This window comes from Leucobacter sp. VD1, assembly GCF_037150695.1.
GTDB lineage: Bacteria > Actinomycetota > Actinomycetes > Actinomycetales > Microbacteriaceae > Leucobacter.
The window spans coordinates 339674-394299 of the sequence record NZ_JBBCPO010000002.1 but is presented as its reverse complement, the minus strand read 5'-3'; the positions used below and the strand labels follow the sequence as shown (position 1 = coordinate 394299).

At 68.1% G+C, this 54626-nt stretch carries 61 protein-coding genes (2 of these 61 running past the window's edge); 36 read left to right on the top strand and 25 right to left on the bottom strand.

Annotated features, from left to right (window positions below):
• Positions 1-836, bottom strand: partial view of a DNA-processing protein DprA gene (locus WFL22_RS07240; protein WP_017883928.1) — the 5' portion only. Its footprint begins 172 nt before the window's first position; the window shows 836 of its 1008 coding nt (coding positions 1-836); its start codon is at positions 834-836; the stop codon falls past the left edge of the window.
• A 120-nt stretch (positions 837-956) separates the two neighbouring features.
• Positions 957-3599 (bottom strand): hypothetical protein, encoded by a 2643-nt coding sequence (locus WFL22_RS07235; protein ID WP_081611639.1) that lies wholly within the window; start codon positions 3597-3599, stop codon positions 957-959.
• Between the two features lie 175 nt (positions 3600-3774).
• Between WFL22_RS07235 and WFL22_RS07230 the strand changes: the two genes are divergently transcribed.
• The 19 genes from WFL22_RS07230 (at position 3775) to WFL22_RS07140 (ending at position 20438) form a co-directional block, all read left to right on the top strand.
• The gene (locus WFL22_RS07230) at positions 3775-4020 is read left to right on the top strand and encodes a hypothetical protein (protein WP_336992086.1); all 246 of its coding nucleotides are present in this window, start codon (positions 3775-3777) and stop codon (positions 4018-4020) included.
• 360 nt (positions 4021-4380) lie between these two features.
• Positions 4381-4536 carry a hypothetical protein gene (locus WFL22_RS07225; RefSeq protein WP_017883926.1) on the top strand — a complete coding sequence of 52 codons (156 nt, stop codon included), beginning with the start codon at positions 4381-4383 and terminating at the stop codon, positions 4534-4536.
• Between the two features lie 1056 nt (positions 4537-5592).
• Positions 5593-6021, top strand: coding sequence for a hypothetical protein (locus tag WFL22_RS07220; protein ID WP_336992085.1), 429 nt, complete (start codon positions 5593-5595; stop codon positions 6019-6021).
• A gap of 439 nt (positions 6022-6460) precedes the next feature.
• The gene (locus WFL22_RS07215; RefSeq protein ID WP_336992084.1) at positions 6461-7234 is read left to right on the top strand and encodes a M23 family metallopeptidase; all 774 of its coding nucleotides are present in this window, start codon (positions 6461-6463) and stop codon (positions 7232-7234) included.
• A gap of 62 nt (positions 7235-7296) precedes the next feature.
• Positions 7297-8205, top strand: coding sequence for a cytochrome c oxidase assembly protein (locus WFL22_RS07210; protein WP_233615402.1), 909 nt, complete (start codon positions 7297-7299; stop codon positions 8203-8205).
• Positions 8205-8582: a hypothetical protein gene (locus WFL22_RS07205; protein ID WP_024356173.1), complete on the top strand. Its 378-nt coding sequence runs from the start codon at positions 8205-8207 to the stop codon at positions 8580-8582. The genes WFL22_RS07210 and WFL22_RS07205 overlap by 1 nt, the downstream gene beginning before the upstream one ends.
• Positions 8583-8650: 68 nt before the next feature.
• Positions 8651-9088 carry a hypothetical protein gene (locus WFL22_RS07200; protein WP_238560329.1) on the top strand — a complete coding sequence of 146 codons (438 nt, stop codon included), beginning with the start codon at positions 8651-8653 and terminating at the stop codon, positions 9086-9088.
• 187 nt (positions 9089-9275) lie between these two features.
• Positions 9276-9791 (top strand): TlpA family protein disulfide reductase, encoded by a 516-nt coding sequence (locus WFL22_RS07195; protein ID WP_017883919.1) that lies wholly within the window; start codon positions 9276-9278, stop codon positions 9789-9791.
• Entirely contained in the window at positions 9788-10552 is a 765-nt protein-coding gene (locus WFL22_RS07190) for a cytochrome c biogenesis CcdA family protein (protein ID WP_017883918.1), read from the top strand. Before WFL22_RS07195 ends, WFL22_RS07190 begins: the two co-directional genes overlap by 4 nt.
• The gene (resB, locus tag WFL22_RS07185; protein WP_017883917.1) at positions 10533-12254 is read left to right on the top strand and encodes a cytochrome c biogenesis protein ResB; all 1722 of its coding nucleotides are present in this window, start codon (positions 10533-10535) and stop codon (positions 12252-12254) included. The genes WFL22_RS07190 and resB overlap by 20 nt, the downstream gene beginning before the upstream one ends.
• Positions 12251-12991 (top strand): DsbA family protein, encoded by a 741-nt coding sequence (locus tag WFL22_RS07180; RefSeq protein ID WP_017883916.1) that lies wholly within the window; start codon positions 12251-12253, stop codon positions 12989-12991. The genes resB and WFL22_RS07180 overlap by 4 nt, the downstream gene beginning before the upstream one ends.
• Before the next feature lie 2 nt (positions 12992-12993).
• Positions 12994-14001: a c-type cytochrome biogenesis protein CcsB gene (gene ccsB / locus WFL22_RS07175; protein ID WP_017883915.1), complete on the top strand. Its 1008-nt coding sequence runs from the start codon at positions 12994-12996 to the stop codon at positions 13999-14001.
• Between the two features lie 48 nt (positions 14002-14049).
• Positions 14050-15711 carry an apolipoprotein N-acyltransferase gene (gene lnt, locus WFL22_RS07170; RefSeq protein WP_017883914.1) on the top strand — a complete coding sequence of 554 codons (1662 nt, stop codon included), beginning with the start codon at positions 14050-14052 and terminating at the stop codon, positions 15709-15711.
• Positions 15708-16349 carry a signal peptidase II gene (locus WFL22_RS07165; protein ID WP_017883913.1) on the top strand — a complete coding sequence of 214 codons (642 nt, stop codon included), beginning with the start codon at positions 15708-15710 and terminating at the stop codon, positions 16347-16349. The genes lnt and WFL22_RS07165 overlap by 4 nt, the downstream gene beginning before the upstream one ends.
• Complete coding sequence (locus tag WFL22_RS07160; RefSeq protein WP_336992079.1) at positions 16346-16678, top strand: DUF6804 family protein; 333 nt, start codon at positions 16346-16348, stop codon at positions 16676-16678. Before WFL22_RS07165 ends, WFL22_RS07160 begins: the two co-directional genes overlap by 4 nt.
• 49 nt (positions 16679-16727) lie before the next feature.
• Positions 16728-17930: a M23 family metallopeptidase gene (locus WFL22_RS07155; RefSeq protein WP_024356171.1), complete on the top strand. Its 1203-nt coding sequence runs from the start codon at positions 16728-16730 to the stop codon at positions 17928-17930.
• Between the two features lie 150 nt (positions 17931-18080).
• Positions 18081-19121 (top strand): zinc-binding alcohol dehydrogenase family protein, encoded by a 1041-nt coding sequence (locus WFL22_RS07150; RefSeq protein WP_024356170.1) that lies wholly within the window; start codon positions 18081-18083, stop codon positions 19119-19121.
• 108 nt (positions 19122-19229) lie between these two features.
• Positions 19230-20159, top strand: coding sequence for an SURF1 family cytochrome oxidase biogenesis protein (locus tag WFL22_RS07145; RefSeq protein ID WP_336992077.1), 930 nt, complete (start codon positions 19230-19232; stop codon positions 20157-20159).
• 63 nt (positions 20160-20222) lie between these two features.
• Complete coding sequence (locus WFL22_RS07140; RefSeq protein ID WP_017883907.1) at positions 20223-20438, top strand: hypothetical protein; 216 nt, start codon at positions 20223-20225, stop codon at positions 20436-20438.
• A gap of 118 nt (positions 20439-20556) precedes the next feature.
• Here WFL22_RS07140 and WFL22_RS07135 read toward each other — a convergent pair whose 3' ends face one another.
• From WFL22_RS07135 to WFL22_RS07120, 4 genes are all read right to left on the bottom strand, one after another.
• Positions 20557-21249 (bottom strand): hypothetical protein, encoded by a 693-nt coding sequence (locus WFL22_RS07135; protein ID WP_152485643.1) that lies wholly within the window; start codon positions 21247-21249, stop codon positions 20557-20559.
• A 78-nt stretch (positions 21250-21327) separates the two neighbouring features.
• Positions 21328-21684, bottom strand: a complete 357-nt coding sequence (locus WFL22_RS07130) for a hypothetical protein (protein ID WP_017883905.1) — start codon at positions 21682-21684, stop codon at positions 21328-21330.
• Positions 21685-21706: 22 nt separating this feature from the next.
• Positions 21707-22864 (bottom strand): heparan-alpha-glucosaminide N-acetyltransferase domain-containing protein, encoded by a 1158-nt coding sequence (locus WFL22_RS07125; RefSeq protein WP_024356168.1) that lies wholly within the window; start codon positions 22862-22864, stop codon positions 21707-21709.
• 28 nt (positions 22865-22892) lie between these two features.
• Positions 22893-23834 carry a cation diffusion facilitator family transporter gene (locus WFL22_RS07120; RefSeq protein WP_024356167.1) on the bottom strand — a complete coding sequence of 314 codons (942 nt, stop codon included), beginning with the start codon at positions 23832-23834 and terminating at the stop codon, positions 22893-22895.
• 143 nt (positions 23835-23977) lie between these two features.
• Here WFL22_RS07120 and WFL22_RS07115 point away from each other — a divergent pair, with 143 nt between their 5' ends.
• Complete coding sequence (locus WFL22_RS07115; RefSeq protein WP_017883902.1) at positions 23978-24358, top strand: ArsR/SmtB family transcription factor; 381 nt, start codon at positions 23978-23980, stop codon at positions 24356-24358.
• 13 nt (positions 24359-24371) lie between these two features.
• Here WFL22_RS07115 and WFL22_RS07110 read toward each other — a convergent pair whose 3' ends face one another.
• The gene (locus tag WFL22_RS07110) at positions 24372-24605 is read right to left on the bottom strand and encodes a hypothetical protein (RefSeq protein ID WP_017883901.1); all 234 of its coding nucleotides are present in this window, start codon (positions 24603-24605) and stop codon (positions 24372-24374) included.
• Positions 24606-24692: 87 nt separating this feature from the next.
• Between WFL22_RS07110 and WFL22_RS07105 the strand changes: the two genes are divergently transcribed.
• The 6 genes from WFL22_RS07105 to WFL22_RS07080 all read left to right on the top strand — a co-directional run bounded on the left by WFL22_RS07105 (position 24693) and on the right by WFL22_RS07080 (position 31337).
• Positions 24693-25070 (top strand): BlaI/MecI/CopY family transcriptional regulator, encoded by a 378-nt coding sequence (locus WFL22_RS07105; RefSeq protein WP_017883900.1) that lies wholly within the window; start codon positions 24693-24695, stop codon positions 25068-25070.
• 6 nt (positions 25071-25076) lie between these two features.
• A complete protein-coding gene (locus WFL22_RS07100; protein ID WP_336992075.1) occupies positions 25077-25892 on the top strand; it encodes a M56 family metallopeptidase in 816 nt (271 codons plus the stop codon).
• Positions 25893-25979: 87 nt separating this feature from the next.
• Positions 25980-26213 (top strand): heavy-metal-associated domain-containing protein, encoded by a 234-nt coding sequence (locus WFL22_RS07095; RefSeq protein WP_336992073.1) that lies wholly within the window; start codon positions 25980-25982, stop codon positions 26211-26213.
• On the top strand, positions 26210-28270 hold the full coding sequence (locus WFL22_RS07090; RefSeq protein WP_336992072.1) for a cytochrome c oxidase assembly protein: 2061 nt from the start codon (positions 26210-26212) through the stop codon (positions 28268-28270). The genes WFL22_RS07095 and WFL22_RS07090 overlap by 4 nt, the downstream gene beginning before the upstream one ends.
• Positions 28267-30507, top strand: a complete 2241-nt coding sequence (locus WFL22_RS07085) for a heavy metal translocating P-type ATPase (protein WP_336992071.1) — start codon at positions 28267-28269, stop codon at positions 30505-30507. The genes WFL22_RS07090 and WFL22_RS07085 overlap by 4 nt, the downstream gene beginning before the upstream one ends.
• Before the next feature lie 14 nt (positions 30508-30521).
• A complete protein-coding gene (locus WFL22_RS07080) occupies positions 30522-31337 on the top strand; it encodes a CPBP family intramembrane glutamic endopeptidase (RefSeq protein WP_336992070.1) in 816 nt (271 codons plus the stop codon).
• Positions 31338-31343: 6 nt separating this feature from the next.
• Here WFL22_RS07080 and WFL22_RS07075 read toward each other — a convergent pair whose 3' ends face one another.
• Positions 31344-31952, bottom strand: a complete 609-nt coding sequence (locus tag WFL22_RS07075) for a DUF5134 domain-containing protein (protein WP_336992068.1) — start codon at positions 31950-31952, stop codon at positions 31344-31346.
• A 147-nt stretch (positions 31953-32099) separates the two neighbouring features.
• Here WFL22_RS07075 and WFL22_RS07070 point away from each other — a divergent pair, with 147 nt between their 5' ends.
• The 5 genes from WFL22_RS07070 (at position 32100) to WFL22_RS07050 (ending at position 35190) form a co-directional block, all read left to right on the top strand.
• Complete coding sequence (locus WFL22_RS07070) at positions 32100-32489, top strand: hypothetical protein (RefSeq protein WP_017883893.1); 390 nt, start codon at positions 32100-32102, stop codon at positions 32487-32489.
• Positions 32490-32510: 21 nt separating this feature from the next.
• The gene (locus WFL22_RS07065; RefSeq protein ID WP_024356162.1) at positions 32511-33569 is read left to right on the top strand and encodes a CPBP family intramembrane glutamic endopeptidase; all 1059 of its coding nucleotides are present in this window, start codon (positions 32511-32513) and stop codon (positions 33567-33569) included.
• Positions 33570-33651: 82 nt separating this feature from the next.
• Entirely contained in the window at positions 33652-34032 is a 381-nt protein-coding gene (locus WFL22_RS07060) for a cupredoxin domain-containing protein (protein WP_017883892.1), read from the top strand.
• A gap of 101 nt (positions 34033-34133) precedes the next feature.
• Entirely contained in the window at positions 34134-34748 is a 615-nt protein-coding gene (locus tag WFL22_RS07055; RefSeq protein ID WP_017883891.1) for a vitamin K epoxide reductase family protein, read from the top strand.
• A gap of 82 nt (positions 34749-34830) precedes the next feature.
• The gene (locus WFL22_RS07050) at positions 34831-35190 is read left to right on the top strand and encodes a TFIIB-type zinc ribbon-containing protein (protein WP_024356160.1); all 360 of its coding nucleotides are present in this window, start codon (positions 34831-34833) and stop codon (positions 35188-35190) included.
• A gap of 39 nt (positions 35191-35229) precedes the next feature.
• On the opposite strand, the gene WFL22_RS07045 is transcribed toward WFL22_RS07050, so the two are convergent.
• On the bottom strand, positions 35230-36246 hold the full coding sequence (locus WFL22_RS07045; protein WP_336992066.1) for a DinB/UmuC family translesion DNA polymerase: 1017 nt from the start codon (positions 36244-36246) through the stop codon (positions 35230-35232).
• Between the two features lie 174 nt (positions 36247-36420).
• Here WFL22_RS07045 and trxB point away from each other — a divergent pair, with 174 nt between their 5' ends.
• Genes trxB through WFL22_RS07020 form a run of 5 tightly spaced genes read left to right on the top strand, consistent with a single transcriptional unit; the run spans position 36421 to position 40225 of the window.
• Complete coding sequence (gene trxB / locus WFL22_RS07040; RefSeq protein ID WP_336992065.1) at positions 36421-37395, top strand: thioredoxin-disulfide reductase; 975 nt, start codon at positions 36421-36423, stop codon at positions 37393-37395.
• The gene (gene trxA, locus WFL22_RS07035; protein WP_010157039.1) at positions 37392-37718 is read left to right on the top strand and encodes a thioredoxin; all 327 of its coding nucleotides are present in this window, start codon (positions 37392-37394) and stop codon (positions 37716-37718) included. The genes trxB and trxA overlap by 4 nt, the downstream gene beginning before the upstream one ends.
• Entirely contained in the window at positions 37715-38803 is a 1089-nt protein-coding gene (gene arsB / locus WFL22_RS07030) for an ACR3 family arsenite efflux transporter (protein WP_336992064.1), read from the top strand. Before trxA ends, arsB begins: the two co-directional genes overlap by 4 nt.
• Entirely contained in the window at positions 38800-39804 is a 1005-nt protein-coding gene (locus WFL22_RS07025; RefSeq protein WP_017883888.1) for a metalloregulator ArsR/SmtB family transcription factor, read from the top strand. The genes arsB and WFL22_RS07025 overlap by 4 nt, the downstream gene beginning before the upstream one ends.
• A gap of 16 nt (positions 39805-39820) precedes the next feature.
• Positions 39821-40225: an arsenate reductase ArsC gene (locus tag WFL22_RS07020; protein WP_010157043.1), complete on the top strand. Its 405-nt coding sequence runs from the start codon at positions 39821-39823 to the stop codon at positions 40223-40225.
• A 146-nt stretch (positions 40226-40371) separates the two neighbouring features.
• Here WFL22_RS07020 and WFL22_RS07015 read toward each other — a convergent pair whose 3' ends face one another.
• The 16 genes from WFL22_RS07015 to WFL22_RS06940 all read right to left on the bottom strand — a co-directional run.
• Entirely contained in the window at positions 40372-40680 is a 309-nt protein-coding gene (locus WFL22_RS07015; protein ID WP_010157044.1) for a hypothetical protein, read from the bottom strand.
• Positions 40677-41231, bottom strand: a complete 555-nt coding sequence (gene lspA, locus WFL22_RS07010; protein WP_010157045.1) for a signal peptidase II — start codon at positions 41229-41231, stop codon at positions 40677-40679. Before lspA ends, WFL22_RS07015 begins: the two co-directional genes overlap by 4 nt.
• Positions 41228-43138 (bottom strand): heavy metal translocating P-type ATPase, encoded by a 1911-nt coding sequence (locus WFL22_RS07005; protein ID WP_336992057.1) that lies wholly within the window; start codon positions 43136-43138, stop codon positions 41228-41230. The genes lspA and WFL22_RS07005 overlap by 4 nt, the downstream gene beginning before the upstream one ends.
• Entirely contained in the window at positions 43135-43494 is a 360-nt protein-coding gene (gene cmtR, locus WFL22_RS07000) for a Cd(II)/Pb(II)-sensing metalloregulatory transcriptional regulator CmtR (protein ID WP_017883886.1), read from the bottom strand. The genes WFL22_RS07005 and cmtR overlap by 4 nt, the downstream gene beginning before the upstream one ends.
• Positions 43495-43729: 235 nt before the next feature.
• Positions 43730-45214, bottom strand: coding sequence for an ATP-binding protein (locus tag WFL22_RS06995; RefSeq protein ID WP_031289979.1), 1485 nt, complete (start codon positions 45212-45214; stop codon positions 43730-43732).
• Positions 45211-46062, bottom strand: coding sequence for a hypothetical protein (locus WFL22_RS06990; RefSeq protein WP_017883884.1), 852 nt, complete (start codon positions 46060-46062; stop codon positions 45211-45213). Before WFL22_RS06990 ends, WFL22_RS06995 begins: the two co-directional genes overlap by 4 nt.
• Before the next feature lie 61 nt (positions 46063-46123).
• On the bottom strand, positions 46124-47587 hold the full coding sequence (locus tag WFL22_RS06985; RefSeq protein WP_336992054.1) for an SCO6880 family protein: 1464 nt from the start codon (positions 47585-47587) through the stop codon (positions 46124-46126).
• Between the two features lie 3 nt (positions 47588-47590).
• Positions 47591-48913 (bottom strand): hypothetical protein, encoded by a 1323-nt coding sequence (locus tag WFL22_RS06980; protein WP_017883882.1) that lies wholly within the window; start codon positions 48911-48913, stop codon positions 47591-47593.
• 17 nt (positions 48914-48930) lie between these two features.
• Positions 48931-49203, bottom strand: a complete 273-nt coding sequence (locus WFL22_RS06975; protein ID WP_017883881.1) for a DUF6112 family protein — start codon at positions 49201-49203, stop codon at positions 48931-48933.
• Positions 49204-49286: 83 nt separating this feature from the next.
• Positions 49287-49553, bottom strand: a complete 267-nt coding sequence (locus WFL22_RS06970) for a DUF6112 family protein (RefSeq protein WP_024356150.1) — start codon at positions 49551-49553, stop codon at positions 49287-49289.
• The gene (locus tag WFL22_RS06965) at positions 49550-50719 is read right to left on the bottom strand and encodes a M23 family metallopeptidase (protein ID WP_336992051.1); all 1170 of its coding nucleotides are present in this window, start codon (positions 50717-50719) and stop codon (positions 49550-49552) included. Before WFL22_RS06965 ends, WFL22_RS06970 begins: the two co-directional genes overlap by 4 nt.
• Positions 50720-50735: 16 nt before the next feature.
• Positions 50736-51398: a hypothetical protein gene (locus tag WFL22_RS06960; RefSeq protein WP_024356148.1), complete on the bottom strand. Its 663-nt coding sequence runs from the start codon at positions 51396-51398 to the stop codon at positions 50736-50738.
• An 87-nt stretch (positions 51399-51485) separates the two neighbouring features.
• Positions 51486-52589 carry a ParB N-terminal domain-containing protein gene (locus WFL22_RS06955; protein WP_017883877.1) on the bottom strand — a complete coding sequence of 368 codons (1104 nt, stop codon included), beginning with the start codon at positions 52587-52589 and terminating at the stop codon, positions 51486-51488.
• On the bottom strand, positions 52576-53454 hold the full coding sequence (locus WFL22_RS06950; protein WP_024356147.1) for a hypothetical protein: 879 nt from the start codon (positions 53452-53454) through the stop codon (positions 52576-52578). Before WFL22_RS06950 ends, WFL22_RS06955 begins: the two co-directional genes overlap by 14 nt.
• A gap of 93 nt (positions 53455-53547) precedes the next feature.
• Positions 53548-54024 carry a hypothetical protein gene (locus WFL22_RS06945; RefSeq protein ID WP_024356146.1) on the bottom strand — a complete coding sequence of 159 codons (477 nt, stop codon included), beginning with the start codon at positions 54022-54024 and terminating at the stop codon, positions 53548-53550.
• A protein-coding gene (locus WFL22_RS06940) for a DUF2637 domain-containing protein (RefSeq protein ID WP_442918970.1) crosses the window boundary here: on the bottom strand, positions 53997-54626 show its 3' portion. It continues 231 nt past the right edge of the window; only the last 630 of its 861 coding nucleotides appear in the window; its start codon lies off the right edge, out of view; the stop codon is at positions 53997-53999. Before WFL22_RS06940 ends, WFL22_RS06945 begins: the two co-directional genes overlap by 28 nt.

Genomic DNA, 54626 nt, shown 5'->3' with positions numbered 1-54626 from the left:
CCGGCTGAGTTCGCGGAGGTGATCGGCCCAGGGATCGCGCCGAGCTGGCGGCCGAGTTCGTAGGCGGCGACCGCGACCCGGAGGCTTCCCGACCGTGCCCCGGCTTCCGGGATCACCGTCGCGGCGGAGAGGGCAGCGAGCAGACGCGAACGTGCCTCGAACCGGCCCTTCGTCGGCGCATATCCTGGCGCGGCCTCGGAAAGGAGGAGGCCACCCTGATCGGTGATGCGGCGGAACAGGTCATCGTGCGCCTGCGGATACGGCCGATCCAGGCCACCCGCGAGCACCGCGATCGTAGATGCCGAACGCGCAGTGAGGGCGGCGCGGTGGGCTTCGGCGTCGATGCCGTAGGCGCCGCCCGAGACGAGGATGCGCGGCGACGCTGCGAGCTGCCACGCGAACTCACGAGTGACCTGCACCCCATAGCCGGTGGCGGCGCGGGCGCCGGTGATCGTCACCCGGGACGAGAGCGAGGCGGTGAGCAGTTCCGGGTTGCCCTTCGCCCACAGCGCCAGCGGTGCGGCGTGGCCGAGGTCTGCGAGGGCTGTGGGCCAGCCGGGGCGGTGCGGGGTGAGGATGCGCAGGCCGTGGCGCTCGGTCAGGCCGATCAGCTCATCGGTGAGCGCGTCCTTCTGCAACGAGGCGGCCTGCTGCCGCCACCTCACCCCGGCCACAGGGTCGACCTGTGACGGGATCGCTGCGCCTGGGTCGCGGATCAACGCGAGCGTCTCCGTGACGCCGATGGCCTGCACGAGCTGCCCGGTGACCGGATCACCGGGCTCGGTGAGCACGGCGAGCGTGATCCGCGCGATCGTGTCTGCCGTGTACTCGCTCATTACCGCCTCCTGCACCGCCGTCACTGTCAGAGGACAGGTGCGCCAGGCGGACACGCGAAAAGGGCGGGGCGCAGACCCTGGGGAATGGTCTGCGCCCCGCCCAGCATGGGGGTGCTGGGGTTACTGGTTCATGAGGTCTTCGATACCGGTGTCCTCCTCTCCGCTGTCTCCGCCTCGCTCCCGGTGGAGCGCGAGCCTGCGCCCGAACCACAGCGTCACTCCGGCCGCGAGGAGCGCGACCAGGCCGCCGGCGGCGATCAGCCACGGGAACCCGCCCCCAGTCGTAGCCAGCTCGGACGGCGTCTCCGGAAGCTCCGGCTGCTCCGGCGTCGGCGGCACCTCTTGCGGCGTCTCGGTCACGACCGTCGTCTCACCCGGTGCACCGCATTTCCCTTCCGCGATGACCTTGCCCGTGGCGTCGTAGAGGGTTTCGACCCAGTAGACGTGCCCGGCACGGTCGACGCTCGTCTTCCCGGAGCGGTAGATGCCAGCCTGGGTGACGGCGATCTTCTCGGAGGTGAAGAACGGCACCTCGCAGACCGGCTCGGCGTCGGGGTCGTGGGGGCCGTAGGCGCGGAACACGAGGTACGCGCCGTCGGGGATCTTCGTCCCCTGCACGAGTGCGGTATCGTCGAACTCCTCACCGACCCCCGCGACGGGGGTGGCCTGCGTGATGACCGACACCGGCTGCTCGTCATCGGGAACGTAGAACCGCTCCCAGATATCCGTCGGCGAGCTCGTGAAGGGCTGCACGCGGTCGTCGCCCGCGAACCGCGTGACGATGACGTAGTAGCCGGCCTCGGTCGGCTGGATGCGGTCCTCATTGGTGTAGCCGATGTCGTAGACCCCGTTCTTCGCGGGCGTCGTGATCCGCGTGAGCACCGGGGCATCCGACAGATCGAGATCGTCGGTGAGCTCCGCATCGGTCTGGAAGGGGCCGTAGACGGTGTGCTCGATCTCCTGCTCGTCGGGCCCCCAGTAGCCGTCACCTGTGAACTCGGGGTGATTCTCCGGGAACCCAGAGACGGTGATCCGGTCGAACGCGCGCCCGTTCTTGTGGACGTTGTATTCGCGGACTTCCGAGGTGATCGTGAGCGGCCACCTGACGGAGTGCGATTCGATGTTGATGCCGTACTCGTCCTGCCAATCGGCGGCGATGTACGGGCGCACCCACTCCGGCTGCGACGCCTTCTTCACCTGCCACACCCAGGCCACGAACCCCGCATCCGGCAACTCCACCTCGGGCGACTCGTACTCACCGGGCCCGGGCGCGGTTACCGTGACGGTGCCGATCGGCACCGCACCCGCCGGCGCCTCCGCACCCTGCACCGGCGGGAGGGTTCCGGGTGCCTGGTAGGCGGTGCCCTCGAAGACGACCGGGATCGGCTCGCCGTTGTGCTTCAGCCAGGCGCCATTGGTCGAGGAGACCGTGATCGTATCCGTCACCCGGTCGCCGGGCTTCACGAGCTTGCCGTTCGCCTTCGATACCGCCTCCGGCTGGAACGGCGTGACCGAGGTCTCGGCCACCCGCCCGAACCGATCCGTGAAGGAATCGGTGAGGTACTTCGCGTTCGCACCCTGCTTGGTCTTGTCGATCCTCCACACCCACGTGTAGAACCCCGACTCCGGGGCCGTGAGCGTGCCCGGCGACACGTAGTTCCCGGGGTGCGTGAGCGTCAGCGACTCGGTCCCGAGCACGGGCGCGCCCTCTGGCGGTGCGTTCGCTTCGACCGGCTGCGCGTCGAACGGCCCGTAGAGGGTGCCTTCGGCGAGCACCGGCACCGGGATACCGTTCACCTTGATCCAGGAGTGCTTCGTCACCGTGACGTTCAGCTTGTCGGAGAATACGTCGCCTGCCTGCACGAACTTCGCATCCACGACCGTCTCGATCACCGGCCGGAAGTCCAACGGAATCACCGCTGACTGCGCAGAGGCGAACAGCGGCTCGAACGAGGCCGCGCCGAGGATGCGTTGCTCGCCCGGAGTGTAGAACAGGTCCACGCCAGCCCCGTACCCAAGCGACGGAGCCTTGAGGCTCGCGGTGATCTGATAGTCCGGTGCGCCCTCGGGTGGGATACCGACGATCTCATGTGTCCCGACACCGAGTGTCGCGGAGGTGCTGCCGTTCGTGAAGTTGGCGTTGGTGAGCGTAACGGTGCCGGTTGCGCTCGTGGGGTTCGCCTGGACTTTGAGCTGCCCCTGGTACTGGTCGGTCATCGTGATCGACATCGACACCGACGGGTTCGCGACGGCGTTCGCCGCCGACTCGCTCCGCATCGTGGTGAGGTGCGACAGGATCGTGGCCTGCATGTTCCCGGGTGCCCGGGTGACGAACTGCCCGTCTCCGCCGCGTGCGGAGTAGTTGCCGCGGTCGGCGATATCCCAGACGTATAGCTGGACGGCGGAGGTGATGTTTGGATCGTTGCTCTCACCCCACCGCCCGAGTACGTAGTTCAGGCGGGCGAGCTCGGTCGCGCTGAGGCTGTCGAGCGTGGTCTTCAGCTCCGGGTGTTGCGTGTTGCCCCACGGGGCGAGCGCGTCGAGATCCATGCAGTACGCCTGACGGCCATGCGACGAGAAGGAACCGAGCCAGAGATCCTGATTGCCATACCCGACGCCCAGGGTCGCGGCCTGCGCCGGGGCTGCCGGGAAGAACAGGCTGCCAAGTAACATCAGCAGGATTGTGAGGGTCGTCGCAACGCTTGAGACAACGCGGCCGGGCAGCGGTGATTTGTCGGGTGGTACGAGAATGTGAGCAGACAAGTGGGATCTCCTTATTGATTGTGTCCGCCGTCGTCAGAACGGCAACAGCTACTAGTCAGGTGCGCACACTGCACCGGTAGGACTTGGACGAGCACTACATAGGTCTCTCCGGTTGCTCAGTGCAGCGCGACGGGGCTGCCGGGAATGCCGCGCCATAGTAGAAGTACCCCGCTTCATGGAATCTCGTGTCAAAGCAGGTCGCTGCCCGGCTCCGGCAGCGGGTGCCGTCGACGATCGCAACGAGGTCGAAGCCCTCGGTTCCGTACTCGGTGGTGATCCGAAGGCTGCCGTTCGGGTCGATCCGCGCGGCTGCGCCATACTGTACGGTGCCAGGACGAAGCAGATTGGTGAGTACTCGGTGCTGGTCGGTGCGGAGGGCGCTGCGCAGCGATGCGACCGAGGATTGGGGTTCGGTGAGTAACCAAATGCCCGAGGGCTTGCGCTACCCGGCGCCTTGACGCGATCTATCCACTCGATTCTGAACTGACCGCATTACCCAGACCAGAGCGTCGAGTGCTTGGAACGTGTTCCCGAAGAGCATCAGCGCTGCAACGTCGGGATCTTCATCATCAAGGCTGGAGAAGGAGACGCCATCGGCGGTACTGCTTTCGACGGCACATTCAGTATCGACGCCTCTGCTATCACGAGGGAGTCCATCCCGGTCTGGGGGAGGGGATGTGGCTACGGCAATCGCTGTCGACAGGTCCTGCGTGCTGTTCATCAAGTCCACCGCCTATGGCCGAGAAAACTCGCTCACGCACATCGGACCCTTATCGACCGAATGCACGCCCACGAGTGGGAACGTGCCAAGCTCACCGACCGAGGCGCCAAGCTGCTCGTGCCGACCGTACTCATCATCGCCGCTTCTCCGTGGGCGCCTGTGAACACCGTCTCCGCCACCGTGAAGGGCGCGATCGGCTCCGCCTCCAAGCACTGAAATGTGCCCAAGCTCCGTCAGGAGTTCGAAGAGCTGGGTACGATCCGCACCGTGGCCCTCAACGGTAAAGGCGCACTTACCCGCAACTAACCCCAAGTCGTCGAAGTCGTGAGCTTCGAATGCGCCGAACGCGAGGTGATCGGCTTCGCCAACGCACTCGAATCATCCAGCATGCACCCGCCGTCGTGACCGTGCCCGATGCGGCGACCAGGCGAGATGCTTAGTAGGATGAGCCGTAGCGCGGAATCACCGGCACCGCCTCCTGCCAGAGGATCCGAATCAGTATTGTCCGCTGGGTTGATCCCGGTAAGGACCGACTCGCCACCGAGTAGCTTGCCGAGCAGGGTATGATCATCGTCGTGATCGAAGCCGATTGGGAACTCCCCAATCTCATCGAGGTTCGCGACGAGTTGCGTGCGCGGGATTGGCTGAGACGATCCAAATGCTGCAGGAGACGGGATCTCTCGATCATGCTCACCGGTGGCCACGATTGCACTGCACAGGCTCTGGCGGCCGACTCCGGCATCTTGAGTATGCACGCCGGGCGGTCCCCGCAGACAAGGCCATGCCATCAGCGCCCTCGTCGCCGCTGATCCCACGGTGATAGTCGGCGATGGTTTTTACGACGTCCCGGCGCTCGCTCCGGTGACCGTCGCGATGAGCGTCAAGGTTCCGCGGCTGCCATTGAGTCTGCTGGCGTTGCCAATAGCCGTCACGATTCAGTCTTCATTCCGCAGAACCTTGTGCCAGCTCAGCGGGGCCGGCGCATCGTTATCCGGAATATAGCCCTAGCCCTCTACATCGTGATTGTCCCCTCGTGCTGTTCTGTGCACTCGGGTAACCCGGAGTCGTGCACGTTCTCAAACTCGCGTAGCGCTCGTGATCCTCAACGGCGTCCCTGCCCCATACCAGTGGGTGCGGCAGGATCAGCCCTGGCATGCGGAGCCGCGCCGACACTGGCAAAAGCGCCGACGTACGCCCACACGCAGTAGCATCCCCTGGCTGACCTCAGGTTCCGATGCTAAATTGTTACATGACAATGGAGGTGATGGAGTGATGAGTGCACGCGTTGCATCGCGACGACCGCTATCGCGGCGTGCGATCCTGACCCTCGTCTGGGTCGGCGCCTTCGTCATCCTCGGTCTCGTCGGACTGCGCGCGCACAGCGCCGAACTCAGCAGCGTGCCGGTAATCGCCGAGGCCTCGGCGAGCACCAGTGCGACCACCCCCTCAACAGCCTCGACCGCCACGCTCGTCGAGGGGGGCGAGCACGCCGCCAACGGCAGCGTGCAGAGCTGGCACCTCGATCTCATTGCGATCTGCATGCTCACCATGCTCGCCACTCTGATGCTGGTCGTGCTCTTCACCCGGCGACCGTGGCTACAGCTGCGGCTCGGCAGGATCCGCGAATGGGCGGTCGCCCTGCCGCGCGCACCCGCCCGCCCGCAGCCATTGCTGCTCCTTCACTCGATCTCGCGAACCTGATCTCCACCGGGAAACCCGTGCACGGGGATAGCCCGCGAAGCTCCGTGTGCCTCCAACCGGCACCACGTTCCCTCTGAGAGCTTCGCCGGCCCCTGCAAAAGCGCTGACATCGGCACGCCTTCCGGCATTGCGCACTCTCGAACATCACTCGGGCGCACGAGCGCCCCCGATCAGGAGCCAGCAGTTTGAACTCCACAGATTCACCGATCAAAGCTAAACACTTCCTCTTCGTCTTCGGCACCGTGCTCCTGAGCATCTGTTTCGCCGTCGTCTCGTTCTTCGTCCTCGGAGTCGTCTTTTGAGGCGGCGTCGGCACGCCGAGGAATCGGCGGGGCCGAGGCGGAGCACCTGGATCGAACCCACTGATACAGACGAACGCTCGACCGACGACTCGGCTCGGCCCCGCCGATCCAAGCATGCAGCCGCAGCACCGTCCACGGTGCCATACACCGATCTCCCGGCGCAGCCCGTCAGCGAGCGGCCTGCCGCCGAGGAGACGCCGACCGGGGGCGGAACGGAACCCGAGACCGGCACGGCACGGCGACGCTCACAACTGCGCAGCTTCGTCGCTGGCAGTACGGCGCTCGCGAGCGTCACCGTACTCGTGGCGGGTACCGTCTTCCCTGCGACCAGCGCCGCGACCGCCGATACCCCCGTCTTCGCGAGCCGACAGCAGGCCTTCGTCACGGGAGGCACAACCGACACTCCGACGCTGCTCGACGAGCTCTCGGTCTCCCCGACTGCGATCGCGCCCGAGATCGGGCTGAGCGGTGGGGCAGTGACCGTCAGCGGCCTCACCGACACCACATTGCAGTACCCCTTCGCCCAAGAGGTGCCGCTCACCGATGGCTTCGGATACCGCTCCGCACCAGTCGCAGGCTTCCACGACGCACAAGACATGGCCGCTGCCGGCGGCACTCCGATCCGCATCGTCGGTGACGGCGTGATCACTGAGGCTGGCTGGGCCTCCGACGGCTGCGGCTTCTCGCTGAAAGTCCAGCACCAGGTTGCCGGTCAAGAGGTCATCAGCCGGTACTGCCATATGCAGGAGAACTCCCACTCCTGGCAGGTTGGCCAAACCGTTCAGGGAGGCGACCAAGCCGGACTCGTCGGAACCACCGGGATGTCCTTCGGCAACCACCTGCACCTGGTGGTGCGCGTCGAAGATGAGCCCGTCGACCCGCTGCCGTTCATCGCCGCGAACTCGAAGTAGCCCCCTCCCCGGCGAGCACTCGCCAGCGTCAGTAAGGACAACCCCCGACCGTGTACCCCGCGATGGCCAGCCTCGAGCTCGGCGACCTCTTCCAGTTCGATTTGCGCAGCATGTCGCCGCTCGCCTGGCTCGCCGTCGTCTGCCTCTCCATCTACCTGACCGGGGCGATCTCCCTCTGGGTACGGGGAAAACGATGGGGCGTCGGTTCGACGCTGCTGTTCACCGTCGGCTGCCTCCTCTGGTTCGCGGCCACCGGACTGCGCGCGAACGCCTACGCCGAGGAACTCGTCTCGGTGCTGCTCTTCCAGCAGATCACGCTCATGGTCGTCGCACCCCCGTTCCTGCTCATGGGCTCTCCCGGCCGTCTGCTCCTGCGCGCGACGCCGCGCCGGGGACTCGGGCGGCCGGTGATGCGCGCCGCGCTCAGCGCCTACCGCTCGCGCACCGCCCAGGTGCTCCTGCACCCGGCCACCGTGATCGTCATCGCCGTCGTCGCCTTCCCCACCCTGTACTTCACCGACACCCTGAGCTGGTTCCTCGAGCTCCCGTCCGGGCATCTCATCCTGCTCACCCTGTTCCTCGCCTTCGGCATGATCGGTGGCGCTCCGCTGTGGTCACTCGACCCGTTGCCGCGCGCCCCATCGTTCGTGGTACGCATCGTCGACGTGCTCCTCGAGATCCAGATCCACGCGATCTTCGGGCTCGTGCTGCTGCGCAGCACCGAGCCCATGTTCCGCTGGTACGCCACCGACCCCGAAGCGTGGGGGATCAGCCGCGCTCTCGACCAGGCCATCGCTGGCGGCCTGATCTGGTCATACGGCGAGCTGCCGCTGATCATCGTGCTCATCGTCACCATTTCCAAGTGGCGCACGAGCGATCTGCGGCAAGCGAAACGTCGAGAAGCTCAAGAGGACGCGGAACTCGACGCCTACAACGCCTACCTCGCCGCGAAGTTCGGAAAGGAGCAGTGATGGCGACGATCCTGATCTTCGCGCTCACCGCGATGCTCGGCGTGCTGGCCATCTTCCAGATCGCCCTGGCTGCCGGTGCACCGCTCGGCAAGTACGCGTGGGGCGGGGAACACATCACGCTCCCGCTCAACCTCCGCCTCGGCGCGATCTCCGCTGTGCTCCGCTACGCCTTCATCGCTTTCATCGCCCTCGATCGCAGCGGCACCATCGCTGTGCTGCCCGGGGAGTTCAGCTTCTGGGTGATGTGGCTCATCGTCGCTCACCTCGGGTTCAGTGTGATCCTCAGCCTGCTCTCCAAGAGCAAAGACGAGAAGATGACGCTCGCTCCCTACACCTTCGTGATGGGCCTGCTCAGCCTGCTCATCGCTCTTCAATAGGGTGCAGTATGCCGTGCGCGTCAGTCCACTCCCATGTTCGCCTTGAACCCGCTCGGTATAATCGGGGTGTGTCCTCAGTTCCCCGCAGTGCCCGCATCACGCGGCGACGATTCACGATGAGAGCCGCGACGCTGCTCCTCGCCGCAATCGTCACCGTCGTGGGCTTGTGGGGCGTCTCCCACGCCGATGATGTCGGCTTCTCCGCGCCGGCGGCCGCCTCGAACACGGTCGCAGCCACCTCCTTCGACGCCGCAGTGGGACACTTCGCCGACACCGTGGGGGAGACCACCGCCAGCGACGACATCCTGATCGGTGTTGTCACCTGCCTGCTCGGGATACTCTGCGGCTTTGCCTTGGCGATCCTGATCGTCTTCGCGCTCCGCTGCAGGCAGATGCGGTTCCAACGCCAGCGCCCCCAGATCGCTCCGATCGCCGCAACTGCAGCGTTCAATCATCGCGGCAGGCATCGCTTCGGCCTGCACGACCTCAGCCTCCTGCGCATTTAAGCGCCCCTCACGCTGCCCCCTGAGGCAGGAACGGGCCGGCACGTCCGCCATGCCCGCGACCACGCGTTGAGGAATGAGGAGAACCAGGAACTTGAGGACGTCCAAACCGACGTACCTGCTGCTGACCGCACTCGTAGCGACCGCCGCAATCAGCATTGGGCTGATCGGCTGCACAGCCGCCGCGCCGATGTCGGAACAGTACCAGCAGGGCAGTGAACGAAGCGGCACTTCTGATGGCCGCATCGTCGAGATTCCGGTCGACGAGCGTGGCGCCGCCGTGAGCTTCAGCGGCACCACCGAATACGGCGACCCGGTTTCCAGCGACGACTACGCCGGAGAGGTGTACGTCGTGAACTTCTGGTACGCCGCCTGCGGCCCCTGCATCATCGAGGCCCCCATGCTCGAGGAGGTCTGGCTGAACTACCAGGATGAGGGCGTCGGGTTCCTCGGTGTGAACATCTACGACCAGCCCGCAACCGCCGTCGCCTTCGCCGAAGAGAACGGCATCACCTACCCGAGCATCATCGATGTGAACGACGGCCGCGTCAAGCAGGCCTTCGCCGGCGTCACCCCGATCCAGGCCACGCCCACCACGCTCGTGCTCGACCGCGAGGGGCGCGTCGCGGCCCGCATCATCGGGCAACTCGAGTCCGCCTCCATCCTCGACACGCTCGTCGCCGACGCACTCGCGGAGACGCCATGAACCCGAGCGATCTCGTTTTCGACGGCGCACTCTGGGCGGGTGTGCTCATCGCCGCACTCGCCGGCTTCGTCTCCTTCGCCTCCCCCTGCGTGCTTCCGCTCGTACCCGGTTACTTCGGCTACCTTGGCTCCGCCGTCGCCCCCGTCGAGCCGAGCTTTGCACCTGCCCGCGGCACCACCGCACAGCGCCGCCGCCTGCTCCTGGGTGTTCTCCTGTTCATCGCCGGATTCTCCATCGTGTTCGTCACTGTCACCGTGCTCGGAGGTGTCTTCGGCCAGGTCTTCCTCGCCTATGCCGACATCGCCACCCGTATCCTCGGCGTCGTCGTGATCGTCATGGGGCTCGCCTTCGTCGGGGTCTTCCGCAAGATGCAGCGCACTGTCCGACCCCGCTTCCGCTCACGCCTGGGCCTCGCCGGGGCGCCACTGCTCGGTCTCGCCCTCGGTATCGGCTGGACACCGTGCATCGGGCCCACCCTCGCCGCGATCATCTCCGTGTCGTGGAACCTCGGCGACCCCGTCCGTGCGGGGCTGCTCGGCGTCGCCTACTCGCTCGGCCTCGGTATCCCGTTCCTGCTGCTCGCCCTCGGGCTCGGCTGGGCCACCCGCTCGATGTCGTTCCTGCGGCGTCACATCCGCGCCATCAACATCGCCGGCGGAGTTGTCCTCGTCGTGCTCGGCCTGCTCATGGTAAGCGGGCTCTGGACGCGCCTCATGTCCTCCCTGCAGGGGGTGATGGCGAATGTCCAGCTCCCGCTCTGAGAACGATACCCTCCCCGCACGCCCAAGCGATCACGTCGACTCCACCGAACGCGGCAGCGGCGACGTCGGCCTCGGGTGGCAGGGCTGGCTCCGATGGGGGTGGCGGCAGCTCACGAGCATGCGCACCGCGCTCATCCTGCTCCTGCTCATGGCGATTGCCGCGATCCCCGGCTCGCTCTTCCCACAGCGCCAAGCCGACCCCAACGGCGTCGTGAAGTACTTCGACGACAACCCCGAGCTCGCCCCCACCATCGACAAACTGCAGCTGTTCGACGTCTACAGCTCGGCCTGGTTCTCGGCCATCTACCTGCTGCTGTTCGTCTCCCTCATCGGCTGCATCATCCCGCGGATCAAGCATCATGCGAAAGCGCTCCGCGCGCCGGCGCCGAAGACCCCGGCCCGGCTGCAGCGCATGGTCGGCTATTCCTCCAACGATCTGCAACTCGTCGATGATCGCACCTCCGAAGCCGACGTCGCCCAGGCCATCGCGATCGCCGAGAGCGAGCTGCGACGCCGCGGATACCGCACCGCCCGCTACGACAGCGCGACTTCCTGGTCGGTATCCGCCGAACGCGGTTACCTGCGCGAAACCGGCAACCTCGTCTTCCACTCGGCACTCGTCGGGATCCTCGTGACCGTGCTGCTGAGCACCGGCCTCAACTACACCGGCGATCGCGTCATCGTCCAAGGCACCACCTTCGTGAACAGCGAGAGCGCCTACTCCTCGTTCTCGCCAGGACGGTACTTCGACCGAAGCTCACTCACCCCCTACGCACTGAGCCTCGACAGCTTCGACGTCGAGTACGTCGACCCTGGGAAGCCCGGTGCGGGGCAGGCAGGCAACTTCGCTGCCCACCTCTCCATCCGAGAGGCCGGGGACGACGACACCCGTGCCGAGACCGTGCGGGTGAACGCACCGATCGAGGTGAACGGCGACCGCATCTACCTCCTCGGTAACGGCTACGCGCCGATGATCACGATCCGCAACGCCGCCGGAGACGTCGTCTACCAGGAACCCCAGCCCTTCCTCCCGCAGGATTCCGCGATGACCTCGCTCGGCGTGATCAAAGTCCCCGACGGTCTGCCTGAGCAGGTCGGGCTCATCGGCTTCCTGTACCCGACGCAGAGCACCTTGGACACCGGCGCCTACTACTCGGTGTTCCCCGACCTCTACAACCCGATGATGACGTTCAACGTGTTCACAGGAGACCTCGGCATTGACGACGGCACTCCGCGCTCGGTGTACCAGCTCGACACCCAATCGATGACCCAGATCACCGGCGGCGACACCGGTATCGACTCGATCGAGCTCACCCCCGGCGACACCGCCGACCTCCCGAACGGGATGGGAACTATCACCTTCGAGGATCTCACCGTCACCGAGGGCGCCGAAGAGTCGATCAAGCGCTTCGTCTCGCTGCAGATCCAGCGCGACACCGGCGCCACCTGGGTGCTTGTCTTCTCCATCCTCGCCACGGTCGGCCTCATCACCGGCCTCCTCGTGCCGCGCCGTCGGCTCTGGGTGAAAGCCACCCTCACCCGACCAGTCGTCGGCGGCCGCAAGGTCAAGATCGAGTACGCCGGCCTCGCCCGCGGTGAGGATCCAGGCCTCGAGCGCGCCGTCGAACAGTTCCGCACCAGCCACCTCTCGGCCATCGCCGAGCAACTACCGTCACCGCTTTTCAAGAAGGGAACCCCATGAACTGGCCCCCGCACACCGTGCAGAAACCGAACAAGAAGCTGAGCACCTCGCAGAAGGCGGCACTCATCGCCATTCCCGCCGTGCTGCTCATCGCGCTCATCCTGATCCTCATCTCGGTGCTCAACCGGCCCGAAGTCCAGGCGCCCGGCGAGGCGTCGAACAGCGGCGGAACGGGCGGCGGAACCCCCACGCAGAGCGAAGTGCCGCTCGTGCAGGAGAACTCGCACGTCCTCGACGACGCCGGCGAGGGTGCACCCGTGCTCGTCGAGTTCCTCGACTTCGAATGCGAGGCCTGCGGCGCCGTCTACCCGGTGATCGAGGAGATCCGCAAACAGTACGACGGGCAGATCACCTATGTCGCCCGCTACTTCATCACCAACCACACGAACTCCATGAACGCCGCCATCGCGGTCGAGGCCGCGTCGCAGCAGGGCAAGTTCGAGGAGATGTACCAGAAGCTCTTCGAGTCGCAGTCCGAATGGGCGGAGCAGCAAGACTCGCAGGCCGACAAGATCCGCGGCTACGCCGAGGAGCTCGGACTCGACATGGACGCCTTCGATGCGGCCGTCGCCGACCCTGCAACCCAAGCGAGGGTCGAAGAAGACCACAACGCCGGCATGTCGCTCGGCGTGCGCGGCACCCCGACGTTCTTCCTGAACGGTGAGCTGCTGCAACCCCAGACCGTCACCGACATCACCGACGCCCTCGACGCGGCGATCGCGGAGAGCAAGGAGTAGCCATGGATCTGCAACTGCAGGCCGCGCTCGACGAGTTCTCCGTGCTCGCCGTCTGGTCAGCGATCACGATCTACGTCCTTGCGTTCCTCGCCTTCGCCTACGACCTCTCGCAGCGCGCCTCGGCCGCACCCATCAAACAGCGGGAGGCCGCGCTCGTCGGCGCGGCCGGAGGCCCCGCAGCCTCCCCGCAGAACGGGGGAGGGGAGGGGAGCCTCCGCGTGCCCGGTGCCGAACGGTCACGGCGCTACTTCGCGCGCCTCGGTATCGCGTTCACCGCCCTCGGCTTCGCGCTCCATCTCGCCGCCACGGTCACGCGCGGGATCGCGGCCGAACGGGTGCCGTGGGCGAATATGTACGAGTTCGCCCTCATCGGCACCCTGCTGATCGTCGCCGTCTACCTCGCCGCCTTGCGCTGGTACGACCTCCGGTTCCTCGGCGTCTTCATCGTCGGCATGGTGGTGTTCTTCCTCGGTGGATCGACGATCTCCTTCTACGTCGAAGTGACCCCGCTGATGGATCCGCTCAAGAGCATCTGGCTCATCATCCACGTCTTCGTCGCCTCGCTCGCCACCGCGCTGCTCGCGATCGCGGCGGGCCTATCGACGATGCAGCTGCTGCAGGCACGCCGCGAGCGGATCAAGGCCACCGGGGGCGAAGAGGTTGCCCCGGATCGCGGCTACCTGCGCACGCTCCCGAAGGCCGAGGTGCTCGAGACGCTCGCCTACCGCTTCGCGATTCTCGGCTTCATCTTCTGGACGTTCACGCTCATCGCCGGAGCGATCTGGGCGAACGAATCCTGGGGCCGCTATTGGGGCTTCGACGTCAAGGAGGTGTGGACGTTCGTGATCTGGGTGATCTACGCCGGGTACATCCACGCCCGCGCCACCCGCGGCTGGCGCGGCACGAAGTCGGCGTGGCTGTCGCTCATCGGCTTCGCCACGGTGATCTTCAACTTCACCATCGTCAACCTCTACTTCCAGGGCCTGCACGCCTACTCCGGCGTCAGCTGAGCCGCCCCCGACCACACCCGCGATTCGAGCACCAGGAAGGAGGCCGCTGTGACGACCACGGACACGCTCCCGCTGCGCGACGACCCCGACGTGCCCCGCACGGCACTCGGGCGCGGTGCGCGCGAGCAGCGCACCACCACCACGGTGCGTCGCCTGCCGTGGGGCGCGGCGATCCCGATCGCCGCCGTCTCGGGCCTGCTGCTCGACGCCGCGTTCCCGAGCCTCGGCTGGTGGCCGCTCGCCTTCCTCAGCATCGCCGGCGGGCTCTGGACGCTCATGGGCCGCAGCATCGGGGGAGCGTTTCTCGTGGGTCTCGCCTACGGCGCCGCGTTCTACTTCACGCACCTCATGTGGGTCGTGCAGTTCCTCGGCCCGATCCCGTGGGTCGCGCTCGCCGGGGTCGAATCGCTGCTCTTCGCGCTCGGCGCGATCCCGATCGCCCTCGCCTACCGCTGGGGCGCTCTCCTCGAACGCCGCGCCACCCGCCGATTCCTACTCCCGGTGCTCATCGCGGTGCTGTGGGCCGCACGCGAGCTCCTCCTCGGAACCTGGCCCTACAGCGGGTTCCCGTGGGGCAGAATCGGCATGTCCCAGGCTGGTGGCCCCTTCGCCGAAGCCGCTTCCTGGGTCGGCGTCGCCGGCCTCACCCTGCTCATCGTCTGGCTCTGCGCGTGCGTCGTCGACTGGGCCGCCCGGCCCGCACCCCGGAGACGCGCCGAGCTGCTGCCCGCAGCGGTGATCCTCGCCCTGCTGCTCGTGCCGGCGTTCCCCACGACTGCAGCGGGCAGCCTCCGCGTCGGTTGGGTGCAGGGTGATGGGCCTGCCGGCTACTTCGACACGCGCAGCCCCGGCGATGTGCTCGCCGCCCAGCGGCAAGCGAGCGACGCACTCCTCGGTGAACCGATGGATCTGCTCGTGTGGCCCGAGGGTGGGGTCGATTCCGATCCACTGAACACCCCGGCCACCGCCCGCATCCTCGACGAGCTCGTCGCAAACGCCGAGGCCCCGCTCCTCATGAATGCGGCCACCGCGCGAGGCGAGGACACCTACAACACGTCGATGCTCTGGGAGGCCGGCAGCGCCGAGCAGATGCATGACAAGGTGAACCCGGTGCCCTTTGGCGAATATGTGCCCGACCGGTGGTTCTACGAACGCATCGTCCCCGACCTGGTCGGCCTCATCCAGCGCGAGTACACGCCGGGTACGAACCCGCCGCTCGTCTCCGTCGACGGCATCCAAGTCGGGCTCGCAATCTGCTTCGATGTCATCTACGACTCGGTGATCTGGGACGGGGTGCGAGGCGGTGCGCAGTTCTACGCCTTCCAGACCAACAACGCCGACTTCCGGGGCACTGACGAGAACCTGCAGCAGCTCGAGTTCGCGCGTATGCGCGCCATCGAGACCGGACGTGCCGTCGTGAACGTATCGACCGTGGGCACCAGCCAGATCATCGCCCCCGACGGCACCATCATCGACGGCGCACCCGCCGATTCTCCGGCGGCCGCCGTCACCGCCGTACCACTGCGCACCGGGCTCACCCCGGCCGTGCTCGTCGGCCCGACCCTCACCCTCATCATCCCCATCGCCGCGCTCGGCGGGCTCCTCGCACTGGGCCTGCTCGAGCGACGGAGCCGCACGACCTCCCTCCCGCCCGCGCCTGCCTCCGCAAAGGGCGGCGCAGCAGCCGAACTCCCGCCGAAAGCATCATGACCTACGAACTCCCGCACGACCCGCCCGCCGATGAGCGCACCGGCCCGTCGGCGCAGCCCCGAAGCCGCCGTCCCTCCCGCCGACTGCTGTTCGTCTACAGCTGCGCCATCGCCGCCCTCACGATCGCTGTCGACGTGATCAGCAAACAACTCGCCTTGCACTTCCTCGACACGGAGAACCGCATCCCCGTGCTCGGCGACCTCTTCGGGCTGCAGCTCGCCTTCAACACCGGGGCCGCGTTCTCGATCGGTGCCCAGCTCACCCCCTTCATCACGCTGCTCGGCATCGTCGCCTCCGTGCTCCTTATCCGGGCCGCCCTCCGCACGAAGTACCGCATCTACGCCGCCTCGATCGGGCTGATCCTTGGCGGTGCCCTCGGCAACCTCGCCGATCGCATCTTCGCCCCGCCAGGATTCGGCAGCGGTGCGGTCACCGATTTCCTCGCCTACGGTCACCTGTTCATCGGCAACCTCGCCGACGTCGCGATCGGGGCCGGCGTCGTGCTCTATGCCCTCGGTGCTTGGCGCCTCCACGCAGCCTCCCGCGCTCGAGATACCGACGATTCGGTCGAGAGCGCCGAGGCCGAACTGCCGACCAGTAGTCCCGTAACCACCCGAGCAGAAACGACGGACTCATGAGTCAGAAACAGCAGCCCCCGTCCTACCAGCGCAACGCGCTGCTCCCGGGATTCATCGCACTCGCCCTACTCATCGTCGCGGTCGCCTTCATCGGCACCGACTGGTTCACCGTCTTCCGCTTCATCATCGCTATCCTCGCGCTCATCGTCGCCTGGTTCGCGGTGCAAGCCCGCCACTGGTGGTGGGTGCCAGTCTTCGTCGCGATCGCCGTGCTCTGGAACCCCGTCTATCCGTTCAACTTCAGCGGCATCTTCTGGATCCTCGCCCAGCCCATCGCCGGCAGCGTCTTCCTGTTCGCCGGAGCACTCATCAAACGGCCTCGCGACTAGAGACCCAGGATCCGACCGTTCACACTCCGCAGACAGGAGGAGCAGACAGATGAATATCACCTCAAGCGTTCGGAGACGCCGGCTCGTCGGCGCTCTCGCGGCCGCCCTGGTCGGCCTCGCCCTCTTCCTCTCGGGAGGGGCGACGCCCGCCCACGGGGTCGAGCTGCCCACCTGGGACGACGTGCAGGCCGCGAAGCGGAACGAGGCGGCCGCCGCCGCGAAAGTCACGGAGATCGAAGGACTGCTCGAGCAGAGCCTGGCGGAGCTCGAGCTGCTCCGGGTCGCGACCGAACAAGCGAACGCGAGCTGGCAGGACGCCGAGACCGCAGCAGCCGACGCCGCGCTCCGCGCTGAGACGCTCCAAGCGAAGGCCGACAAGAGCCGTGAGGAAGCCAACGTCGCCGCAGACCAAGCGGGGGTCGTCGTCGGCCAGATGTATCGCTCCGGCGGTATCGACCGCAGTGCCGACATGTTCTTCGAGGCCGACGCAGCGACCACCGACGCCCTGCTGAACCGCCTCGCGATGATGGAGCAAGCCACCCGGCGCAACACCACCATCGCCGCGAGTGCTGAGCTCGCCCGCAACACGGCTTCCTCGCTGGGCGAGCAAGCCGACGCCGCGAGCACGGAGCGCGATCAGTTGCGAGCCGATGCCGAACAGCTGGCCCAGACCGCCGCTGAGAACCTCGACGCACAGCGCACTACGTTCCTCGCGCAAGAAGCGCAGCAGCGTGAGCTCGAGGCGCAGCTCGCCGCTCTGAAAGACGCGACCACCGACACGGTCGCCGGTTACGAGGAACGCCTCCGCGCCGAAGAGGAGGAGCGCAGAAAGCAACAGAGCGGCGGAGGTGGCGGCGGTGGGGGTGGCGGCGGTACCCCCGGCGGTGCCGGCTGGTACCAGCCGGTGCCGATCTCCTGGATCTCCACCTACTTCCGGCAACCACCGAGTCACACCGGGCTCGATCTCCCAGCCGGCTGCGGCACCCCCATCGTCGCGCCCTCCTCCGGCACCGTCGCCGTCGCCGGTTGGGTCGACAACTTCGGCGGATACATGACCTACCTCAACCAGGACAACGGCTATCAGACCCGTTTCGCGCATCAGATCGGCACACCGCCGGTGGTCTCCGGCCAATGGGTGCCCGCCGGAGCTGTCATCGGCTACGTCGGCAACACCGGGATGAGCTTCGGCTGCCATGTCCACTACGAAGTGCTCTCCGGCGGCAACTTCATCGATCCGACCCCGTTCATCTAGCACGATGTCACCTCTAGACACCGCATCCGCTCAAGACCCGCCTCTGGCACGCCGACGCCCCATGCCGTGCCGCGCGCAGAGGCCGCAACCGGTGACGCCGCACTCGTGCCGGAGCCCACGACTCATCTACATGCAGGAAAGGGGACAAACATGAAGGCCGTTGGATATACCCACCCAGGCCCCCTCGACGAAGACGGGGCTCTCCGCGACGTCGAGCTGCCGATACCCGAAGCCGAGGAACACGATCTGCTGGTGCAGGTGCACGCTGTCTCCGTGAACCCGGTGGACTGTGCGATTCGCGCCACCGAGCAACCCCGCGCCGGGCAGCCTCGCGTTCTCGGCTACGACGCCGTTGGCACAATCGTCGGACTCGGCGCGTCCGTCGAGGACGAACCGCTGCTTGAACACTTCGCCGTTGGCGACCGCGTCTTCTACGCGGGAGCGATCGACCGGCCGGGCAGCAACGCCGAATACCAGATCGTCGATGCCCACCTCGCTGCTCACGCTCCGGCCTCGCTGAGCGACACGCACGCGGCGGCGCTGCCGCTGACAGCGCTCACCGCGTGGGAGCTGCTCTTTGACCGGCTCGAGGTGACGCGGCCCGTCCCGGGAGCCGCATCCGCAGTCGTCATCATCGGCGGGGGCGGGGGAGTCGGGTCGATGGCCATTCAGCTGCTGCGCGCCCTCACCAACGTCACCGTGATCGCCACCGCCAGCCGCCCAGTCACGAAGGCGTGGTGTGCGAACCTTGGCGCCCACCACGTCCTCGACCACCGCCGGCCGCTCACCCCACAGGTGGCCGAGCTCGGCCTCGGGGCGCCCGGCTTCGTGCTCTCCACCGCGGGATCCGAGGAGAGACAGGGCGACATCCTCGAACTGCTCGCCCCGCAGGGGCGCTTCGGGTACACCGATCACCCCGAGCTCGACGTGCAGCCGTTCCAGTCGAAGTGCATCTCACTGCACCCCGAAGACGTGTTCATGCGCTCTCGCTTGCAGACCCTCGACCTGGCCGAGCAGGGCGAGATCCTCCGACAGGTCGGCGAGCTCGTCGACGCCGGGAAGCTCCGCAGCACGCTGACCAGCACGCTCGGCGAGATCGACGCCGCGACCGTCGCCGAAGCCCATCGCCTCATCGAGAGCGGCACGGCGGTCGGGAAGATCACACTCGAAGGCTTCAGCTCCCTGCCGTAGCAGCGAGGCCGCCCAGCTGCGGGCGGCTCAGGAAAGGATGACCGGCATGATGCTTGCCGCCCTCACACTCCGTGTCGACTCCGGCATGCTGCGCACCCCTTGAGCGGCATGACGACACACACCGCCACCTCCGGGCAGGGCCCAGTCCACGGAGGACATGAGCGACCCCAGGAGCCGCCCCAATCGCAACCGGGCTGGTCGTTCCTGCGATCGCGCCGCTGGCTCGGGTACTACGTCCTCCTCGTCATCTTCTGCATCGTCTGCGTCTGGCTCGCTGACTGGCAGTTCGACCGGCGAGCCGATGCCCGAGCGGAGATCGCGCGCATTGAGCAGAACTACGACGCCGCAGCTATCCCGCTCGATGACGCTGTGCCCGACCCTGCTGGCTTCGACGAAGACACACTGAAATGGCAGACCGCCACCGTGCGCGGCGAGTACCTCGGCAACCCCTTCCTCGCCCGCAACCGACCCGGCCTCGAAGGGGTCGGCTCACATCTCCTCCAAGCTCTGCGCACCGATCAGGGGTTGATGTTCATCGTCGACCGCGGCTGGGTGCCGGTCAATGGCAACGAGGCGAATGCGGGCGACGCCTGGCTCGACAGCATTCCTGCAGCCCCAACCGGGCCGGTCGAGGTCGACGTGCGACTTCGGGCGAGTGAACCGCAGATCGCCGGGCGCCTCGCTCAGGGCAGCACGGTCGCCAGTATCAACTTGCCCGAGATCGCCCGGATCGGCGGTTTCGATGAGGCCTACACCGGGGCGTACGGCATGCTCATCGGGGAAACCCCCAAGGCCGAAACCGGGGTGCTCCCCGAGCCACCGGAGCGCGATGAAGGCCCGCACCTCTCTTACGCGCTGCAATGGTATGTGTTCATCCTCATCGCCGCCTTCGGCGTCGTCTACGCCGCCCGGCAGGAGCATCGCGGTCTGAATGCGGGCAGCGAAGCCGTGCTGCGGCAGCAGCGACGAGCCGCAGCGCGCAAGGCCCGGCGCGGCACGACCGACGCCGAAGAGGAAGACGCCTTCCTCGAGCAGTAGCGGTCGCCACCGGCCGCATGCGCCGGAGCGTCTTCCCGACCCGGGCCATCGAAAGGAGCAGGCGTGGAGATCGCCCTCTGGATCACGCAGCTGCTCATCATGTCCGCCCTGATCGCCGTCATCGGTGTCGCCGGCGCACCCCCGCGCGACAGCCGCGAGGATCCGACCGTTCGCGAGGAGCTCGACGACTTCGTCTACCGCTCGCGTCGGCTCGGCTCACGGCTCAAGCGCCGATGGCAGCAGCGCGGCAGGCGGAAGAAACGCCCTCCGCGTCGCTGATCTGTCGTCTTGCCGGGTCTTGCCTACACTGGACGATGCGGCTACACTAGTGAGTGCAAACCGGAGCATTCCAGCCCAGCGCTCGATAGCTCCGGCGGCCCCCGGTCTCTTGCTTCGGCTACCGGGGGTTGCTTTTTTCCACGGGCACGACCCGCAGCAGCGGCGCCAGCGGCACGGCATAGCCCGCGTCGCTCCCACGCTCAAGGTGGCTCTGCGCGAACGCCACGATGTCGGGCACCCACAGCAGCGGCTCCACTGACGGTGAGGTGAAGGTCACCTGCATCTGGCCGATCACCTGCGCCTGTCGCATCGTCTTGATCGTCCGCAGATCACGGGCCCGCTGTCCTTGGTGGCGTCGCTCCTCGGCCACGACGAGCGACGGCCGAGGCGTCAGCTGCCCCTCGTGCAGGTTCCCCAGCAGTGCCGTCAAGCATGCCTCGCGAGCGAGTTCATCGCCGCCAGGAGCATCTTCGATCGGCGACTGCACCGCCAACAGGAACGCTTCGTCCTCCTCGGCTGCGGCGAGGTAGCGGCAGAGCTCGTGGATCGTCTCCGCATCGCCCGCCGCGTGTGCCTCGCTCGTATGCCAGTAGCTTCCGCCGACGATCGACCCGAGATCGTCACGCACCGGCTGATGGAGTCGAACCGGCGACACATACGCGGTCGCGATGTAGAACGTGCGTGCACCGTGTGCGACCTCGGGGACGACGTAGCTCTCATCGACGAACGCCACATGCGCATCCGGTCGGAGACGACGGTAGGACTCGGAGAGCAGCCGACGCCGAGTCTCATCCGTGTGCGAAGCTGCCATTCCGCCATTCTCTCAAACCTCAGCCGGGCGGCGGGCGATGTCACCGCGGCGCGGCGTGCCGGTCAGCGTCGAACTCACTCATCCCCAGATCACCATCATGCGGTAGAGCATGACGGCGACGGCGAAGTTCACGACGACCAGCACGAGGTTCGCCGTGCGGCGACGGTCGACGAGCGCCCAGAACGCCGCACCGAACGGGATGAGTAGCGCGACGATGAGATACATCCAGAACTCGAGCGGATCCCCCACGACGGGATTGCCTGCGACAGGCTGCACGATGCCGACGACTACCTGCGCGATGAGCAGCACCCCGACAAGCAGGGTCGCGCCGAGGGTGTAGTCGTTGGGGCCTCGCTTGCGGGAGAACTCAAGGATGCAGACGAGCGCCGCGAGCAGGGCGAGGACGATCTGGGCAATGCCGAACCAGACGATCATGCGGCGAGAGCGGGGTCGACAGTCACGGCTCAAGGATATGCTGGCGCCGCTGCGCATTGCCCCCGGAGGAGCCAGGCGGCCCGCCGAACGACGAGAGCCGACCGATCAGAGCTTCCAGCGGCCCTTGCCCGACCAGCAGACTCCACACCACGGAGAGCACAATCGTGGCGAGCGTCATCGGGAGAAACGGGTCGAGATCGCGGAACGCATGCTCATGCGCGGAGCCGAGCAGGATCGTCGAGGCGAGGGCCCAGCCCACGATCTGCAGCACATAGGCCGTCAACGGCATCGACCCTACCGCCCGGAGCGGGAAGGTGAGCCACGGCAGCCGTCCGGCAGAGCACAGCAGCAGGCACACGCCGATCACCGCGATCGCGAAGCCGCCGCTCCCGATCGCCTCGAGCACGCCGCTCGAGTGCGGATCCGCCGTCCACCAGGCCTCAAGGAACGGTCGATCAGCCGACTCCTCCGACGACTCCGCGCCGGGGGAGAGACTGTATCCGGCTACCGCCAGCAACATGCCAAGGCCGAGTGCCGCCCACTGCACCCGCCGCGACCACATCCCCGCGCGCGCCAGACCGAGGCCCGCGAGGGTGAACGCGACCCACAGCGGAAACGGATAGTTCCATCCGATGTAGAGCCCGGTGAGCCAGCCTTCGTAGCTCTCCCACCACGGCGAGGCATTCGCCCACACCACCACGGGCGAAGCCACGAGCACGACGATCGCGGCTGCGAGGAACAGCCGTGAGGCGCGCTGCGCGAGCAGGGGGAGCGCCAGGACGAAGATGACCGCATAAGTCGGCAAGATGATCGCCGCCGGTACGTCGAGGCTGATGAGCAGCACGCCGATAAGCCAGATCAACAGCGCCCGGATCACCACCCGCAGCCTCGCCCGGCCGAGCCCGGCACCGCTCGGAGGCCTCGGGCCGCCCGTGGAGAGGCCGAGCGAGACGCCAGCGAGCGTGGCGAAGAGGATCGAGGAGCGACCGTTCACGATCGCCCCCCATGTCGACGGCTCCGTCCACGACAGCGAGCCGAGCCAGAGCAGATGCGCCGCCAACATGCCCAGCACCGCGAGCCCGCGAGCGAGGTCGACCCCCGCGACCCGGGCGGGGCCGTTCAGCCGCCGCCAGTTTCGTTCGATGCGGCGGCGCAGCGGAGTCGTGGGGGCGCTCGTCATGCTCCGCCGCCGATCCCGCGCCACTCGCTCATGGGTGCTTGACGCCCACCGGCTCGTCGTCGCTGATGTGCGCCGTCTCGATCTGGAAGGTCGAGTGGTTGACCGACACCTCGAAGTGCTCCGCTACGCACTCCTTCACCGCATGGAGCACTTCGGCAGCATGCCCGTCGGTGAAGCATTCATCCTCGACGACGACATGCGCGGTGATCGTCGGCAGACCGGTCGCGACCGTCGAAGCGTGCAGGTCGTGCACATCCTTGACGTGCTCGAGCTCGAGGATGTGCGCACGCACCTCGTCGAGATTGAGGCCCTTGGGGGTGAACTCCATGAGCACGCTCGTCGTCTCGCGCATCAGCTTGAAGGCGCGGGGCACGATGAGCGCGGCGATGAAGAGGCCGGCGAGGGCGTCGGCGCGCTGGAAGCCCGTGGTGGCGATCACGATGGCGGCGACGATCACGCCCAGGGAGCCGAGCGCGTCGTTGAGCACCTCGAGGAATGCGGCGCGCATATTGAAGTTTGCGCCTCGGCTCGAGGAGAGAATGAGGATGGCGGTGATGTTCGCGGCGAGGCCGACGATACCGAAGACCAGCAGCTCGGTCGCAGGCACCTCCGGCGGTTCGAATAGGCGCCGGATGCCCTCGATGGCGGTGTAAAAGCCGACCACGAGCAGTAGCGTCGCCTGCCCGAGCGCGGCGATCACCTCGATCCGGCGGAACCCCCAGGTGCGCGTCGACGTCGCCGGCCGCAGCATCAGTGTCGCCGCGATCAGCGCGACCAGCAGCCCCGAGGCGTCGGTGATGGCATGCGCGGTGTCAGTGAGCAGTGCGAGGCTTCCGGTGACGACGGAACCCACGGCCTGCGCGACGACGATCGTTGCGGTGATGCCGAAGGCGATCCAGAGCTTACGGCGATAGTCGCCGGGCTGTCCCGCCTCGGCCACGCCCGGGCCGTGATCATGTCCTGCGCCCATTCGAGATCTCCGTTCTCATTCGGTACTGATCAATACACTTCACTATATAGATAACATCGTCGTTTGGCGATGTTATCTTTCGCCAATAAGTCGCGGCTGCCTCCGACCTAGAGTGATTGCCGATTCGGAGATAACATCGTGATATGACGATGCAAGCCGAACGTTCTCATGAGCTGCCGACGATTGCCGAAGCCGAGGCGCTGACCTCTGCGGCAGCCCTCTTCCATAGCCTCGGCGATCCTTCCCGACTGGTGATCCTGCAGCATCTGCAACTCGGGGAGCACCGCGTGGTCGACCTGGTGAAGCACCTCGGTCTCTCCCAGAGCACCGTCTCCAAGCATCTCGCCTGCTTGAAAGACACCGGCATGGTCGTCTCGCGAGCCGAGGGGCGGGCCTCGATGTACTCGCTCGCGCATCCCGACGCCGTCGTTGCGATCCTCGCAGCAGCCGAGAAGATGCTAGCTCTCACCGGGGACGCCGTCCGCTTGTGCCCCATGCATCATGAGGGCATCACCGCTGACTGACCGGCCAGCGTGCTCACTCCGGCGTCTCTTCGACAGGCGCGGGCTCGGCAGCCGCCGGCGACTGCGCGGGAGGCTGCTGTTTCGGCGGGAGACCAGCTTTCGCGCGCTCCTCGGCCTCGATCTGCTTATAGACCCGGCGCTCCGTGCGATCGGCCCGAGAGATCGCGCGGATCACGAACCAGAAGAAGGCGCCGATGATCACCGACGGGGTGAGCGACCAGAGCGCGTTCGCCCACCAGTTCTCCATGCGCAGAGGCTACTGTTGCATGCTGTGAGAACAATGCAATAACTCGACGAGATGTAGAGTAAAAATCATCGACGAGGAGGGTACGACATGGCCGGGGTGCGCAAACGCGAATGGGGCGGTCTCGAAGACGAGGTCATGCAACGACTCCACGAACAGGAGCGCGCCGTGAGCGCGCGCGAACTGCAGACCATGTTCAGCGAACCCGTGCCGGCCTACACGACGCTCATGACGGCACTTACCCGCTTGGAAGGGAAAGGCCGCGTCGAACGGATCGGCGACTCGCCCCGGAAGATCAGCTTCCGACCGCTGCGATCAAGTGAGAAGGAGGCGAGCGAGACGATGACCTCCGCGCTCGAGCAGGCCGCCGACCGGCGGGCCGCCCTGCTCGCCTTCGCCGGGAATCTCGCCGAAGACGACGTCGCCGCGCTCATGGACGCCTTCGGCGAGGCGAAGCCCGAAGGATAACCGACCGTGCTGCTCCTGGCCCTCGTTCTCCTGGGCACGGCCCTCGCGCTCGCCGTGCTCTGTCCGCGAGTACTCACCGCAGGACGCTGGCACCTCTTCCACCCGAGAGCCGCGCTGACGGTCTGGTTCGGGTCGTTCGGCGTGGGCATCGCGACCGCCCTCGCCGGCATCGCCCTCGGCATCGTCGCGGTCGAGTCGCTGCGGCACGCCATCCCGCACACCACCAGCGTGACCGTATCAGCGGCGATCTGGGTCGCCGCCGGGATTTCCGGTGTCTTCCTCGTCTTCGTCTTCACCTTCGCCGGCTCGCTGCAGTCCCTGCGCCCGGCCTCCCACTCCCACGCTGTCGCCTATGCGAGAGACGAGCACATCGGATTCACCCTCGTCCGCTTCCACTCGGAGACGCCCGAAGCCTATGCTGTCCCCGGCAGACGTCCCGAGATCTTCGTCTCCTCAGCCATGGAGCAGCTCCTCACCCCGCCGCAGTTGCAAGCAGTGCTCGCCCACGAGTTCGCCCACCTGCGCCACCAGCACGGACTCGCCATCCGCATTGCCCAGCTCAACACGCTCGTCCTGCCGGGTACCCGAGCCAGTCGAGCGCTCGAACGCGCCACCCGCCTGCAGATCGAGCTCGCTGCCGACGATGCCGCCGCCCGCCAAGTCGGGGCCGCACACCTCGCGAATGCACTCATCGTCCTCGCAGCCGCGACGCACGATGTCGGAATGACCCTCCGAGCCGAGCGCCTCACCCGGAAACGCTGGCCTACCCCGCAGCGACGCCGCATCCCGCAGGGCCTGCACGCCGCCGCACAGCTGCGCTGACCTCGTCGCGCCGGCTGCCCGCGCCAAGCTCGCATACGTCTACATCTTGTAGTCTTAAGCGAGTATCCCGAGGAGAGGACGACGGCGATGGACGTGACCAGCAAGCAGGAGCTCGCCATCAATGGCATGACCTGCAGCCACTGCGCTCAGACGTTGACCACGGTGCTCAGCGCGCTCAGTGGCGTCGACGTCGACGACGTCGACGTGACCTCCGGCCGGGTGATCCTCGACGTCGCCCACCCCCTCAGCACCAACGCCCTCACGCAGGCCGTCAGCGAGGCCGGCTTCGAACTCACCGCCATCCGCGAGCGGGCACGATGAGCAGCAGCGCGGCCACGACCACGCCCGCTCAGGCCTCACGGGAGCGCTCGCCACGTCGCACCGCCGTCGCTCTGGCGATCGCGGCATTCGGTCTCCTTGCGATCATCGTCCCCCCGATCGTCGCCACGCTCCGCATCGGGCCGGCCGCCTATGAACAGATCTACCTCACCTTCCCTGGCTTCGACGTCGCCGTGCCGACCGCGCTCGGGCAGGGACTCGGCGATCTCGCCGCCATGCTCACCCTCGGCGCCCTGCTGTACCTCCTGTTCTTCCGTGACGCTCGCGGCAAACAGGCCAAACGGATCGAGCCATGCCTCGAACTCACCCTGCTGCGTATCGCCTCGGTCGCCTGGGCGATGGTGTCGGCCGGCATGGTGGTCTTCGAATCGCTCGACAGCAGCGGCATGCCCCTCGCGCGTCTCACGGAGCCTGGCGCATTCGCCTTCCTCTACGAGACGAGCGCCTTCCCTCGCGCCTGGACGGTGTCGCTGGTCGCCGCCGTCATCACCTCACTCGTCTGCCAGTTCGTCACCCGGTGGACAGGGCTCCTCATCCCACTCTGGATGACCTGCTTCGGCATCCTCGCCCCCGTGGTCGTCGGGCAGATCCTCGTCGGCCCGAATCACGACCTCGGCAGCGATGCCGGCACCTACCAGACCCTCGCCACAGGAGCGGTTTTCGGCGTCATCCTCATCGCCGCCATCCGAGCCGCGAGCGGCCGCACCCTCGACCCGGTCATCGTTACCCGCCTCACCACCTTCGTGCTCATCGGGATACCGCTGATCATTGCCACCGACGTCGTCCTGACTTGGTTCAAGCTCGCCGGATCGAGCCTCTTCGATTCGGAGACGGGGTGGCAGATCCTCGCCCGCTGGACATGCCTGGCACTCCTCATCGCCGCACTGCTCGGCTGGCGTGCCGTCCAGCGCGCGAACCCGGTCAAGCCAGCACTGCTGCCGCCCGCCATCGCGACCCTGGCGATCGCCGGATGGGTTGGGATCACCGCAGCCATGACGAGGGTCCCGCCGCCCCACTACTTCCAGCCCACCAGCATCTCCCAGGTATTCCTCGGCTTCGAGGTTGCCGAGGCGCCGTCGCTGCTGGTCTGGTTCACGCACTGGCGGCCCAATCTCCTCTTCATCGTGCTCGCGATCGCCGCCGTCGCCGCCTACCTCTGGGCTGTACGCGTGCTGCACACGCGCGGCGACCGATGGCCGATCGGCCGCACAATCTCATGGATCGGCGGCTGGTGCGTCATCGTCTTCGCCACAAGCTCCGGCTTCGGTAAGTACTCGGCCCCCGACTTCGGCACGCACATGATCGTGCACATGAGCCTGAACATGCTCGCCCCGATCCTCCTGGTGATGGGCGGCATCATCACCCTGCTACTGCGGGCAACCCGATCCGACCCCACCCGCCCAGCGGGACTGCACAACTGGATCACCTGGGCGCTGCACTGGAAGGTGCTCCGCCTCGTCTACAACCCGCTGTTCGTGTTCGTGCTCTTCGTTGGCTCCTACTACGGGCTGTACTTCACCGGGATCTTCGAAGAGGGCATGCGCTTCCACTGGGCGCACCAGCTCATGAACGTCCACTTCATCATCGCCGGATATCTCTTCTACGGACTCGTCATCGGCGTCGACCGACCGCCGCGCCCCCTCCCACACATCGGCAAGCTCGGGTTCGTGCTCGCCGCGATGCCGTTCCACGCCTTCTTCGGCGTGATCCTGATGATGGCTGATGGTGAGTGGATCGCAGAGAACTTCTACCTCTACTTCGGGCTGCCCTGGACAGACCTCCAAGCCTCCCAGTACCTCGGCGGCGGCGTCGCCTGGGCCGGCGGCGAGCTGCCGCTGCTGCTCGTCATCATCGCGCTCGGCATCCAATGGTCTCGGCAGGACGCCAAAGAAGCCCGCCGCAAGGATCGGCACTTGGACTCCGGCCGCGACGAGGAGTTCGACGACTACAACAAGATGCTCGAAACTCTCGCAAATCGGCGGCAAGCCGCAGGCCCGGGACGGCCCGCACCCCGGAGTGAAGAGGAGCCCCAGTCGTGACCCTCGCCCCCGACGTCGTCGAGCCGTTGCAGCTCGACGTCTCAGGCATGACCTGCGCCGCCTGCGCGGGCCGCGTCGAACGCGCCCTGAACAAGATCGAGGGTGTCACCGCGAGCGTGAACTACGCGACCGAGCGCGCCATCGTCTCTGGCCTCGGCGCCGCTCGCGCGAGCGAAGCACTCGAGCGCGTCGAGAAAGCCGGCTACGGGGCGCGCATCCACGACGACGCCGACGACGCCTGGTCAAAGCGCGCTACCGAAGTGCGCATCACCTCGCTGCGCAGACGGCTCATCCTCGCCGCCGTGCTCACCGTGCCGCTCATGGATCTCACGATCGTGCTCGCCCTCGTCCCCGACTGGCGCTTCCCCGGCTGGGAATGGCTCTGCGTAGCCCTCGCCGTGCCGATCGTCACCTGGGCGGCCTGGCCGTTCCACAAGGCCACCCTCAGAAACCTCCGCCACGGCGACGTCAGCATGGATACCCTCGTCTCCCTCGGCATCGCCGCCTCCTTCGGCTGGTCAGTCGTGACGCTGCTGCTCGGCATCGAGGGGAGCGGGGCCGGATACTGGCTTGGCATCGGCGCCACCCCCGAGGGGGCAAACGCCATCTATCTGGACGTCGCCGCCGGCATGACCACCTTTCAGCTCGCCGGCCGCTACTTCGAAACCCGCTCACGCCGCAAAGCCGGCGACGTGCTCGGCGCTCTCAGCGAGCTTGCCGCCACGCACGTCCGCATCCAGCGCGACGGCACCGAGGAGATCAGGCCCGCCACGGAACTCCGCGTCGACGACGTGTTCGTCGTGCTCCCCGGCGAAACTCTCCCCGCCGACGGCACCATCATCGTCGGTAGCGCCGACATCGACGCCAGCATGCTCACCGGCGAACCGCTCCCCGTCACTGCCTCGAGCGGCGATGCGGTGATCGGCGGCACGATCAGCACCAACGGCCGCCTCGAAGTGCGCACGAGCTCGGTCGGCGCACACACCCAGCTCGCGCAGATGGCCGCCCTCGCCGAACAAGCCCAGGCCCGCAAAGCCCGCGTGCAGACCCTCGTCGACCGCGTCACCCGCTACTTCGTACCCGGAGTGATCGTTCTCGCCATCCTCGTCACCACCGGGTGGATGCTCGCCGGCCGCTCCTTCGAAGAGGCCTTCGGGATCGGGATCTCCACCCTCATCATTGCCTGCCCATGCGCCCTCGGGCTCGCCACTCCGACCGCGCTCATGGTCGGCATCGGCCGGGGCGCCAGCCTCGGCATCCTCGTGAAGGGGCAGGATGCGCTCGAGGCGAGCGGCACGATCACCACCGTGGTGCTCGACAAGACCGGTACCCTCACCACCGGCGAGATGACCGTGCGCAGCATTGCCACCCTTCCCGGCGTCGCCGAGCACGAGCTGCTGCGCGTCGCCGCCTCCGTGGAGCAGGGATCGGAGCACCTCATCGCCCGTGCCATCGTCGCGGCCGCGAAGCAGCAGATCACCGACCTCGACCCCGTCAGAGACTTCATCGCCGTGCCCGGCCGGGGCGCCTCCGGCACCGTCGCCGGCGACACCGTCCACATCGGCAGCCTCGCCTACCTGGACGAGCAGGGCGTCTCGACCGGTGCCGCCCGCGTCTACCTCACCGAGGCCGACGCCACGGAATCGACCGTGTTCGTCTCCCAGGCAGGACGCCTGATCGGGCGCTTTGGACTCGCCGACACCATCAAGCCGAACGCCCGTGCTGCAATCCAAGCGCTGCAGCAGCAGGGCCTCACCACCGTGCTGCTCACCGGCGACTCCCGAACGGCCGCAGAGGAGATCGCCGACACCCTCGGCATCGACCGCGTCTCCGCAGAAGTGCTGCCCGCCGAGAAAGGCGATGCGATTCGCGAGCTGCAAGCGGCGGGAGAGCGGGTCGCGATGGTCGGCGACGGCATCAACGACGCCGTCGCCCTCGCCGCCGCCGACCTCGGCCTCGCCGTCGTCTCCGGCACCGACATCGCCCTCAAATCGGCCGACATCATCCTCGTTCGAGAAGACCTCGCCGTGATCCCCGAGGCGATCGAGCTCTCCCGTCGCACCCTTCGCACCATCCGCGTGAACCTCGGCTGGGCGTTCGGCTACAACCTCGCCGCGATCCCGATCGCCGCCGCCGGCTTCCTGAATCCCCTCATCGCCGCCGGCGCCATGGCACTCTCCTCGGTGCTCGTCGTCTTCAACAGCCTTCGGCTGCAGAACTACCGCCGCCGGATATAGACGGGCTCTCAAAGGTGCGACCACCCCAATACGCGCGCTTCGACGTTGCCCCGATCTCGAAGCGTCGACTGCGCTGGGAGCTCGCGATCGTGCTCGCACTGTCTTTCGGCTACGCGGGCGTGCAGTCGATCATCACGATCCTGCGCCGCCTCAGCCAGGAGACCGCGCTCGCCTCCCAGACCGCCACCATCAACCGGCCGCTGGCCGAGCAGCCCCTCTTCGACCTCGCCTACCAGCTGCTCGGCTTCGTGGGGGAACTCGCACCCGTCGCGCTCGTGGCGTATCTGCTCTGGCGCACAGCGGCCCCGCACCTGGGAAACCTCGGCCTCGGACGGCTCCCCGGCAGGGGCGGCCGGTGGTGGCTGGCAGACACCGGCTGGGGTGTCGTGCTCGCGGCTGCGATCGGGATCCCGGGGCTCGCGTTCTACCTCTTCTCGCGCATCATCGGGATCAACGCGAACGTCGTACCGACCGCCCTCGACGCCTACTGGTGGACGGTGCCCGTGCTGATCCTCTCCGCCCTGCGTGCAGCTCTCGGCGAGGAGCTCATCGTCGTCGCCTACTTCTTCGACCGTATGCGACGCCTCGGGGTCGGCCCGATCTCCACCATCGTCTCAAGCGCACTGCTGCGCGGCAGCTACCACCTCTACCAGGGCATCGGCGCATTCATCGGCAACGTGGTCATGGGGCTCCTCTTCGGCTGGGTCTACCACCGCTGGGGGAGGTCGTTGCCGCTCATCATCGCGCACTGGCTGCTCAACATCGTCAGCTTCGTCGGCTACCCGCTCGCGCTGCTGCTCTGGCCGACCCTATTCGAAGTCGCTCCCTAGAAGGCCTTACCCGTTCATGAGCAGCAGCATCGCCGCCATCCCCGCCGCCATCAGGCAGTGGCAGAGCGCGTGCAACCGATCCCCGCGAACCGTCGCCGCGCGGAAGGCCCACCACAGTGCGATCGCTGCGCTTCCAGCCACAAACACCACGTTGACGACGTCCACCCACACCGGGGTGGTCATCGCCAACATCATCGCCTCATCAGCGGCCTCTCCGTGGCCGCCACCGTGCTCCCCGCCGCCCATGTCCGCCATGAGCAGCGGCATCGCCGCGATCATCCACACCATCGCGCCAGCGAGCCAGATATGCCCGGCGAGATCGACGCGGCGGGCCGGCAACGGCGCCTTCCAGAGCCCCGGCACTAGGGCGAGCGCAAGTACGGTGAAGACCACGATCTGCGCCCAGTTCGACGCCGCCGGAATCGACATCATCCAGCACATCGCGATCATCCCGGCGCTCATCACCAGGTGCATGAGATGGATCGCCATCGACTCGAGCACCGGGCCGCGCCGCGCGCCGGGAGGGGGCCGGTGCGCGATGAGGCGCACGAGGCAGTACACCCCGGTGAACGCGAAGACGACGGTGAGAATCAGATTCCACGGGGAAGCCAGCATACCCACGAGCTTACATCTACATCATGTAGAGTACGGGCCAAGGCCCGCATCCCTCGAGGTTCCCCGAACCCGGGGGAGGGGAGGAGACATCCCGGGCGCCCGGCGCGGCCCAGAACCCCTGCGGCGTCTGCGAAAGGAATACTGACCATGACCGGACTCACCTTCGCCGTCGGCGGCATCCTCACCGCCACCGGCGTCGTCGCCTACTTCGCGTCCGACGCGAGCAGCATGACCGCACTCATCCCCTCCGCACTCGGCGTGCTCATCCTCGTCGCAGCCGTCATCTCACGCGCGCCGAAAGCCCGCCGCCACGCGATCCACGCCGCCCTCGCGATCGCCCTCCTCGGCATCGCCGGCACCGTGATGAACGTGATGAAGATCGGGGAACTCTTCGCCGGCACCGCCGAGCGACCGAACGCCGTGATCGCGAGCACCGTCACCTTCGTCGTGCTCCTCGTATTCCTCGCCGTCGGCATCGCCTCCTTCGTCCGCGCCCGCCGCTACCGCGCGCAGCAGCCGACGAACGCCCCCGCCTGAGCCGCAACCGCAGTTCCCCGCATGTCCAGCCCCGAGTCCGAGCCCCACGCGCCGTCTGCAGTGTCGCCGTCCTGGGGCTGGGCACGGGGCACGCCGCCGCAGCTGCGCATCATGGAGACCGAACCGCTCGACTACCACAGCCTGCTGCGCGGCACCTCCGCCTACCGATGGTGGAAACCGCTCGCCCTGCTCCTGCTGTCAGGGGCCTTCTTCGGCATCCTCACCGTGGTAGTCACCGTGGCCGTCATCCCAGTGCTCCTGCTCACGGATCCCGACTATCCGGCGCAGGTCGCCGCCGGCACTGCCGCGGCGCTCGACACCCAACGGCCCGTCTCGGTACTCGTGAGCATGGTGTCGATCATCATCATGCTCCCGGCGGTGCTGCTCGCGATGCTCGTCCTCGGCATGCGGCCCATCGGCCTGATCTGGTCAGTCGCGGCCCGCATGCGCTGGGGGCTGCTCGGGCGACTGTTCGTCATCTCCGTGCTCGCGATCGCCGTGATGAACCTCGTCGGTATCGCCGCAGGCGTGCTCCTCGAGCCCGCCACCGACCCTGCAGCGGCTGCGAACGAGACTGCCTTCGATGCACGCGCCGCGCTGCTATCGATGCTGCTCGTGCTGCTCCTGGTGCCGCTGCAATCCACTGCCGAAGAGATCGTCTTCCGGGGACTCTTCATGCAGGTGCTGGGAGCCTGGCTCAGAAACCCCTGGTTCGCGATCCTGATCCCCTCGATCGGCTTCGCGTCCCTCCACATCTACGACATCTGGGGACTCCTCGCCGTCGGGTTGCTTGGCGCAGTATCCGCCTGGCTCACCTGGCGCACCGGCGGCCTCGAGGCAGCGATCGCGATCCACGTCGTCAACAACTACGTCGCTTTCGGCATCATGGCGTCGGGCCTCACCGGGGAAACCGCGCAGACCACAGGCGACGGCAGCGCCGCCGGACTGATCGGCCAGATCGCCGGTCTTGCGCTCTTCGCCTGGCTCACGCTGCGCGTCTTCACACGGGGCGGGTACGGCCGGCAGCGCATCGACCTCATCCAGCACACCTCCGCGCCGAAGGAGCGGGGAACCCGGTAGAGCGCCGCCGAGTCGACACCGGGAGAGCAGTCCCGCGTCGCACGCCCACACTAACCCAGAAATCGAGAGTAAGAGAGACACCATGGACGCCGACACTCGCCGCATCCTCGTGCACGCCCTCGGAGCCGTCCTAACAGTCGGCCTGCTCGGAGGACTCGCCGCCTGTGCCGCCACGAAGCCCGAGGTCACCCCCTCTGCCGAGGACGCCGCCCCCGCCGTCACGGTACGGGCCTACGACAACGCCTACGACATAGCCGAGGTCGAGGTTGCCGAGGGCGAAGCGGTGCGCTGGGTGTTCGAGGGACAGAACGAGCACGATGTCGTCGCCCAGGATGCGAGCTTCGTGAGCGATCTCATGCGACAGGGCAGCTTCACCCATGTCTTCGACCAGGCCGGCAGCTACGAATACGACTGTTCCATTCACGCGGAGATGAAAGGCGTCGTCAACGTGACGGCCGACTGACCCGTGCCCAGGATCCCGCATGCAGAGCGCCTCTGCCCGGCCGCTGCATTCGTATCGAGCAGCCGTCATCCGTTCAGCCTCCCCTTGTGTAGATTCGAACCATGACCACGAGCGCTGAGACACCGCTACGCCGACGACGCATCGGCTTCGCCTGGTTCTCGATCGTGGCCGGCATCGTCGGCTGGTTCGCCTCCTTCGAACTGCTCACCGAGTACATCAAGACCCTGCAGGAACCCACCCACGCGCCCAACTGCAACATCTCGAAGCTCGTCACCTGCGGGCCGAACATGGACTCCTGGCAGGGTTCCCTCTTCGGGTTCTCCAACACCATCATCGGCGTCACCGCCTTCACCGCGCCGATCCTCGTCGGGGCCGCGATCCTCGCCGGAGCACACTTCGCCCAATGGTTCTGGCGGCTCTACTGCCTCGGCCTCCTCGGAGGCATCGTCTTCATCACCTGGCTGCAGTACCAGAGCTTCTACTCTCTCGGCACCCTCTGCCCCTGGTGCATGGTCGTCTGGACGGCCATGATCCCGCTCTGGTGGGTCACCGTCGCGAAAGCCGGCGCCGACGGCCTCCTCCTCCCGGGCGACTCCGCCATGCGCGCGCTCAAAGGATTCGCGTCCTGGGCATGGGTCGCGATCCTCCTCCACTTCGTCATTGTCGCCACCGTCGCGCAGCTCGCCGTCGACTGGCTCTTGGAGTTCCGACTCTGACTCGGCAACGCGCGACGAACTCCCAGGCTGCGGCAGTCAACTTCACAGCCAGGGAGCGACCCGGCTGCTTTACGCTGACATCATGAACTGCCCCAGCGATGGAACCACCCTGTTGATGAGCGAGCGACAGGGAGTCGAAGTCGACTACTGCCCGCAGTGCCGGGGCATCTGGCTCGACCGGGGCGAGCTAGACAAGATCCTCGAGCGTATGCAGGCCGAAAGCGACGCGGCGCCAGGCTCGCAGTATGCAGAACCCCGCTATGACGACTACGAGGCACCCCGGTACGACGATCGACGTCGCGACAGTCATCACGACGACCGCCGACGAGAAGGCCACCACGGTGACCGACGCGGCGGCTACTCCGACGATCGCCAACGCGACCCCCGCTACCGCAAAAAGAAGAGTCCCTTCGAGTTCCTCGGAGACATCTTCGACTCCTGAGAGCTTCAGCACAGTCGTAGCTGCAGACGGTAGTCGGCCCTACGCCCGGACGATCATGAGCTCGTCCCAATGAGTTGTCGCCCTGGGCGTCAGCAGTCCACGCTTCATCTGCCAGGCCGGGCCGGGCCGGAGACCGCCATAGCCGAGCCCGAGCACCTCTCGGCCGGCCTTCTTCTGCACCGCGTCCACGAGCGTCGCGATACTCGCATCCTCGTGGACGTGCCTGAACAACTCGAGGGCCTGGTGCGCCTCAGCCGCGTGCAGATCCGTAAGCAGGAGCCCGGCCCGCGCATACCGCGTTTCCTCCTGAATCTGCGGGAGCAGCAGATGTGCCGCTCGCGTCAGCATGACCGGATCGGCCGTCGGATAGGGGAGCGGCACCCGGACAGCCGGATAGTGCTGCTGCTCGTGCCAGTGACTCGTGCCGGCGAACGCCTGCACCGACTTCGCCACCTGCCGGTGCTTCACCAGGCGCGCCGCGGCCTGCTGCGCATAGATCGAGAGCGCCTGCCGCATCCCCTCAATCGTGGACACCTTCTCTGAGAAGGAACGCGACACGATCAGCTCGTCTTTCTTCCCCGTGCGATCCTCCTCCGGGCCGATGCACGCGACCCCGCGCAGCTCGAGCGCGGTACGCATGACGACCACGGAAAAGCAGCGTCGGATCTGCGCAGGATCCGCGGTGGCGAGATCCCACACGGAGGTGATGCCGTACCCTGCGAGCCGCCGCTCGAGGCGCCGCGCGATCCCCCAGACCTCCGAGACCGGCAGTCGGCGCATCAGCTGCTCGCGCCACGCCTCCCGCGTCGCCGGCCGCACGCACACCCCTTCGAAGACCGGGATCTTCTTGGCCGCGCGGTTCGCGAGCTTCGCGAGGGTGCGGGTCGGCGCGATCCCGACGCAGACGGGCACGCCGACGAGCCGGCGCACCTCGTCTCTGATTGTGCGCCCGAGCACCGACATGGCCTCGGGATCGGCCGAAGTCCGACGATCCACCGCGGCGAACGCCTCGTCGATCGAATACACGTCGAGCTCGTGCGTGAAGCGCTCGAGCACCTCTACTGGTAGGTCCGATTGTTGAAGAGTGCACTTTTCATGCACTGTTCGTCGATGATGCGGAGGTCACGCGCGAAGGGCGTTGGCAGCCCTGCCTGAGCACGGTAGGTGAACATCCGGTGACAAAGCCGGCATGGGCTCGCGAACTGATTCGATAGATGTCAATATAGAAGTATGTCGAATCAAGAAGTCGAACTGGTCATCGTCGGGTCCGGTCCCGCCGGATACACCGCGGCGGTCTACGCGGCCCGCGCGGGTCTTGCGCCGAACGTGATCGCGGGCTCGGTCACCGCGGGCGGTGCGCTGATGACGACGACCGAGGTGGAGAACTTCCCCGGCTTCGTCGATGGCGTGCAGGGGCCGGAGCTGATGGAGTCGATGCGGGCGCAGGCTGAGCGGTTCGGCGCTCGGATCGTCTACGACGACGCGATTCGCCTCGAGCTCGACGGCGACGTGAAGACCATCGAGACCGGTGCCGGGGCGACGTATCGGGCGCGGGCGGTGATCCTGACGATGGGTTCCGCGTACCGCAAGCTCGGCCTTCCCGAGGAGGAGCGCCTGTCGGGGCACGGGGTGTCGTGGTGCGCGACCTGCGACGGGTTCTTCTTCCGGAAGCAGGAGATCGTCGTGGTCGGCGGCGGGGACTCCGCGATGGAGGAGGCCTTGTTCCTCACCCGGTTTGCATCGAAGGTGACCGTGGTGCACCGCCGCGACGAGTTCCGGGCGTCGAGAATCATGGCACAGCGCGTGCTGGACGATCCGAAGATCGAGGTCGCCTGGAACAGCGAGGTCGCCGCGATCCTCGGCGACGAGCAGGTCACCGGGCTCACGCTGCGCGACACGATCACCGGGGCCGAGCGGAGGCTCGACGCGACGGGGGTGTTCGTCGCGATCGGGCACGACCCGCGCTCCGAGCTCGTGACTGGGCAGGTCGACACCGACGCGGACGGGTACGTGCGGGTCGCGCACCCGTCGACGCGGACGAATCTGGCCGGGGTGTTCGCGGCCGGGGATCTCGTCGACCACACGTATCGGCAGGCGATCACCGCCGCGGGCACCGGCTGCGCGGCCGCGCAGGACGCCCAGCACTACCTGTCGCACCTCGCACCCGCCACCGTTTCCGAGCCTGTTCTGGAGGTCTCCGTATGAGCACCGTCACCCCCGTCACCGACGCCACCTTCCAGGCCGAGGTGCTCGAGTCCGAGCTGCCCGTCGTGGTCGACATCTGGGCGACCTGGTGCGGCCCGTGCAGGGCGATCGCCCCGATCCTGGACCAGCTCGCCGGCGAGTACGAGGGCCGGGTGAAGATCGTGAAGATCGACGCCGACCAGAACCCCGAGACCGTGACCGCGGCCGGCGTGACCTCGATCCCGACCCTCGGCTTCTACCGGAACGGGGAACGTGTCGACGTGCTGATCGGCGCGCACCCGAAACCCGTCTACGTCGCGAAGCTCGAGGAGCTGCTCGCATGACCGACGCCCTGACCCGCACCACCCCGAAACGGCTCTCCACCCTCGACAAGTGGCTGCCGCTCTGGATCGGCCTCGCGATGGTCGCCGGCCTCGTGCTCGGCCGGTTCGTGCCGGCGCTCTCCGACGCGCTGTCTGCGATGGAGGTCGGCGGGATCTCGGTCCCGATCGGGCTGGGCCTGCTGGTGATGATGTACCCCGTGCTCGCGAAGGTCCGCTACGACAAGGTCGCAGCCGTCACGGGTGACAAGAAGCTCCTGGTCTCCTCGCTCGTGCTGAACTGGCTCGTCGGGCCCGCGGTGATGTTCGCGCTCGCGTGGATCTTCCTGCCGGACCTGCCCGAGTACCGGACCGGGCTAATCATCGTCGGCCTCGCCCGATGCATCGCTATGGTCGTGATCTGGAACGACCTCGCCTGCGGCGACCGCGAGGCGACCGCGGTGCTCGTCGCGATCAACTCGGTCTTCCAGGTCGTGATGTTCTCGGTGCTGGGCTGGTTCTACCTGACTGTGCTGCCGGGCTGGCTGGGCCTGGACGCACAGGGACTGGAGATCTCGGTCTGGCAGATCGCGCTGAACGTGCTCGTGTTCCTCGGGATCCCGCTCATCGCGGGCTTCGCGTCCCGCTTCATCGGCGAGAAGCGCAAGGGGCGCGACTGGTACGAAGAGAAGTTCCTCCCGAGGATCGGGCCGTGGGCGCTCTACGGGCTGCTGTTCACGATCGTGCTGCTGTTCGCACTGCAGGGCAACGCGGTGCTGGCGAAGCCTCTCGACGTGGCGCGCATCGCGCTGCCGCTGCTGGTCTACTTCGCACTGATGTGGTTCGCCGGCATCCTGCTCGGCAAGGGCATCGGCCTCGGCTACGCGCGGTCGACGACGCTGGCGTTCACCGCGGCGGGCAACAACTTCGAGCTCGCGATCGCCGTCGCCATCGGGACCTTCGGGGCCGCCTCCGGCCAGGCGCTGGCCGGCGTCGTGGGTCCGCTCATCGAGGTCCCTGTGCTCGTCGGCCTCGTCTACGTCTCCCTCTGGGCCGCCAGAGCCTGGTTCCGCACGGATCCGTATACCGCTGAATCGAGGACGTCATGACCGACGCTGCCACCATCCCCGACGCCGAGGCATGCTCGCCGTCGACGACCCACGCAATCGGCGCGGAGGCGGCGAGCACGGTCGCCAGTGCTCTGAAGGCGCTGGCGGACCCGCTGCGGCTGCGGATGCTCTCCGCGATCGCGGCCGACCCGCGCGGCGAGTCCTGCGTGTGCGACCTCGCCGAGCTGGCAGAGGTCTCCCAGCCGACGGTCTCGCACCACCTGAAGGTGCTCAAGGAGACCGGGATGCTGGCCTCCGAGCGGCGCGGCACCTGGGTCTGGTACCGCATCGCGCCGGGCAAGCAGCGCGCCGTCGCGTCCCTCCTCGACGCGTTCGCTCCCGCCGCGGCCGTCACCGACGAACCCGAAGACGCCGCAGCACGGGCCGCGGCCCTGCAGCAGATGGACGCCCGCGTGACCCGCCTCGCCGAAGAGCTCGCGGACGAGCTCACCGGGCTGAACCGGGACCTCGTGATCGCGATCGTGCGCGAGTCCTACGCCGGCCTGGTGCGTTCAGCGAAGCTGACGGCGCACATGATCCCGCTGACCGAACGGTTCGCCCGGCAGCGCCTCGCCGACCTGGCCAGGGACCGCTCGGCCGGGGTGCCGCAGGTGCTGTTTGTGTGCGTGCAGAACGCGGGCCGCTCCCAGCTCGCCGCCGCGATCGTCAACCAGCTCGCAGGCGGTGCCGTGATCGCCCGCTCAGCAGGCTCCGCCCCTGCCTCGGACATGCACCCGCACGTGCGCTCCCTGCTCACGGAGATCGAGGGCGAGCAGGAAGCCGAGACGGCGTTCCCGAAGCCGCTCACCGACGACGCCGTGCGCGCGGCCGACGTGGTGGTCACCATGGGCTGCGGCGACGTCTGCCCGATCATCCCCGGCGTCCGCTACGAGGACTGGGCCGTGGGCGACCCGGCTCTCGCTTCCCCGGACGGGGTCGACGCGATCCGCCACGATATCGAGGGCCGCGTCCGCGAGCTCCTCGCCACGCTCACCGACTGAACGAAAGCGAACAACAATGACTGACCAGAAGCCTTCCGTCCTCTTCGTCTGCGTCCACAACGCCGGGCGCTCCCAGATGGCCGCCGGCTGGCTCCGCGAGCTCGCAGGCGACCGCGTCGAGGTCCGCTCCGCCGGATCCATACCCGCCGACCAGATCAACTCCGTCGCCGTCGAGGCGATGCGCGAAGTCGGCATCGACATCACCGCCGAACAGCCGAAAGTGCTCACCACCGAAGCGGTGCAGGACTCCGACGTGGTGATCACCATGGGCTGCGGCGACGCGTGCCCGTTCTTCCCCGGCAAGCGCTACGAGGACTGGAAGCTCGACGACCCGGCCGGACAGGGCATCGATGCCGTGCGCCCGATCCGGGACGAGATCAAAGGTCGCGTCGAAACGCTGCTGGCGGAACTGCTCGTCTGAGGGACTGCGAGGGACTGCGAGCACGGGAGGGGCAGCGGCCAATGGCCCTGCCTCTCCGCTGTGTTTCCGGGTTTCCTGGTCCCTGCGGCGAACACCGATGTGCCGTGAGGCGTGCGCCATCGATCGCGCTACAGCCCGTTCTTGCTCTACCGGGACGCGCCTCGCAGCGCTGCTTCGATCTGCTCCTGCGTAGGCGCTCCGGCGAACCCGTTCCTCGTCGCATAGACGCGGCACGCGAGCGAGCGGACCGGTGCTGTCGGGAACAGGTCGACGCCGTCGACGAGGATCGTGGGCGAGCCTCCGAACCGGGTGCTTACCGCCTCGGCCTCGGTCCGGATCGTGACCAGCTCGACAGGCACGGCCCTGAATCCAAGAGCGTCCAGTGCTGCGCGCGCGTTGGCTTCGGCCACGTCCGTGTTCGGGCAACCGACAATGTGCAGCAGCTCGACCTTCATGCGGCATCCTCGAATCGCGCGTCGTTCGACGCCCGGTCCGGGCCTGGCGGGAGAAGGATCAGGCAGAGCAGGCCGACACCGGCGACGACGAAAACATCGGCGACGTTCCCGACGAACAGGTCGCCGTAGGCGAGGAAGTCCGTGACCTGCCCCTGTCCGAAGGAGGGCGGGTTCAGGAGCCGGTCGACGAGGTTGCCGACCGCGCCGCCGAGGACCAGGCCCAACGCGGCACCCCACCGCGCGCCACGCAGCCGCACAGCGAACACAACTACCGCGATGGCGGCGAGGAGGCCGACGAGGGTGAAGATCCAGGTGGACCCGGAGCCGAGCGAGAACGCGGCTCCGGGGTTGTAGACCAGGGACAGGCCGAACAGGTCGCCGACCAGCGGAACCCGCTCGCCAGAAGTCAACTGCGCCACAGCGAGGGCCTTCGACCCCTGATCGAGGGCCACGGCGAGCACGGCGACCGCGAGGGCGACGCCGAGTGCCCTCCGACCTTTCGGGGAGGGCGGGCTCGTCCCCTCGGCGACGACGGTGCCCTGCGCGGTCACGCGATCGACTTCCTGGTGCGCGCGGCGCGCAGCCCGTTGAGGATCACGATCACCTCGGCGATCTCGTGCACCAGCACCACCGCGGCCAGCCCCAGCACGCCGAACAGGGCCAGCGGCAGCAGGGCGGTGATGATCAGCAGCGACAGGATGATGTTCTGATTGATAATGCGCCGTCCGCGACGGGCGTGGTCGAACGCCCGCGGGAGGAGCCGCAGGTCGTGGCCGGTGAAGGCGACGTCGGCGGACTCGATCGCGGCGTCGGAGCCGGTCGCGCCCATCGCGATGCCGATGTCCGCGGCGGCGAGGGCGGGGGCGTCGTTGATGCCGTCGCCGATCATCGCGACCGAGCCGTGCCTGCCCAGCTCGCCGATCGCGGCGGCCTTGTCCTCCGGGCGCAGCTCGGCGCGCACATCCTCGATCCCGGCCTGCGCGGCCAGCGCCCGGGCGGTGCGGGCGTTGTCGCCGGTGAGCATGGTCATCCCGACGCCCTGGGCGGCGAGGGTGCGGACCACCTCGGGGACTTCGGGTCGCAGCTCGTCGCGGACCCCGATCGCGGCGACCGGGACGCCGTCGCGGTGCACGATCACGACGGTCATGCCCTGCTCCTCCAGGCCCGCCACCTGGTCCTTGAGCGTCCCGGCGTCCAGCCATCGAGGGCTGCCGACGGTGACTCGGGCCCCGTCGAGGGTGCCCTCGATGCCGTGCCCGGCCTGCTCGGTCACGTCCAGGGCGGCGGGGGCTCCGGGCGAGGCGGCGGTGATCGCGGCGGCCAGCGGGTGGGTGCTGTGCTGCTCCAGGGATGCCGCCCAGGCCAGGGCCTGCGCCTCGGTCACGCCGTCGGCGGTGAGGATGGCGGTGACGGCGGGCTCGTTGCGGGTGAGGGTGCCGGTCTTGTCGACGGCGACGTGGCGGATCACGCCGAACCGTTCGAACACGGCACCGGACTTGATGATCACGCCGAACCTGCTCGCTGAGCCGATCGCGGCGACGACGGTCAGCGGGACGGAGATCGCCAGCGCGCACGGCGACGCGGCGACGAGCACCACGAGGGCGCGGGTGATCCACAGCTCCGGGTCGCCCAGCAGCGAGCCGATGACCGCGACGAGGGCGGCGAGGATCAGCACGCCGGGCACGAGCGGGCGGGCGATGCGGTCGGCCAGGCGGGCGCGGTCGCCCTTCTCGGCCTGCGCCTGCTCCACCAGCTCCACGATCGTGGTCAGCGAGTTGTCGGTGCCCGCTGCGGTCGTCTCGACCTCCAGGGCACCGGCGGTGTTGATCGCCCCGGCCGACACCGCGTCGCCGGGCTCGACCTCCACCGGGATCGACTCCCCGGTGATCGCCGAGGTGTCCAGGCTCGACCGGCCCGTCCGGACGATCCCGTCGGTCGCGATCCGCTCACCCGGACGCACGAGCATCAGCTGACCAACGGCCAGATCCTTCGCGGCGACCTCCACGGGCGCGCCGTCCTGCCGGATGGTCGCGGTCTCCGGGACCAGCTTGAGCAGCGCCCGCAGCCCGCCGCGGGCGCGGTCCATGGCCTTGTCCTCCAGCGCTTCGGCGATGGAGTACAGGAACGCCAGCGCCGCGGCCTCCTCGACGTAGCCGAGGATGACCGCGCCGACCGCGCTGATCGTCATCAGCAGCCCGATGCCCAGCTTGCCCGTGAACAGCTTGCGGATCGCGCCGGGCGTGAACGTCGACGCACCCAGCAGCAGGCCGATCCAGAACGCCACCAGCGCCGGGATCTCCGCACCCGTCCATTCCAGGACCAGGCCCGTACCGAACGCTACGCCGGAGAGCACCGGGACCATGATCCCGCGGTCACGCCACCACGGACGCTCCCGCTCCTCCTCGGCCTCCTCGCTGACCCGGGTCTCCGGCTCGTCGCAGCCGCACGCCGCGCTCACGCGCCCGCTCCCGTCCCACAGCAGCCCGGCACCGTGCACTCGGCGTCCATGCACGGCGCGTGCTCGTCCACGGCCAGCGTCACGTCCACCAGCGCCGTGAGCGCCGCCGCGAGGTGCGGGTCGGCGATCTCGTAGCGCGTCTGCCGACCCTCGGGCTCGGCGACTACGATCCCGCAGTCGCGAAGACAGGTCAGATGGTTCGACACGTTGGAGCGCGTCAGCTCCAACTCGCGCGAGAGCACGGCCGGGTAGCTCGGGCCGTCCAGCAGGGTCATCAGGATCCGGGAGCGCGTCGGGTCCGCCATGGCCCGGCCCAGCCGGTTCATGACGTCGAGACGCGAAGCAATAGTCAGCATGCACTGAACTATACAGCAAGCACTGAACTATTGTCGATGATGGCGAACCATGCACCCGCGACCCAGCAGCGGCACTCCCGCCCCCGCGGAGCCCTCACGACACCCGCACCGGCGGGCGCGGTACAGTCGCAGAGGAGGCAGTTCCTCGAACATCCACCCGCACCCACACCAAAACGACGGCACGGGCGGAAGTTCCCGCCAAAACCGTCAATATTCACCGGAACATCTAGGTTTTTTAGAGCATTCGGGCGCGGGTGTCGAAGAGTTCCAGTTCGGCGGGGTGTAACTGCGCTTGCACGACGAAGCTGCGGTCTTTGATCTTCCAGAGGCCCTGCCCGATGCCGAGCCCAGGGAGAAGTGAGCGTTCGGTTCCGGTGAGTCCGAGGGTTTGTGCGGTGACGCCGAGCTGATCGCTCTCTTGCCGGTACACGATCCTCGTTTCGGCGTTCGCGAGCAGCGACGATGCGAGGGCGCGCATTCTGGAGCCTTGGTCGCCGACGTTCTCCAAGTCGGTGAGCTTGTGGAAGATGAGCAGGTTGCTGATGCCGTAGTGGCGGGCGAGCCGCCATTGCGCATCCATGCGGGCAAGCAAGCTTGGGTAGGACATGAGGCGCCAGGCTTCGTCGTAGACGACGAAGCGCTGACCGCCGGACGGGTCTTGGAGCGCTGATTCCATCCACGCCGCAGAGCAGGTCATGAGCACGGCGAGCAGGGCGCTGTTCTCCGAGACGCGGGACAGGTCGAGGGAGAGCATCGGCAGCGTCGGGTCGAACTTCTCCGTCGACGGCCCATCGAACAAGCCGCTGAGATCCCCGGCGACCAGCCGTCGGAGCGCGTGCCCGAGCATCCGCCCGTCTTCTGCGAGCCGGCCGTCGGGATCGTCCGCCGATGAGGGCGAGAGGATGCGGTCGACGACCATCGGTAGGATCGGCACCTCCGCTGATCTGACGGCGTCTGCGAGAGCGATATCGATCGCGGTGTGCTCGACCGGAGAGAGCCGCCGGTCGAGCACGGTCTCCGCGAGGGCGCCGATGAGATCCCGGCGGCGGGCTGCGACCTGTGTAGCCCAGTCGGCGTCCGGGATGCCCGCGGCCCGGTATCCCTCATCGAGCGGGTTCAAACGGGTCGGGAGCGAGGGGCCGAGGACGATCGCGCGGCCCCCGACGGCGCGGGCGACGGGGGTGTGCTCGCCTTTCGGGTCGCCGGGAACGTAGACGCGCCGCCCGAACGGGAGCGCCCTCGTGTAGAGCGCTTTCGCAAGCGACGACTTCCCGCTTCCGACGATCCCGGCGAGGATCAGGTTCGGGGCGGTGATGACGCCTTGCCGGTACAGCTCCCACGGGTCGTACACGAAAGATCCGCCGGAGTAGAGGTCTTGTCCGATGAAGGTGCCGGCGGAGCCGAGCCCGCCTTCGGCGAGGAACGGGTAATGCCCCGACAGCGTGGCCGAGGTGTCCTGGTGGCGCGGGAGCCGGAACCGGCCCGGCGTGCACAACGCCGCCGGTCCCTCCTCTCCGGCACGAGGCAGGTAGCGAGTGGCACGGCGGGCTTCGCGTGCTGCTGCCGCCTCCGCCCGCAACTTCGCCACAGTTTCGGCGCGGGCTTCGGCGTGGATGCGGGCGGCGGCCTGGGCGCGGGCTTTCCGGTGCCGGCGGAGCTCTCCTTCGGGCCCGACGAGCACCGAGGTATGCAGACGTCCCGGATCGGTGTCGTCGCTCATCGGCCGAGCCCCCGCCCCGTCTGCCTGCCGGGCTGCTCGCGGCGGATGGCCGGGGTGCCGAGGCGGTCTCGCCGCGACTGCTCCCGCGCGGCCTCGCGCGCGAGGATCGGCCCCGCCCGCACCCCAGACGGGGCGGCGATCGCAGACGACGGCGATTCGGTAGTGGTGGCGGCGTGGCGGGGGTCTTCGAGGCCGAGCAGCACCGGGGACGGGAGGACGTCCATGTGCCGGTAGAGGGCGAGGTGCCGGTGATCCTGGTTGTAGACCAGCGTGTAGGCGTCCAACTGGGCAGTGCAGTCGAGGAGGCCTTGCGGCGGCGTGTCGTAGACGTACCCGTTCTCGAGCGCGGCATCCACGGTCTCGTCACCGTAGTCGTAGCCCGCGAGTTCCTGGATCACGGCATCGGCGCCGCCCTGGTCGATGAGGTCGAGGAGCCGGTCGGCTTCGCCGCCTTGCAGGAAGACCACGTTGATCAGATGCCCGACTTCCGGCATTTCTGCGGCGGGGTGCCAGGCGATCCGGCCCGCCGCCGCGGATGCCGCATCGAGGCGTCGTTCCGCCTCACCGATGAGCGCCGCCGCCTGCCGCAGCTCCCCGGCGGTCGTGAGTGCATCGCGGACGCCCGTGGCGCGGTCTCCGGCGTCGTCGGCGGCGCGGTCGCGCGAGCTCTCGTGGGCGGTGGCGATCTGGGTGAGGACTTGTTCGAGGGATCGGACGCTGCCGAGGAGATCGCCGAGCACCCCGTACATGTCCTCCGGCTGCTCGAAGGTGCGGCTGGCGTGCGCGAGCGCCCGCATCGCCTCATAGGCTTCCTCCGCGTCAGCGACGGGATCGGTGAAGGTCAGCATGTCCGATGCTCCAATCGTGAAGATGATTCGTATGCCAGGTGCGCGAAGGTTCGCCGCTGGTTCAGATGGGGCGGCAGAGCGGGAGCGCGGCCGCGGTGAAGGCCTGCGCCTGCTGGCCGACCAGGCGGCGGGTTTCGCAGGACGCCTGGATCGCGGCCTGCTCGATCTGCGATACCGCGGCATCCAGTTCCCCATTGGTGGGTGCGGAGACGGAGACGAGGCCGACGACGCGGAGCACCCCGTGCCCCGCGGTCAGCTCAGATTCTTGTTGCAGCACGTCGCCGTATTCGGCGGTGGCCTGGGTGTCTTCGACCTGGCCGATCTTCCGGCGCTGGGCGGCGTCGGCGACCATCTCGGTCTTCTTCCGCCGCAAATCCCTGGCGGCCTGATCCGCCCGCACCGGCAGATAGTGCAGCGACAAGGAGCGCAGCACCCCGCCGGTCAGCACGAGCGGGGCGAGGAACCCGGGGAAGGTCTGCGCCCTCGGCCATTCGCTGATCCACAGCACCGCGTGGTGCGCGCTGTCGGAGCGCAGCCGGTCCCAGGCCTCGTTCACCGCAACCGGGCCCGCGGTCGCGAGCTCCCGGCCGAGCGCGCCGTGACGTTCCAAGGCGGGGCCGGCGGCGGGGTCATAGGCGGTGCGGAGGATCAGGGCGACATCACCCGGGGTGAGCCATCCCGTCATCTGCAGCTCGGCGGAGCGCAGCGCGGTCTGGAACGACTGCATCTCCTGCCCGAGCACCACCGCCGCTCCCTTCATGCCGCCGCCCGCGGAACGGATCTGCCGGGTAGCGGCTCGCATGTCAAGGGAGAGCGACACGGTGGTGGCGTGGCGTTCCCCGGCGGGGCCCGCCCGTTCGATGAGCTCCCGGTAGGTGTTCGCCGCCCAGGAGCCGTCGTCGTGGCCGTGTTCGCGCCACCACTCGGTCAGCCCCGACCCGGAATCGGGCAGGGTGCGCTCTTGCACCTGGATGCGGGCGATCCTCCCGGACCGGCACGCGGCCGCAAGGACGCGACCCCAGCCGGTGACACGGCGCTGCTGCTCGCCGGGGTCGAGAAGCACGAACGCGGGATGCGCCACCCCGCACACGACGGTGAGGGTCTGGGCGTGCGGGTCGTGGATCATCGCCGCCCCCGTCTCGGGGTCCACCCATTCCCGGAGCGCGGCGAGGTCGCCGGGGAGCGCGAGCGTGCCCGCCGGGCGCGGCTTCACCACCCTGCGCCGATACTGGGTTTGCTTCGCGCGGGTGCGGAGGAGCCAGCGGGTGACGATCGGCGCCCACTCGATCAGCTTCCGCCCGCCGACGGGCACCCACGCGATCACCACCAGGGATGCCCACGCCGGCGACGACCAGGCAAGGCCCTGTCCGCCGCCCGTGTAGAGGCCGGTGACGATGATGCCGAGCGCGGTCGCGAGGACGAGAAGCTGTGGCAGGGAGAGGCCGAGGAGCAGGCCGCGCTTGGTGAGGCGAGAGAACTGCACCGGACGCAGCTCGAGCGTCGCTTCGGAGGTGTTCGCGCTCATGGGTTACTGCTTCCCGGTCGGGGCGGGCGGATCGGTCCTTGGCGGCGAGGGCGGCGGGAGCACCGCGGGCGGCTGCTGCACCGGCGGCCCAGGCGGCGGAGCCGCCGGCTCGGACGCACTACCCGCGTGCCCGTCCGCTGCGTCACCGATGGCCTCGCCGATCTTCGGGCCCGCGGTCGCGGTCTCTTTCACGACGACTCCTGCGGCGACGGCCGCCGCGACCGGCGGCGCAGCAGCCGCAGCCGGGGCGGCCGGTGCGGCCGTGCCTCCGGTGGCAGCCGGGGCTGCGGTGCCGGCCGCGGCAGGCGCCGCCGCTGGTGCTGGGGTGGGTGTGGGCTTCGGCGTTCCGGCGCCCTTGCCGGTGTCTGCGCCGTTGAGCACTTGCTTCGGGGCGGGGCCGTTCGGCTTCGACGGGAGCGGGACGGGCCGGTTGAGGGCGTTCTTCGCCTCCTGCTCCATCGAGGACGCCTGATACATGTCGAAGCCCACGAAGCTCAGGAACTTGTACGCCAGGTACGGGGCGAACGCGGCGACGAACAGCAGCACGATCCCGGCGATGGGTTCGGACAGGGATTTCAGGTCGAGGCTGATGGGTGCGGCGACCTGGGTGGTGGCGATGAGGAAGATCACCACGATCACGAGCTTCGACGCGATCAGCGCGACCACGAACGTCGCCCACTTCCCGAACCAGCCGCGGGACGCTTCCCAGGTGAGGCCGGCGAGCGCGACCGGGCCGAACACGATCGCGACCAGCAGCAAGGCCTTCCGGATGAGGAGGCTGAACCAGAGGATGAAGATCGCGGCGATCATGAGGCCCGCGAGAAAGATCGTCAGCAGCGCCCCCGCACCCCCAGCAACCGAGGTGATGGTGACCGCGGTGATGAGGAGCGCGAGCCGGTCGTCCATGCTCTCGATCGTCTGCCCGGTGGCCTGGATGATGCCGACGCAGAGCTGATCGGTGATTTCGAGCAGCAGGGCGGTGCAGGTGATGAGCACGAACGAGCCGAGCACCGATTTCGCGACCCCGAGCGCGGCGCGGGTGAGTGCGGACGGGTCGCGGCGGGCGAGGCCGGTGATGAGCTGGAAGCAGAAGAACAGGAGCGTCACGAACACGGCGATGCCGAACAGGATGTTGTAGACCTTCACGTATCCGTCGCTGGTGACGTCGACCGAGGTGGTGGTGGAGAACACGTCCCACATGCCCTGGAACAGGGTGGACACGGCGAGCCCCATCGCGGAGGCGATCCACCCGAAGAAGAGGCCGGCGGGGCCCTCGCCGATCGCGGTGCAGACGGTGGAGACGCCGGGGATGTCGCAGATACTCACCCTGAACCACCACCCGGCTAGTTGACGGCCTGGCCGACGGTCCAGAAGAAGTTGATGAGCGTGACGGCCGCACCAGCGAGCACCGCCGCACCGCACGACACGAGCACGCCCGTCTTTCCCCTCGACGCGAGGTGCGGGTTGCTGCTATTCGCGCCGAAGCCCCAGACGATCGCGGACACGATGAGCGCCAGCACGCTGAGGATGAGGCCGACGGTCATCACCGCGCCGACGATGTCGCGCAGTTGCGCGATCCCCGGAAGCCCGTTGCTGTTCGGGTCGATATCGATCATGGTTGGGCACTCCTGCCGGTCGGTGAAGCGGACGCGATCCGTCCGACAAGCAGGTGCACTCAGCAGGCCCGGTGGCCGAGCCCTTAGATGCGGTCGCCGATGGTGAGGAGAAAGTTCGCCCAGGCGATGCCGGCGCCGGCGAGGGCTGCGGTGCCGAGGGCGACGAACACGCCGACGCGGGCTTTCTGCGCCGTGTAGGGGTTCCCGGTGTGGGAGGCGATGGCCCAGATGGTTGCAGAGACGAGGAGGGTGAGCACGGCGCCGATGAGGACGTAGGTGAGGAGCGCGCCGATCACCGACGCGAACTCCCCGGATGCGCCGACGGCGCCGAAGTCGGGAAACACGTTCACCGGGCACCTCCAAGGTTCGCGCGACACCCGGGCGCGCCCGTCGTGCCGTCACTCGGGACCGCGCCGTGCTGCGCCAGCCACTCGACTGCGTTCACCGGGGGCTGGGCCTGCCCGCCGGGGCGGATCTCGACGTGCAGGTGCGGGCCGGTCGAGCGGCCGGAGGAGCCGACATCGCCGATGTGCTGCCCGGCCGCGACGGTCTCCCCGCTGGTGACGTAGATGCCGTCCTGCCACATGTGCGCGTAAGAGGACGCGACCCGGGCGCCTTGGACGGTGTGTTCGATGACGATGAGGCCGCCCCATCCGGAGCTGAACTCCGCGACGGTCACGCGGCCGTCGGCGACCGCGTAGATCGGGGTGCCGTCGGCGGCGGCGAGGTCGGAGCCGGAGTGAAACTGCCGCTCGCCGGTGAAGGGGTCGGTGCGCCAGCCGAAGCTATCCGTGTTCGTGTACGAGCCCTCGGGAAGCGGGAACACGACGCGGCTGGTCTCCGGCACCGCCCCGCCACGGTTCCCGCCGCCGCTGGGGGCGGGCTTGGTGAGGGCGGTGAGGATCGCTTCGGCGACGGGCTGCCAGTTCCGGTACCGATCCGGGAACGCCGACACTTCGACGGCTTGCGCGGCGGAGCCTGGGTCCATCTGCTGCCAGCCGGGAATGTCGAGCAGGCCCCGCGGCGAGGGGAAGTTCGGGCCCTGCTCACCACCGTAGAACGCCTTCGCCTGATAGGTCGGGTTCATAAGCTCAGCGACCGTACCCCAGCCCGCGGCCGGCCGCATCTGGAACAACCCCAGGCTGTCGTGATCGGAGGCGTCGCCGTCGTTCGGGTAGTTCCCGGATTCGGGGTAGGCGCCGGTGTTGGCGAGCATCCGCAGCCGGGACTCGGTGAGCGCCGCCATGAGCGCGATGCGCACACCCGCCTGGCCGACGCCGGGGATGCTCGCCCCGGTGGTGATGATCGTCGCCGCGTGGGTGAGCTGCCGCTTCTCGAGCGTAACCGAGGTGCCATCGGCAGTGGTCGCGGCGAGCTTGTCCGGGATCGGGCCGACCGTCAGGGAATCCGTGAGGCAGAACCCTAACGGGCCCATGAACGCTCCCATGCCGACCAGCGCGGTCGACGGTCCGACGCAGAACAGCACCAAGAACAGGACGAGCAGCTTCTTCACCATCACCGAGCCGTCCTCGCTATCGGAGCGGGGTGTCGAGAGCGGAGAGCCGCAGCAGCCGGCAGTCCTCGTCGTCCGGGCAGGCGGCGAAGATCGTGAACGACACCGGGCGCGCATCGGTAACGCCCTGCCCTTCCCAGACGCCGGTCCGGTGCCGGGTGCCGGTGACTGTGTACGCGGTCGCACCCGGCAGGAGCGTGCCGGGGCGGGCGTCGGCGGCGATGCCCGCCCAGCTCTCGGGAAAGGTGATCGTGTCGATGGTGAGCCATTGCCGGGTCGAGTAGTTCCGCAGTTCGGCCCAGGCGGCATCGTCTGGGAGGTAGGCGCGGAGGTCTGCGGCGAGGCCTGGTGCTTCGTCCGGGTCCGCGACATCGATGATCGCCTGCATGTACTCGTGCGGGCTGTAGCCGAGGCCGGTATCCCACGCGAACAGCCCCTCGGCTACGTCCCGCGCAAACCGTTCCGCGTCTGAGACGGCCGGGAGCTCGCGCGGCGAGAGATCCCGGTCAGCACCAGGCGTCTCGGACGCCGAGACGCGGGGGCCGGGTGATGATTCGGGGGCGGGGCCGCGCAGCAGGCCATAGATGCCGGCGCCGACGAGCAGGGCGAGGACGATGCCGCCGCCGATGAGGGCGATGCGCAGGCGCCGCGACGCCTGCTCCGGCTCGGTGGTCTGACGCATACGGGCTTCCTTCCGGCGAACGGGCGAGTTCGGTACCCGGAAGGTGCACACGCACAGCCGGCGGCTCGTAGCCGCCGGCAGGCAGGTTTAGACGGCCTGCACCTCCGTGCTGCCCGCCGCAGCGTTTTCGCGGGCGGCGCGGATGAGGGCGAAGAACGCGATGGTCTCGGCGAGCACGGCTTCGGCGCGCTCCCACTCCGCCCCGGTCAGTTCCGCGGCGAGGGTGCCCGGGTCGTATTTCTGGGTCCAGCCGTCCATGTCGGCCCAGAGCGCGACGAACGCGCGCGGCGGCAGCACCACGAGCGTCAGCTTCGGACGCTCCACCGGCCGTACCGGCTTCTTGCCCTTCTTGCGACCCGTGGAGGTGATGCGGGCGATCGCCGCAGCGGCGAGCTGCGCGAGCTCCGCCGTCCGTGCCTCCCTGGCGGCTGCGGCACGCACTTGCTCGGCAGAGGCGGCGGCCTGCATGCGCACGGGGTCCGGCTGGGCGGGGTTGACGGCGATCCGGTCGAGCTCGTGCAGGGAGAGGGCGGTGTTCATGCGCAGGTGCGCGCCGTGCACTTTCCCGCCGGCCTCGATCCGCGCCAGCTCCTCGACGGCCTGGGCGCGGATGTGCTCGGGTCGGGTGTCGTCGTTTGCGAGATCCTTCAATCTGCCGATTTGTTCGAGCATCGTCTGCGATCCGTGCCCGGTGACCATGCGGGCGGCCTGCACCCGGGCTTCCCCGGCGGAGCGCGGTGCCGTCGATTCGACGGCACCGTGGACTTCCGCAGAATCCTGCGGATTCTCGCCGTCGGCTCCGAACCGTGTTGCGGCCTGCCGGCGGGCGGCGTCTTCGGCGAGCACGACCTTCAGCTCCCGGTAGAGGGATTCGGCTTCGATCAGGGAGAGGGGTTTGTGCAGCGAGTTGTCGTTCTGTTCCGCGAGGAGCTGGGAGAGGCGGCCGGAGAGGTTCGACCGCACCCACACGTTCGTGGAGCGCTGCCCGAGCAGGCGCAGCGCTTCGAGGCGGCGGCGCCCGCAGACGAGCACCCCGTCCGGGGTGACGGTGATCGGCTGCAACAGGCCCTCTGCACGGATGGACTCGGCGAGCGCCGGAATGTCGCCGAGGTCGGTGCGGTGGCGCTTCCCGACGGTGATGGAGTCGAGGGAGCGTTCCAGCTCGATATGCCCCGGGCTACTGGCAGCCATGGCAGCCACCTCCGTCTGGGGTGGACAGCACCACCTCCGACAGCACCCGGTCGTCGGCGAGGAGCGCGCGGAGGGGTTCGCCGGTGACCAGGCGGTGCAGGATGCCGCGTGCGGCGCTGGTGTGCGCCTGGTTCGGGTCCGGCGTCCCCAGCGCCACCCGCAGCATCGCAAGCCACGAGGCGGCGGGGATGTCGAGGAGGGCGCGGGCGTGGTAGTCGCGGCGCAGCGACTCGAACGCGGAAGCCCGCGACGCTGATTCTGCGAGCCGGGTGATGATGTACTCGATCCCGCCCCGTGCAGCCTCGACCGGCCAGCCGAGCAGATGGAACAGCGCGACCGCGTCTTCGACGGCCTGCCCCACCCGGGCGGGGGTCTCGTCGTGCTCGGGTTCCTCGATGAGGTCGGGGGCGGGGATTGTGAGGCTGTGGTGGTAGTCGGTCAGCGGGTTCTCCCGGTCCGAGAAGCGCTCTGCGTCGTGGTGGGTGGAGAACTTCGGTCGCCGCGCCTGATGCACGGAGCACAGCAGCCCGTTCGCGCGTTCCTCGGCGATGCAGGTCACTTTCACTGCGCGGGTGATGACGGCCCAGGGGTCGTCGGCGCGCCTCACGGCGCCGGTGCGCATCGCGTCGAACGCCGCGGCGGCCGCTTCCCACGGGTCGAGGCCGTGCCGGCGCGCGAGCGCGGCGTACTTGTCGGCCGCGTGCCGCATGAGGGCTGCGACTTCGGGGTCGTGCCGCCACGCCCATCGGCCTTCCTCGTGCAGGCGGATCAGCAGGGCGCGGAGCCCTTCGGAATGCTCGAACCCCCACCGCGCATCCCGTTCGGGACGTGCGGCAGGGGTGCTCTTCGTGCGGGTCTGGTTCATGATGACGGCACCTCCTACATGGCAGGTGCGCCCCGCGTGCCTGGGGCCGGGAAGGTCCTGCGCGAACCGGGCTGCTGACTCGTGCATGGCGGATCACCTCAGCCCCATCCCCGAACGCGCGGGCTCCGGTCGTGTCTGGCGTCTGCGGCCCCGGATCGACAGATCGGGCAATCGCGATGCCCGCTCACTCCGGACCGCACGCTGTTCGGCGCGGTCCTGCTTGCGGTCGGCGCGGGCGTCGCGGAGGCGCTGGGCGAGCTCGGCCCGCAGATCGAGCCCCCACCCGGTCGCGCGGGCGCCGCCCTGCATCGCCAGCTCGGTCGGCCGCACCCACCGAATCTGCGTCCGCCGCTTCGCCTCAGCATCCGGCTCGGCTTCTACCGTGTCGCGCTCGGCGCGGTCGCTCCCGGTCAGGGAGGGGTCGCGGTGTACGGCGAGCATCGACCGCTCCGCCTCCACCTGCTCAGGCCCGCCCGGCGAGGTTCGTTCGGCGTTCATCGCCGCAGCGAGCGCGGGATGCAGACGCGACCGCGCCGCCTCCGCTACTTCGGGGCCGTGTTCGTGGTACATGACGGGTCCTCCTCGTCTCTGGGGTCATCTGCAGCCGTCGCGGCTGCTGCATCGGTCGTTGGCATAGCGATGACTGGCTGTTCGGTGCCGGGCTCGGCTTCCGGCGTGGGGCTGGGTTGCGGGAGCCAGCGGCCGACGGTCGAGGGGTGCACGTCGAGGTAGTGGGCGATCTTCTTGTTCGACCAGCCGCCCGCCCGCAGCACCTCCGCCACCTCACGCCGCGACCACCCATCCCGCCCCTGCTCTGGCATCGGCGGATCACCCGCTTCGGCGCCGGGCTCCGCATCGGGCGCCAGCACCGCAGCGAGCACCGGCGCTCGGAGCGCCGGTTCCAGCGACGCCACCGGCACCGGCCCGCCCGGCCGCTCCGCGGCCTCGACGTGCAGTTCCGCGGCTTCCTCAGCAGCCGTCTCAGGGGCCGGTTTGGGTTGGTGGCGGGTGAGGATCACGGTGAGGTGCGTGATCGCGAGCAGCACCAGCGGTGGCACTGCCGCAACCGACGCCGCGAGCACCGCAGGCACATCCGCATCGGCGGCGACGATCGCGTGGATCGAGTTCGCCGTCACCGACAACCCAGCTCCAGCGATGAGCAGCATCCAGGG

What these genes read in the sequence shown, in the direction of transcription:
- WFL22_RS07230 (WP_336992086.1), top strand. Translation starts at nt 3,775, where the DNA reads ATGGAATCTCGTGTCAAAGCAGGTCGCTGCCCGGCTCCGGCAGCGGGT.
- WFL22_RS07225 (WP_017883926.1), top strand. Translation starts at nt 4,381, where the DNA reads ATGCACGCCCACGAGTGGGAACGTGCCAAGCTCACCGACCGAGGCGCC.
- WFL22_RS07220 (WP_336992085.1), top strand. Translation starts at nt 5,593, where the DNA reads ATGAGTGCACGCGTTGCATCGCGACGACCGCTATCGCGGCGTGCGATC.
- WFL22_RS07210 (WP_233615402.1), top strand. Translation starts at nt 7,297, where the DNA reads ATGGCCAGCCTCGAGCTCGGCGACCTCTTCCAGTTCGATTTGCGCAGC.
- WFL22_RS07205 (WP_024356173.1), top strand. Translation starts at nt 8,205, where the DNA reads ATGGCGACGATCCTGATCTTCGCGCTCACCGCGATGCTCGGCGTGCTG.
- WFL22_RS07195 (WP_017883919.1), top strand. Translation starts at nt 9,276, where the DNA reads ATGTCGGAACAGTACCAGCAGGGCAGTGAACGAAGCGGCACTTCTGAT.
- WFL22_RS07190 (WP_017883918.1), top strand. Translation starts at nt 9,788, where the DNA reads ATGAACCCGAGCGATCTCGTTTTCGACGGCGCACTCTGGGCGGGTGTG.
- resB (WP_017883917.1), top strand. Translation starts at nt 10,533, where the DNA reads ATGTCCAGCTCCCGCTCTGAGAACGATACCCTCCCCGCACGCCCAAGC.
- WFL22_RS07180 (WP_017883916.1), top strand. Translation starts at nt 12,251, where the DNA reads ATGAACTGGCCCCCGCACACCGTGCAGAAACCGAACAAGAAGCTGAGC.
- ccsB (WP_017883915.1), top strand. Translation starts at nt 12,994, where the DNA reads ATGGATCTGCAACTGCAGGCCGCGCTCGACGAGTTCTCCGTGCTCGCC.
- WFL22_RS07165 (WP_017883913.1), top strand. Translation starts at nt 15,708, where the DNA reads ATGACCTACGAACTCCCGCACGACCCGCCCGCCGATGAGCGCACCGGC.
- WFL22_RS07160 (WP_336992079.1), top strand. Translation starts at nt 16,346, where the DNA reads ATGAGTCAGAAACAGCAGCCCCCGTCCTACCAGCGCAACGCGCTGCTC.
- WFL22_RS07155 (WP_024356171.1), top strand. Translation starts at nt 16,728, where the DNA reads ATGAATATCACCTCAAGCGTTCGGAGACGCCGGCTCGTCGGCGCTCTC.
- WFL22_RS07150 (WP_024356170.1), top strand. Translation starts at nt 18,081, where the DNA reads ATGAAGGCCGTTGGATATACCCACCCAGGCCCCCTCGACGAAGACGGG.
- WFL22_RS07145 (WP_336992077.1), top strand. Translation starts at nt 19,230, where the DNA reads ATGACGACACACACCGCCACCTCCGGGCAGGGCCCAGTCCACGGAGGA.
- WFL22_RS07135 (WP_152485643.1), bottom strand. Translation starts at nt 21,249, where the DNA reads ATGGCAGCTTCGCACACGGATGAGACTCGGCGTCGGCTGCTCTCCGAG.
- WFL22_RS07130 (WP_017883905.1), bottom strand. Translation starts at nt 21,684, where the DNA reads ATGATCGTCTGGTTCGGCATTGCCCAGATCGTCCTCGCCCTGCTCGCG.
- WFL22_RS07125 (WP_024356168.1), bottom strand. Translation starts at nt 22,864, where the DNA reads ATGACGAGCGCCCCCACGACTCCGCTGCGCCGCCGCATCGAACGAAAC.
- WFL22_RS07120 (WP_024356167.1), bottom strand. Translation starts at nt 23,834, where the DNA reads ATGGGCGCAGGACATGATCACGGCCCGGGCGTGGCCGAGGCGGGACAG.
- WFL22_RS07115 (WP_017883902.1), top strand. Translation starts at nt 23,978, where the DNA reads ATGACGATGCAAGCCGAACGTTCTCATGAGCTGCCGACGATTGCCGAA.
- WFL22_RS07110 (WP_017883901.1), bottom strand. Translation starts at nt 24,605, where the DNA reads ATGGAGAACTGGTGGGCGAACGCGCTCTGGTCGCTCACCCCGTCGGTG.
- WFL22_RS07105 (WP_017883900.1), top strand. Translation starts at nt 24,693, where the DNA reads ATGGCCGGGGTGCGCAAACGCGAATGGGGCGGTCTCGAAGACGAGGTC.
- WFL22_RS07095 (WP_336992073.1), top strand. Translation starts at nt 25,980, where the DNA reads ATGGACGTGACCAGCAAGCAGGAGCTCGCCATCAATGGCATGACCTGC.
- WFL22_RS07090 (WP_336992072.1), top strand. Translation starts at nt 26,210, where the DNA reads ATGAGCAGCAGCGCGGCCACGACCACGCCCGCTCAGGCCTCACGGGAG.
- WFL22_RS07075 (WP_336992068.1), bottom strand. Translation starts at nt 31,952, where the DNA reads ATGCTGGCTTCCCCGTGGAATCTGATTCTCACCGTCGTCTTCGCGTTC.
- WFL22_RS07070 (WP_017883893.1), top strand. Translation starts at nt 32,100, where the DNA reads ATGACCGGACTCACCTTCGCCGTCGGCGGCATCCTCACCGCCACCGGC.
- WFL22_RS07065 (WP_024356162.1), top strand. Translation starts at nt 32,511, where the DNA reads ATGTCCAGCCCCGAGTCCGAGCCCCACGCGCCGTCTGCAGTGTCGCCG.
- WFL22_RS07060 (WP_017883892.1), top strand. Translation starts at nt 33,652, where the DNA reads ATGGACGCCGACACTCGCCGCATCCTCGTGCACGCCCTCGGAGCCGTC.
- WFL22_RS07055 (WP_017883891.1), top strand. Translation starts at nt 34,134, where the DNA reads ATGACCACGAGCGCTGAGACACCGCTACGCCGACGACGCATCGGCTTC.
- WFL22_RS07050 (WP_024356160.1), top strand. Translation starts at nt 34,831, where the DNA reads ATGAACTGCCCCAGCGATGGAACCACCCTGTTGATGAGCGAGCGACAG.
- trxB (WP_336992065.1), top strand. Translation starts at nt 36,421, where the DNA reads ATGTCGAATCAAGAAGTCGAACTGGTCATCGTCGGGTCCGGTCCCGCC.
- trxA (WP_010157039.1), top strand. Translation starts at nt 37,392, where the DNA reads ATGAGCACCGTCACCCCCGTCACCGACGCCACCTTCCAGGCCGAGGTG.
- arsB (WP_336992064.1), top strand. Translation starts at nt 37,715, where the DNA reads ATGACCGACGCCCTGACCCGCACCACCCCGAAACGGCTCTCCACCCTC.
- WFL22_RS07025 (WP_017883888.1), top strand. Translation starts at nt 38,800, where the DNA reads ATGACCGACGCTGCCACCATCCCCGACGCCGAGGCATGCTCGCCGTCG.
- WFL22_RS07020 (WP_010157043.1), top strand. Translation starts at nt 39,821, where the DNA reads ATGACTGACCAGAAGCCTTCCGTCCTCTTCGTCTGCGTCCACAACGCC.
- WFL22_RS07015 (WP_010157044.1), bottom strand. Translation starts at nt 40,680, where the DNA reads ATGAAGGTCGAGCTGCTGCACATTGTCGGTTGCCCGAACACGGACGTG.
- cmtR (WP_017883886.1), bottom strand. Translation starts at nt 43,494, where the DNA reads ATGCTGACTATTGCTTCGCGTCTCGACGTCATGAACCGGCTGGGCCGG.
- WFL22_RS06995 (WP_031289979.1), bottom strand. Translation starts at nt 45,214, where the DNA reads ATGAGCGACGACACCGATCCGGGACGTCTGCATACCTCGGTGCTCGTC.
- WFL22_RS06990 (WP_017883884.1), bottom strand. Translation starts at nt 46,062, where the DNA reads ATGCTGACCTTCACCGATCCCGTCGCTGACGCGGAGGAAGCCTATGAG.
- WFL22_RS06985 (WP_336992054.1), bottom strand. Translation starts at nt 47,587, where the DNA reads ATGAGCGCGAACACCTCCGAAGCGACGCTCGAGCTGCGTCCGGTGCAG.
- WFL22_RS06975 (WP_017883881.1), bottom strand. Translation starts at nt 49,203, where the DNA reads ATGATCGATATCGACCCGAACAGCAACGGGCTTCCGGGGATCGCGCAA.
- WFL22_RS06965 (WP_336992051.1), bottom strand. Translation starts at nt 50,719, where the DNA reads ATGGTGAAGAAGCTGCTCGTCCTGTTCTTGGTGCTGTTCTGCGTCGGA.
- WFL22_RS06960 (WP_024356148.1), bottom strand. Translation starts at nt 51,398, where the DNA reads ATGCGTCAGACCACCGAGCCGGAGCAGGCGTCGCGGCGCCTGCGCATC.
- WFL22_RS06955 (WP_017883877.1), bottom strand. Translation starts at nt 52,589, where the DNA reads ATGGCTGCCAGTAGCCCGGGGCATATCGAGCTGGAACGCTCCCTCGAC.
- WFL22_RS06950 (WP_024356147.1), bottom strand. Translation starts at nt 53,454, where the DNA reads ATGAACCAGACCCGCACGAAGAGCACCCCTGCCGCACGTCCCGAACGG.
- WFL22_RS06945 (WP_024356146.1), bottom strand. Translation starts at nt 54,024, where the DNA reads ATGTACCACGAACACGGCCCCGAAGTAGCGGAGGCGGCGCGGTCGCGT.